The sequence below is a fragment of the Tistrella bauzanensis genome, from assembly GCF_014636235.1.
GTDB classification, from domain to species: Bacteria; Pseudomonadota; Alphaproteobacteria; order Tistrellales; family Tistrellaceae; genus Tistrella; species Tistrella bauzanensis.
On the sequence record NZ_BMDZ01000026.1, the window covers coordinates 1 to 57,671 of the forward strand.

The 57,671-nt window shown below is 66.4% G+C and carries 49 protein-coding genes and 1 pseudogene (1 of these 50 running past the window's edge); 30 read left to right on the forward strand and 20 right to left on the reverse strand.

All coding sequences use genetic code 11. From position 1 onward, the window contains the following. Window positions 1-280: 280 nt before the first annotated feature. The 3 genes from dapA to IEW15_RS11975 all read left to right on the forward strand — a co-directional run bounded on the left by dapA (window position 281) and on the right by IEW15_RS11975 (window position 2,419). Complete coding sequence (dapA, locus tag IEW15_RS11965) at window positions 281-1,180, forward strand: 4-hydroxy-tetrahydrodipicolinate synthase (RefSeq protein WP_188578138.1); 900 nt, start codon at window positions 281-283, stop codon at window positions 1,178-1,180. A gap of 68 nt (window positions 1,181-1,248) precedes the next feature. After that, window positions 1,249-1,725, forward strand: a complete 477-nt coding sequence (gene smpB / locus IEW15_RS11970; protein WP_188578140.1) for an SsrA-binding protein SmpB — start codon at window positions 1,249-1,251, stop codon at window positions 1,723-1,725. 4 nt (window positions 1,726-1,729) lie between these two features. Beyond that, window positions 1,730-2,419 (forward strand): sulfite oxidase-like oxidoreductase, encoded by a 690-nt coding sequence (locus tag IEW15_RS11975; protein ID WP_188578142.1) that lies wholly within the window; start codon window positions 1,730-1,732, stop codon window positions 2,417-2,419. A 32-nt stretch (window positions 2,420-2,451) separates the two neighbouring features. Here IEW15_RS11975 and IEW15_RS11980 read toward each other — a convergent pair whose 3' ends face one another. Together IEW15_RS11980 and IEW15_RS25915 are read right to left on the reverse strand one after the other, a co-directional pair. Beyond that, entirely contained in the window at window positions 2,452-3,204 is a 753-nt protein-coding gene (locus IEW15_RS11980) for a uracil-DNA glycosylase (protein WP_188578234.1), read from the reverse strand. A 413-nt stretch (window positions 3,205-3,617) separates the two neighbouring features. Then, window positions 3,618-4,283 (reverse strand): annotated as a pseudogene (locus tag IEW15_RS25915) (LabA-like NYN domain-containing protein); the annotation flags it as partial. A 140-nt stretch (window positions 4,284-4,423) separates the two neighbouring features. Between IEW15_RS25915 and folK the strand changes: the two are divergent. From folK to IEW15_RS12045, 12 genes are all read left to right on the forward strand, one after another. Continuing rightward, window positions 4,424-5,053, forward strand: a complete 630-nt coding sequence (gene folK, locus IEW15_RS11990) for a 2-amino-4-hydroxy-6-hydroxymethyldihydropteridine diphosphokinase (RefSeq protein ID WP_188578236.1) — start codon at window positions 4,424-4,426, stop codon at window positions 5,051-5,053. Window positions 5,054-5,251: 198 nt separating this feature from the next. Continuing rightward, window positions 5,252-5,656, forward strand: coding sequence for a DNA-directed RNA polymerase subunit omega (gene rpoZ / locus IEW15_RS11995; protein WP_188578146.1), 405 nt, complete (start codon window positions 5,252-5,254; stop codon window positions 5,654-5,656). Between the two features lie 169 nt (window positions 5,657-5,825). Next, complete coding sequence (locus tag IEW15_RS12000) at window positions 5,826-7,985, forward strand: RelA/SpoT family protein (protein ID WP_188578148.1); 2,160 nt, start codon at window positions 5,826-5,828, stop codon at window positions 7,983-7,985. Window positions 7,986-8,069: 84 nt separating this feature from the next. After that, on the forward strand, window positions 8,070-8,672 hold the full coding sequence (gene pyrE / locus IEW15_RS12005; protein WP_188578150.1) for an orotate phosphoribosyltransferase: 603 nt from the start codon (window positions 8,070-8,072) through the stop codon (window positions 8,670-8,672). A 94-nt stretch (window positions 8,673-8,766) separates the two neighbouring features. Beyond that, the gene (locus IEW15_RS12010; RefSeq protein ID WP_188578151.1) at window positions 8,767-9,576 is read left to right on the forward strand and encodes a pyridoxine 5'-phosphate synthase; all 810 of its coding nucleotides are present in this window, start codon (window positions 8,767-8,769) and stop codon (window positions 9,574-9,576) included. Window positions 9,577-9,586: 10 nt separating this feature from the next. After that, window positions 9,587-10,012 (forward strand): holo-ACP synthase, encoded by a 426-nt coding sequence (acpS, locus tag IEW15_RS12015; RefSeq protein WP_188578238.1) that lies wholly within the window; start codon window positions 9,587-9,589, stop codon window positions 10,010-10,012. Then, entirely contained in the window at window positions 10,009-10,791 is a 783-nt protein-coding gene (gene lepB, locus IEW15_RS12020; protein WP_188578153.1) for a signal peptidase I, read from the forward strand. The genes acpS and lepB overlap by 4 nt, the downstream gene beginning before the upstream one ends. 27 nt (window positions 10,792-10,818) lie before the next feature. Beyond that, window positions 10,819-11,556, forward strand: a complete 738-nt coding sequence (rnc, locus tag IEW15_RS12025; RefSeq protein WP_372045118.1) for a ribonuclease III — start codon at window positions 10,819-10,821, stop codon at window positions 11,554-11,556. Continuing rightward, window positions 11,553-12,668, forward strand: coding sequence for a GTPase Era (gene era, locus IEW15_RS12030; protein WP_372402789.1), 1,116 nt, complete (start codon window positions 11,553-11,555; stop codon window positions 12,666-12,668). Before rnc ends, era begins: the two co-directional genes overlap by 4 nt. Before the next feature lie 321 nt (window positions 12,669-12,989). Then, window positions 12,990-13,613 (forward strand): MotA/TolQ/ExbB proton channel family protein, encoded by a 624-nt coding sequence (locus tag IEW15_RS12035; protein ID WP_229708037.1) that lies wholly within the window; start codon window positions 12,990-12,992, stop codon window positions 13,611-13,613. Continuing rightward, the gene (locus IEW15_RS12040) at window positions 13,603-14,217 is read left to right on the forward strand and encodes a hypothetical protein (protein ID WP_188578155.1); all 615 of its coding nucleotides are present in this window, start codon (window positions 13,603-13,605) and stop codon (window positions 14,215-14,217) included. The genes IEW15_RS12035 and IEW15_RS12040 overlap by 11 nt, the downstream gene beginning before the upstream one ends. Window positions 14,218-14,226: 9 nt before the next feature. Beyond that, window positions 14,227-14,754 carry a hypothetical protein gene (locus tag IEW15_RS12045; protein ID WP_188578157.1) on the forward strand — a complete coding sequence of 176 codons (528 nt, stop codon included), beginning with the start codon at window positions 14,227-14,229 and terminating at the stop codon, window positions 14,752-14,754. On the opposite strand, the gene IEW15_RS12050 is transcribed toward IEW15_RS12045, so the two are convergent. Beyond that, window positions 14,733-15,800, reverse strand: coding sequence for an NAD-dependent epimerase/dehydratase family protein (locus tag IEW15_RS12050; protein ID WP_188578159.1), 1,068 nt, complete (start codon window positions 15,798-15,800; stop codon window positions 14,733-14,735). The genes IEW15_RS12045 and IEW15_RS12050 overlap by 22 nt on opposite strands. 130 nt (window positions 15,801-15,930) lie before the next feature. Here IEW15_RS12050 and IEW15_RS12055 point away from each other — a divergent pair, with 130 nt between their 5' ends. Genes IEW15_RS12055 through parC form a run of 3 tightly spaced genes read left to right on the forward strand, consistent with a single transcriptional unit; the run spans window position 15,931 to window position 20,058 of the window. Beyond that, complete coding sequence (locus IEW15_RS12055) at window positions 15,931-16,875, forward strand: LysR family transcriptional regulator (protein ID WP_188578161.1); 945 nt, start codon at window positions 15,931-15,933, stop codon at window positions 16,873-16,875. Continuing rightward, window positions 16,872-17,711, forward strand: a complete 840-nt coding sequence (gene recO, locus IEW15_RS12060) for a DNA repair protein RecO (protein WP_229708038.1) — start codon at window positions 16,872-16,874, stop codon at window positions 17,709-17,711. The genes IEW15_RS12055 and recO overlap by 4 nt, the downstream gene beginning before the upstream one ends. A gap of 28 nt (window positions 17,712-17,739) precedes the next feature. Then, a complete protein-coding gene (gene parC, locus IEW15_RS12065; RefSeq protein WP_188578163.1) occupies window positions 17,740-20,058 on the forward strand; it encodes a DNA topoisomerase IV subunit A in 2,319 nt (772 codons plus the stop codon). Between the two features lie 153 nt (window positions 20,059-20,211). Here the strand turns inward: parC and IEW15_RS12070 are convergent, their stop codons facing one another. The 7 genes from IEW15_RS12070 to IEW15_RS12100 form a co-directional block, all read right to left on the reverse strand. Then, a complete protein-coding gene (locus tag IEW15_RS12070) occupies window positions 20,212-21,789 on the reverse strand; it encodes a TRAP transporter large permease (RefSeq protein WP_188578165.1) in 1,578 nt (525 codons plus the stop codon). Between the two features lie 4 nt (window positions 21,790-21,793). Then, entirely contained in the window at window positions 21,794-22,336 is a 543-nt protein-coding gene (locus IEW15_RS12075) for a TRAP transporter small permease subunit (RefSeq protein WP_188578167.1), read from the reverse strand. A 416-nt stretch (window positions 22,337-22,752) separates the two neighbouring features. Next, window positions 22,753-23,862, reverse strand: coding sequence for a TRAP transporter substrate-binding protein (locus IEW15_RS12080; protein ID WP_188578169.1), 1,110 nt, complete (start codon window positions 23,860-23,862; stop codon window positions 22,753-22,755). A 642-nt stretch (window positions 23,863-24,504) separates the two neighbouring features. After that, window positions 24,505-25,617, reverse strand: coding sequence for a TRAP transporter substrate-binding protein (locus IEW15_RS12085; RefSeq protein WP_188578172.1), 1,113 nt, complete (start codon window positions 25,615-25,617; stop codon window positions 24,505-24,507). Window positions 25,618-25,924: 307 nt separating this feature from the next. Beyond that, complete coding sequence (locus IEW15_RS12090) at window positions 25,925-26,671, reverse strand: arginyltransferase (protein ID WP_188578174.1); 747 nt, start codon at window positions 26,669-26,671, stop codon at window positions 25,925-25,927. A 187-nt stretch (window positions 26,672-26,858) separates the two neighbouring features. After that, complete coding sequence (locus IEW15_RS12095) at window positions 26,859-28,115, reverse strand: threonine ammonia-lyase (protein ID WP_229708039.1); 1,257 nt, start codon at window positions 28,113-28,115, stop codon at window positions 26,859-26,861. A gap of 60 nt (window positions 28,116-28,175) precedes the next feature. Then, entirely contained in the window at window positions 28,176-30,602 is a 2,427-nt protein-coding gene (locus IEW15_RS12100) for a penicillin acylase family protein (protein ID WP_188578176.1), read from the reverse strand. Window positions 30,603-30,895: 293 nt separating this feature from the next. On the opposite strand from IEW15_RS12100, the gene IEW15_RS12105 reads away from it, so the two are divergent. Then, the gene (locus tag IEW15_RS12105; protein WP_229708040.1) at window positions 30,896-32,125 is read left to right on the forward strand and encodes a type III PLP-dependent enzyme; all 1,230 of its coding nucleotides are present in this window, start codon (window positions 30,896-30,898) and stop codon (window positions 32,123-32,125) included. Window positions 32,126-32,320: 195 nt separating this feature from the next. Here IEW15_RS12105 and IEW15_RS12110 read toward each other — a convergent pair whose 3' ends face one another. Beyond that, window positions 32,321-33,364, reverse strand: a complete 1,044-nt coding sequence (locus IEW15_RS12110; RefSeq protein WP_188578178.1) for a 2-keto-4-pentenoate hydratase — start codon at window positions 33,362-33,364, stop codon at window positions 32,321-32,323. Window positions 33,365-33,397: 33 nt separating this feature from the next. Further along, window positions 33,398-34,408 (reverse strand): porphobilinogen synthase, encoded by a 1,011-nt coding sequence (gene hemB, locus IEW15_RS12115; protein WP_268237159.1) that lies wholly within the window; start codon window positions 34,406-34,408, stop codon window positions 33,398-33,400. A gap of 243 nt (window positions 34,409-34,651) precedes the next feature. Here hemB and IEW15_RS12120 point away from each other — a divergent pair, with 243 nt between their 5' ends. Then, a complete protein-coding gene (locus IEW15_RS12120) occupies window positions 34,652-35,731 on the forward strand; it encodes an enoyl-CoA hydratase/isomerase family protein (protein WP_188578181.1) in 1,080 nt (359 codons plus the stop codon). A 210-nt stretch (window positions 35,732-35,941) separates the two neighbouring features. Next, a complete protein-coding gene (locus IEW15_RS12125) occupies window positions 35,942-36,397 on the forward strand; it encodes a MarR family winged helix-turn-helix transcriptional regulator (RefSeq protein ID WP_188578183.1) in 456 nt (151 codons plus the stop codon). Between the two features lie 194 nt (window positions 36,398-36,591). On the opposite strand, the gene speE is transcribed toward IEW15_RS12125, so the two are convergent. After that, entirely contained in the window at window positions 36,592-37,470 is an 879-nt protein-coding gene (gene speE / locus IEW15_RS12130) for a polyamine aminopropyltransferase (protein WP_188578185.1), read from the reverse strand. Window positions 37,471-37,553: 83 nt separating this feature from the next. Continuing rightward, entirely contained in the window at window positions 37,554-37,958 is a 405-nt protein-coding gene (gene speD / locus IEW15_RS12135) for an adenosylmethionine decarboxylase (RefSeq protein ID WP_188578188.1), read from the reverse strand. A gap of 355 nt (window positions 37,959-38,313) precedes the next feature. Here speD and IEW15_RS12140 point away from each other — a divergent pair, with 355 nt between their 5' ends. From IEW15_RS12140 to rnk, 4 genes are all read left to right on the forward strand, one after another. Continuing rightward, window positions 38,314-39,207, forward strand: a complete 894-nt coding sequence (locus IEW15_RS12140) for an alpha/beta fold hydrolase (RefSeq protein WP_188578190.1) — start codon at window positions 38,314-38,316, stop codon at window positions 39,205-39,207. Between the two features lie 147 nt (window positions 39,208-39,354). After that, window positions 39,355-40,365, forward strand: coding sequence for an alpha/beta hydrolase family protein (locus IEW15_RS12145; RefSeq protein WP_188578192.1), 1,011 nt, complete (start codon window positions 39,355-39,357; stop codon window positions 40,363-40,365). Window positions 40,366-40,480: 115 nt separating this feature from the next. Then, entirely contained in the window at window positions 40,481-41,308 is an 828-nt protein-coding gene (locus IEW15_RS12150; RefSeq protein ID WP_229708041.1) for a DUF502 domain-containing protein, read from the forward strand. A gap of 468 nt (window positions 41,309-41,776) precedes the next feature. Further along, complete coding sequence (gene rnk, locus IEW15_RS12155; RefSeq protein ID WP_188578194.1) at window positions 41,777-42,196, forward strand: nucleoside diphosphate kinase regulator; 420 nt, start codon at window positions 41,777-41,779, stop codon at window positions 42,194-42,196. A gap of 37 nt (window positions 42,197-42,233) precedes the next feature. On the opposite strand, the gene recG is transcribed toward rnk, so the two are convergent. Beyond that, window positions 42,234-44,333 (reverse strand): ATP-dependent DNA helicase RecG, encoded by a 2,100-nt coding sequence (gene recG / locus IEW15_RS12160; RefSeq protein WP_188578196.1) that lies wholly within the window; start codon window positions 44,331-44,333, stop codon window positions 42,234-42,236. Between the two features lie 221 nt (window positions 44,334-44,554). On the opposite strand from recG, the gene IEW15_RS12165 reads away from it, so the two are divergent. The 4 genes from IEW15_RS12165 to IEW15_RS12180 all read left to right on the forward strand — a co-directional run bounded on the left by IEW15_RS12165 (window position 44,555) and on the right by IEW15_RS12180 (window position 49,715). Then, window positions 44,555-44,869, forward strand: coding sequence for a succinate dehydrogenase assembly factor 2 (locus tag IEW15_RS12165; RefSeq protein ID WP_188578197.1), 315 nt, complete (start codon window positions 44,555-44,557; stop codon window positions 44,867-44,869). Window positions 44,870-44,920: 51 nt separating this feature from the next. After that, a complete protein-coding gene (gene mfd, locus IEW15_RS12170) occupies window positions 44,921-48,460 on the forward strand; it encodes a transcription-repair coupling factor (RefSeq protein ID WP_229708042.1) in 3,540 nt (1,179 codons plus the stop codon). A gap of 276 nt (window positions 48,461-48,736) precedes the next feature. Continuing rightward, entirely contained in the window at window positions 48,737-49,060 is a 324-nt protein-coding gene (locus IEW15_RS12175; RefSeq protein WP_188578199.1) for a DUF883 family protein, read from the forward strand. A 154-nt stretch (window positions 49,061-49,214) separates the two neighbouring features. Next, on the forward strand, window positions 49,215-49,715 hold the full coding sequence (locus IEW15_RS12180) for a hypothetical protein (protein WP_188578201.1): 501 nt from the start codon (window positions 49,215-49,217) through the stop codon (window positions 49,713-49,715). Window positions 49,716-49,719: 4 nt separating this feature from the next. Here IEW15_RS12180 and IEW15_RS12185 read toward each other — a convergent pair whose 3' ends face one another. From IEW15_RS12185 to IEW15_RS12195, 3 genes are all read right to left on the reverse strand, one after another. After that, window positions 49,720-51,051 (reverse strand): response regulator, encoded by a 1,332-nt coding sequence (locus tag IEW15_RS12185; protein ID WP_188578203.1) that lies wholly within the window; start codon window positions 51,049-51,051, stop codon window positions 49,720-49,722. Between the two features lie 49 nt (window positions 51,052-51,100). Further along, window positions 51,101-52,678, reverse strand: a complete 1,578-nt coding sequence (locus tag IEW15_RS12190) for an acyl-CoA synthetase (protein ID WP_188578204.1) — start codon at window positions 52,676-52,678, stop codon at window positions 51,101-51,103. A 282-nt stretch (window positions 52,679-52,960) separates the two neighbouring features. Further along, the gene (locus IEW15_RS12195) at window positions 52,961-55,072 is read right to left on the reverse strand and encodes a methyl-accepting chemotaxis protein (protein WP_188578206.1); all 2,112 of its coding nucleotides are present in this window, start codon (window positions 55,070-55,072) and stop codon (window positions 52,961-52,963) included. A 330-nt stretch (window positions 55,073-55,402) separates the two neighbouring features. On the opposite strand from IEW15_RS12195, the gene IEW15_RS12200 reads away from it, so the two are divergent. After that, the gene (locus IEW15_RS12200; protein WP_188578208.1) at window positions 55,403-55,999 is read left to right on the forward strand and encodes a TrmH family RNA methyltransferase; all 597 of its coding nucleotides are present in this window, start codon (window positions 55,403-55,405) and stop codon (window positions 55,997-55,999) included. Here the strand turns inward: IEW15_RS12200 and IEW15_RS12205 are convergent. Then, on the reverse strand, window positions 55,908-56,840 hold the full coding sequence (locus IEW15_RS12205; RefSeq protein ID WP_188578209.1) for a sterol desaturase family protein: 933 nt from the start codon (window positions 56,838-56,840) through the stop codon (window positions 55,908-55,910). The two genes, IEW15_RS12200 and IEW15_RS12205, sit on opposite strands and share 92 nt — an antisense overlap. 86 nt (window positions 56,841-56,926) lie before the next feature. Then, window positions 56,927-57,671 carry the 3' portion of a glycosyltransferase family 4 protein gene (locus IEW15_RS12210; protein WP_188578211.1) on the reverse strand. The gene runs 428 nt beyond the window's last position, so only the last 745 of its 1,173 coding nucleotides appear in the window; its start codon lies off the right edge, out of view; it ends in the stop codon at window positions 56,927-56,929.

Below are 57,671 nucleotides of genomic sequence, written 5' to 3' on the forward strand. Positions count from 1 at the left end.
CATGTCCCCCTCTCAGGAACACTCATACAGACTCCACTTCGCCACCGGTCGCCAGGGCTATTCTTCAAATGCGATTCCCCTGGATCGGCGCCGCACTCGACTTGTCGAGGGCTGCGGGTGCGGCTATGGTGCGCGGACCTGTCCGCTGATCCACCGGCAGGCTTCAGAATTGCCGGGCCGGCGGTGGTGCGGTGCGCAGGCACCGATATGCGCCGTGCTGCCAGCCGGCGCTATGGCCCATCCCGGCTTCAGGCCGCCGACTTTTCGAGGACCGACCTCCATGACCGCCGAACGCTTCCACGGTTCGATCGTCGCCACGCTGACCCCGTTCAAGGACGGCAAGGTCGACGAGAAAGCCTATGCGGCGTTCGTCGACTGGCTGATCCGCGAAGGCAGCGACGGGCTGGTTCCCTGCGGCACCACGGGCGAGTCGCCGACACTGACCCATGACGAGCACATGCGGGTGACCGAGATCTGCATCGAGGCGAATGCCGGCCGGGTGCCGGTGATCGCGGGTGCCGGGTCGAATTCGACCCATGAGGCGGTGCGTCTGGCCCGACATGCCGAAGCCGCCGGCGCCGATGCCGTGCTGGTGGTGACGCCCTATTACAACAAGCCGACCCAGGCTGGTCTCTATGCCCATTTCAAGGCGGTGGCCGAGGCTGTCGGCCTGCCGGTGTTCATCTACAACATCCCCGGCCGGTCGGTGATCGACATGACCGTGGATACCATGGCGCGGCTGGCGGAACTGCCCAATATCGCCGGGGTCAAGGATGCGACCGCCGATCTGGTGCGGCCGCTGGCGGTGCGCCAGACCATTGGCACCGAATTCATTCAGCTTTCGGGCGAGGATGCCACCGCCGTCGCCTTCCTGGCCAATGGCGGCCATGGCTGCATTTCGGTGACCGCCAACATCGCGCCGCGGCTGTGCGCCGAGATGCAGGCGGCCTGGCGGGCCGGTGATGCCGCGGGCGCATTGGCGATCCATGAACGGCTGATGCCGCTGCATCGGGCGCTGTTCGTGGAAACCAGCCCGTCGCCGGTGAAGTACGTGGCCGAAAAGCTGGGGCTGTGCGGTGCCGAACTGCGTCTGCCGCTGGTGCCCGTGACGCCCGGCACCGAACTGGTGCTGGATGCGGCCATTGCCCTCGTCGGGCTGGAACCGGCTCTGATCGGCTGAAGCATATATATATATCCTGAGCGGCGCCGGGCATCTTCCCCGACACCGCACGCGAACCGAGGAATGGAATGGCCCGCAAGAGCGGCTTGATCAGTCATGGCGACGTTGCCGTCAATCGCAAGGCACGCTTCGATTACTTCATCGAGGATACGGTGGAGGCCGGCCTGGTTCTGCACGGAACCGAGGTCAAAAGTCTGCGCGAAGGCCACTGCAACATCGCCGAGAGCTACGCCTCGGTCGAAAAGGACGAGGCCTGGCTGATCAACGCCAACATCAAGGAATATGGCGGTGGTAACCGCTTCAACCATGAGCCGCGCCGCAAGCGCAAGCTTCTGCTTCATCGCAAGGAAATCAACCGGCTGTTCGGCCTGATCAAGCGCGAGGGGGTTACGATCATCCCTCTGGTGCTCTATTTCAACGACAAGGGCATGGCCAAGCTGAAGCTGGGTCTGGCCAAGGGCAAGAAGCTGCACGACAAGCGCGCGACCGAGCGCGACCGCGACTGGGAACGCCAGAAGGGTCGCCTGATGCGCGACAAGGGGTGATCGGATGTCGGACAAGGATGATGGCGCCACCACGCGGCCCGACGGGATCGTGGGCGAGGTCAAGCGCAAGCTGATCGACACCAAGCGCAAATGGGCGGAGCAGGGGCGCGGGCTGACCGGACAGACCGCACGCGCCGAGGCCGAGCGCCTGCCCCCCGGTCAGCGGCTGGTGACCAACTTCCCGGTGCTCGACCTTGGCATTCAGCCGGCGGTTGCCACCAGTGACTGGGAGCTGACGATTGCCGGCGCGGTCGAGAACCCGCTGACCCTGCGCTGGGCTGATTTCCAGGCCTTGCCGCAGGTGCGGTTGACGTCGGACATCCACTGCGTCACGACCTGGTCGCGTTACGACAATGCCTGGGACGGTGTTTCAGCCTTCGCCCTGCTCGATCTGGTGCGGCCGAAGCCCGAGGTGCTGCACGTGTTGCTGCATTCCTATGACGGTTATACCACCAATATCGATCTGGCGGGCTTCGCCGACGATGATGTTCTGCTGGCGCATTCCTGGCAGGGCGAGCCGCTGACCCGCGAGCATGGCGGTCCGGTGCGGCTGGTCATCCCCAAGCGCTATTTCTGGAAAAGCGCCAAGTGGATCCGCCGCATCGAATTCTCGGCCGCGGATGCGCCCGGCTTCTGGGAGATGCGCGGCTATCACAACGAGGCCGATCCGTTTACGGAAGAACGCTATTCCTGACCATTCAGCCAGGCGTGGTCAGGCGGGCGCGGTCAGGCGGGCGCGGCCAGGCGGGCGCGGATCGTGCCGACCACCTGATCGAACATCCGCGCGGTCAGCCGGCCGGTGTTCACGTTATAGCGCGAGCAGTGAAAGCTGTCCGCCACCAGCAGGGGCCGCGCCGGCGACGGAGCGGCCCTTTCGCTGTGCGGCACCACCCGGTCACGGGATGATGCCGGCATCGTCGCGGGCATCACGCTATGCATGGCGCCGTGGGCGAAGGGATGGGCCGCCAGCCGCAGACCAAGGGTGCGGAGGACGGCGTCATGCGCGATGCGGCCCAGCGCCAGGATCACCTGCAATCGCGGCATCGCCGCCATTTCATCGACCAGGAACGGACGGCAGTTGTTGGCCTCGGCGGGTGTCGGTTTGTTTTCGGGCGGCACGCAGCGCACGGCATTGGTGATCCGGCAATCCAGCGCCACCAGCCCGTCATCGGCCCGGCGGTCGAACCGGCCGTCGATGAAGCCGTGGTCGATCAGCGTGGGATAGAGCAGATCGCCGGCATAGTCGCCGGTGAAGGGCCGTCCGGTGCGGTTGGCACCCCGCAGACCTGGTGCCAGCCCCACCACCAGCAGACGCGCCGACAGCGACCCGAAGGCCGGAACCGGGCCGTTGTGCCAGTCGGGCTCGGTGATCCGGCGCTCGGCCCGCCAGGCCGCGAGGCGCGGGCAGCGCGGACAATCGGGGTCGGGCTGGGTCGGCTGAACACCGGATGGCTGAAGGGCGGGGGGCTGTGCGGGCATCGGCGGATGAACCATCGGCTTGGCAGCCATGGACCTGACATACCGTGAGCTCGGCGTTCTGGCCGCGGCTCGGCATCCTGGCCATGGGCTCGGCATTTCAGGCGGCTGAACGGAAAACGCCATCCGTTGCGGGCCGCAAGGGCCGCGCGACGGATGGCGTGATCTGGCGGCACGGCCGGACCATAGCGGATCCCGGAGATATGCCCCGGGGCCTGCCACATCCGGCCGCCCGATCAGCTACGGCGACGGGGTGTGCGCGGCTTCACGGGTGCCGGCACTGGCGCAGGGGCCGGAGCCGGCGCAGGCACCGGTGCGGGCTTGACTGGTGCGGCGGCCGGCTCGTCCTCGTCCTCGTAATCCTCGTCGTCGTCGTCGTAATCGTCGTCGTCCTCGTAGTCGTCGTCGTCCTCGAACTCGTCATCATCCTCAATGATGTCGTCGTCCTCGGGTTCGGCGTCGGTGGTCGGCGCGGGCACGTCCTCCATCAGCTTGCGGCGACGCTCGCCACGCTGGCGGCCGGCCTCGGCCTCGGCGCGCGAACGCGCGATCACCGGTTCCAGATCCTTCAGATCCAGGAACACATCGGCCTGGCGACGCAGCTCATCGGCCACCATCGGCGGCTGGGTACGGATGGTGCCGATCACCGTCACGCGCACGCCGCGGCGCTGCACCGCTTCCACGAGCCGGCGGAAATCGCCGTCGCCCGAGAAGATCACCAGATGATCGACATGATCGGCCATTTCCATGGCATCGACCGTCAGCTCGACATCCATGTCACCGCGCACCCGGCGGCGACCGGTGGCGTCGGTAAATTCCTTCGCCGGCTTGGTCACCATCGTGTAGCCGTTATAGTCAAGCCAATCGACCAATGGCCGGATCGGCGAATAATCCTGCTCGTCGAGCAGGGCGGTGTAATAAAACGCGCGCACGACATAGGCGCGCGTCCTGAAGTAGTCCAGCAACCGCCGGTAATCTATATCGAAGCTCAAACTGCGGGCGGCACCGTAAAGGTTGGCCCCGTCAATGAACAGCGCAACGCGCTCGCCTTCGTGGAAAATGCTGTCGATAGATCGTGCCATGAGTATATCTTTCGGTGGAATTCGCATGAGGGTCGGTCGTGACGCGACACATGACCGCCGGATCAATCACCACGTCTCGCGGCGGCTGCGCGTACTTAATCCGGCATCGGGGTAGATTACAAGACGGAACGCATCAAATCATGGCCCAAATCGGTAGACGTCAGACATTTATCGCCGTGGGGGCAAATCTCGCGGATGCGTATGGTAGAACACCCGCCGATGCCTGCAAAGCAGCGGTGGCGCGGATGGCTGCGCTGGGCTTCGAGATTGTTGGCGTGTCGCGGTGGTATGAGACGGCACCCGTGCCGGATCTGGGCGGTCCGTGGTATGTGAACGGGGTGGTGCATGTAACGACGGCGCTGGATCCGGTTCAAGTGCTGGAACTGCTGCATCGCATCGAAGCCGAATTCGGCCGGGTGCGCCGCCGGCGGTGGGAGGCGAGGCCACTGGATCTTGATCTGTTGGACCAGGACGGTGTCGTGCGCGCCCCGGCGGTGGCACCCACGCCGATCGTGGTCGGTGCTGCGGTCGTCGATGACGGGCGGGTGCCGGATCCGGAATTGCCGCATCCACGGCTGGCCGCACGCGGTTTCGTGCTGTTGCCGCTGGCGGATGTGGCGCCGGACTGGCGCCATCCGGTCACCGGAGAGAGCGTGGCGTCGCTGATCGCGGCCCTGCCGCCCGGACAGATGATCAGGCCGATGGGCGAGGTGGGTATGGCGGATGCGGGTGCAACGGCTGCATCCGCATCGCACCGGGCGCAGGGCTGACCCCCGTCTGCGACATGGCCGACGGTGGATGAGGACCGGACGACCTGTCTTTCGGCTGAAAATGCCCGACAGCGCTTTGACTTCGCGAGAGCGTTGTCATAGTGTTCCGCGCCCGACGCGGGAGTACGGCCTTGCAGCCGCGCCGTCGTCGTCCTACCTTTTTTTGAGCGACTCTAAAAGTCATCGGAGCAAGCGACCATGGCCCGCGTCACCGTTGAAGACTGCGTCCGTCTCGTCCCCAACCGGTTCGATCTGGTGCTGATGGCCGCCCAGCGCGCCCGCGAGATCTCGTCCGGGGCGGCACTGACCATCGACCGCGACAACGACAAGAATCCCGTCGTCGCCCTGCGCGAAATCGCCGACGAGACCCTCGACCTCGATACCATCTCGCGTCAGCTGGTCCAGACCCATCAGCGGGTTCCGGAAGTGGACGAGCCCGACGAGGACATGCTGGACGCCATCGGCGAGGTTGCCTCGATCGCGAGCCGCCAATTGGCCGAAAGCGAACTGGCGGCCGGCAATTCCCTGTCTCTGGCCGATGACGACGACGACGCGGCCTTCGCCGGCCCGCGCTTTGAAGACGCCGATCCCGACGACGTCTGATCGCCGCCGGCATCCAGGCCCATGCGCGGCCGGGCCGGCCGGCCGGTGCTTGCGGGTGATAATCATGGCCGGCCATGGCGGGTCCGCATGTGACATCGCCGGGCCGGTCCTGGATGGCCGGTTCCGGCGGCGCAGCGGAACCGACGCTTGTTGTGGGTGATGCTGTTCGGTGATCCGTCAATACGAGCTTGTGGAGCGGGTCAAGGCCTATGACCCGGATCTGGACGAGGCGGCGTTGAACCGCGCCTACGTCTATGCGATGAAGATGCACGGCTCGCAGAAGCGCGCGTCCGGCGACCCCTATTTCCTGCATCCGCTGGAAGTCGCCGGTATTCTGACCGAATTGCGGCTCGACAGCCGCTCGATCGTCACCGCCCTGTTGCACGACACCATCGAGGACACCCCGGCCACGCTGGAGGAGATCGACCAGATCTTCGGCAGCGAGGTGGCGCGGCTTGTGGATGGCGTCACCAAGCTGTCGAAGATCGAACTCCAGTCGGAGCAGGCCAAGCAGGCTGAGAACTTCCGCAAACTGCTGCTGGCGATGTCGGACGACATCCGGGTGCTGCTGGTCAAGCTGGCCGACCGGCTGCACAACATGCGCACCCTGCATTACATCGCCAAGCCCGAGAAGCGGCGGCGGATCGCCCTTGAGACGCTGGAGATCTATGCGCCGCTGGCCGAGCGCATCGGTATGCAGTCGATCAAGGACGAACTGGACGATCTGGCGTTCAAGGAGCTGTATCCCGACGCCCGCGACTCGATCCTGAAGCGGCTCGCCTATCTGCGCGAGAACGGCTCGGATCTGGTGGCGCGGATCGTGGACGAGTTGAAGCGGGTGGTGACGGCGACCGGAACCACCGCCGAAATCTATGGCCGCGAGAAGCGGCCGTATTCGATCTGGCGCAAGATGCAGCGCAAGAATGTCAGCTTCGAGCAGTTGTCGGACATCATGGCCTTCCGGGTTGCGGTCGACAGCATCCGCGACTGTTATGCGGTGCTGGGATCGGTGCACGGCTCGTACCGGATGGTGCCGGGGCGGTTCAAGGATTTCATCAGCAATCCCAAACCAAATGGCTACCGGTCGCTGCACACCACGGTGATCGGCCCGGAACGACAGCGGATCGAGGTGCAGATCCGCACCCGTGAAATGCATGAGGTGGCGGAATACGGCGTTGCCGCGCACTGGCTGTACAAGCAGGAAAGTGGCGGTCATGAGGGCCGGCAGTATCGCTGGATCCGCGGTCTGCTGGAAATTCTCGATCAGGCATCGAACCCTGAGGAATTTCTTGAGCACACCAAGCTTGAGATGTTCCAGGATCAGGTATTCTGCTTCTCGCCCAAGGGCGATCTGATCGCCCTGCCGCGCGGGGCCACGCCGATCGACTTCGCCTATGCCGTCCATTCCGAGATCGGCGATACCTGCGTGGGCGCCAAGATCAACGGCCGGATGATGCCGCTGCGCACCCAGTTGCAGAATGGCGACCAGATCGAGATCATCACCTCGAAGGCGCAGACGCCGTCGCCGGCCTGGGAGCGCTTCGTCGTCACCGGCAAGGCGCGGTCGCGCATCCGGCGCTTCATCCGTCTGCGTGAGCGTGAACAATATGTCAGCCTGGGCCGGGCGATCCTGCAGAAGAGCTTCCGGCAGGAACAGCGCCCCCTGACCGAAAAGGGCCTGGACCGGGCGCTGCGTGTGTTCACCCACCGCACGCTCGATGATCTGTATGCCGCGGTCGGCAAGGGCGACATCACCGCGCGCCAGGTGATCGACACCGTGTTCCCCGAGGCGCGGCCCCAGAAGGAAGACAGCATCGACGGTGCCAAGGTGGTGCCGCTGAAGCGGATGCGCAGCGCCAAATCGGGTGCCAATGGCTATGCGATCCCGATCCGGGGCCTGATCCCCGGCATGGCGGTGCATTATGCCGGCTGCTGCCATCCGATTCCGGGCGACCGGATCGTCGGCATCGTCGCCACCGGCAAGGGCGTGACCATCCACACCATCGACTGCGAGACGCTGGAACAATTCGTCGACGAGCCGGAACGCTGGCTGGATCTGGCCTGGGACACCGGGTCCGACAAGGGCCAGGGCCATACCGCGCGGTTGAATGTGATGGTCTCGAACGAGCCCGGCGGACTTGCGGCCTTGACGACCATGATCGCCAAGCATTATGGCAACATCATCAATCTGAAGATCACCAACCGCACCTCGGAATTTTTCGAGATGATCGTCGATGTCGAGGTGCATGACGTGAAACATCTGACGCATATCATTGCCGCGCTGCGCGCCGACCCCGTGATCAACTCGGTCGACCGGGCACGGGGCTGACACCGCCCTGCCAATGATCCCGTGTGCCGGCCCGACCGGCTCGCCCGCCTTGCGGACCTTGTATTTATGGAGACCCCGTCACCGATGGACACCGATGACGTCCTGGACGTGTTCCGCGCCTGCGGTGCCCTGCTGGATGGGCATTTCATCCTGTCATCCGGCCTGCGCAGCCCGCGTTATCTTCAGTGCGCGCGGGTGATGATGCATCCGGTCCAGGGCGAACGGCTGTGCCGGGCGCTGGCGGCGCGGATCAATGCGAGGCTCGCCGATGGCGGTATCGCAGGCGGCGGCATCGATTGCGTGGTCTCGCCTGCCATGGGCGGCGTGGTGGTGGGCTATGAAGTGGCGCGCCAGCTTGGCGTGCCGGCGATGTTCACCGAACGGGTCGACGGGGCCTTCACCTTGCGACGTGGTTTCGCGATCGAGCCGGGCTGGCGGGTGCTGATGGCCGAGGATGTGGTGACCACCGGCAAGTCCAGCCGGGAATGCATCCAGGCGATCGAGGCCGCCGGCGGCACGGTGGTGGCGGCATCGGCGCTGGTCGACCGCTCGAACGGTACGGTCGATCTGGGGGTGCCGCTGGTGGCACTGACCGGGCTCGACGTGCCAAGTTATGATCCGGCGGAGCTTCCGCCCGAGCTGGCGGCACTGCCCGCTGTGAAGCCCGGCAGCCGCGGCCTTGCCTGATCCCGGCCGCGGCGCCGCGATGCATCCGCAGGCATCGCCGCACGCAGCCGGCCGCGAGAACAAGAGACGGCCCGATGACTGAAAGGCCCGGTATTTGACTGAGAACCGACCGCTTGCGAGCCGCCCCGCCGCCGCGCCACTGCAGAGCCATGGCGGGCGATGGGGCGATGCCCCGATCCGTCTGGGGCTGCGCCTCAACCATGCGGCTGTGCTCAGGCAGGCGGGCGATGGCCTGCGTCCCGACATGGCCCGGCTGGCCGAGGCCACCATGCGGGCCGGGGCCGACAGCGTGGTGCTGAGGGTCGATGATCAGGGCGGGCTGATCAGCGCCGACGATCTGCGCCGTATCCGCGATCGGGTCCGTGCGCCGCTGACCCTGGAATTGCGTCCCGATCCGGCCCGGCTGGACTGGTTGCTGGCGCTGGAACCGGCAGCGGTGACCCTGCTGCCGCCGGCTGACGGCGATGTCGCGGCCGGCCATGACGGGCTGGCGCGGATGGTGGACGGCCTTGGTGCCGCCGGCATCGCCGTCGTCATGTTGGTCGCTCCGGAGTCGGACCAGATCGAGGCGGTCCGTGCCGCGGGTGTGCGGTCGGTGGAAATCGACACCACCCGCTATGGTGAGGCGGACCCGCAGCATCGCGGGCCCCTGTTCCAGCAGTTGCGCCAGGCGGCCATCCAGGCGCGCGGCCTGGGGCTGGGCATCCAGGCCGGGCATGGCCTGGATTTTGCGACCCTGGCGCCAGTGGCCGCCCTGCCGCATCTGCAGGGCATCACCTGCGGCCGGTTCCTGATCGCCGAGGCGTTGTTCATCGGCATCGAGGATGCCGTGCGCCACACCCGGCGGCTGATCGACGCCGCGCGCCGGCAGGCGCGGCGCCATGCCGCCCAGACCGGCGGGTGAGGCCATGGCGCTGATCATCGGGACAGGCATGGACGTGGTCGATATCCGCCGGATCGAGAAGACTCTGGCGCGATTCGGCGACCGTTTCGTGCGCCGCTGCTTTACCGAGATCGAGCGGGAACGGTCGGACCGGCGGATGCGGCGTGCCGAAAGCTATGCCAAGCGTTATGCTGCCAAGGAAGCCGGCGCCAAGGCGCTGGGCACCGGGCTGGCCCGTGGGGTCGCCTGGCGCGAACTGGGCGTGGTGAACGTGCCGGGTGGCCGTCCGACCCTGGTGCTGACCGGTGGTGCCGTGCGGCGCCTTGCCGAACTGGTCCCCCGGGGCCATCTGCCGAAGATCGATTTGACGCTGACCGATGAATATCCATATGCTCAGGCGCTCGTGATCATCAGCGCCGTGCCGGATATCTCGGCGCAAGACGGGAGTGGACTGTGACCCGCGACACGAGCCGGACAGATGGCGATCATCCGCCAAAGACCGCGGAGCGCTCCGGCGGCTTCGGCGAAATGGTGAAGACGGTCGTCATCGCCGTTTTCTTCGCCCTGGTGATCCGGTCCTTCGCCTTTGAGCCGTTCAATATCCCGTCAGGGTCGATGAAGCCGACCCTGCTGGTGGGTGATTATCTGTTCGTGTCGAAATACAGCTATGGCTATAGCCGCTATTCCTTCCCGGGCAGCCTGCCATTGTTCGAGGGACGGATTCTGGCGAGCCCGGTCGAGCGCGGCGATGTTGCCGTGTTCCGCCTGCCGACCGATCCGTCGATCGATTACATCAAGCGCATCGTCGGCCTGCCCGGCGACCGGTTGCAGGTGATCGATGGCGTGCTTCAGCTGAACGGCACGCCGGTCGAGCGCAAGCGGATCGAGGATTTCGTCGAGCGCGGCCCTGGCGGCGCCGAGATCCGGATTCCGCGTTATCGGGAAACGCTGCCCGGCGGCCCGACCTATGACACGCTGGATCAGACGCCCTATGGTGCGCTGGACAATACCCCGGTCTATACGGTTCCGGCCGGCCATTACTTCGCGATGGGCGACAATCGCGACAATTCGCAGGACAGCCGCGTGCTGTCAGCGGTGGGTTTCGTGCCCGAGCAGAACCTGATCGGGCGTGCCGAAGTGCTGTTCTTCTCGATCGACGACAGCGCATCCTGGTGGCAGATCTGGAAATGGCCGGCGTCGATCCGCTGGTCGCGCCTGCTGGACGGAGTGTCGTAGGATGGCTGCACAGCATCCTGCGCGCGTATGATCATGATGGATGACCGGAAGCTTGCCGCCACGCTCGCGGATTGTGCGCACGTGATCGGCCATGATTTCAAGGATCCGATGCTGCTGGAAGCGGCGTTGACCCATCCGAGCGTCGACGGCGGTGGCCGCGATCGCGGCGGCCGGCTGCGGCTGAATTATGAGCGGTTGGAATTCCTGGGCGATCGGGTGCTGGGGCTGGCGGTCGCCGACCAGTTGTATCAGCGCTTCCCGGGTGAGAGCGAAGGCGCGCTGGCCCGCCGGTTCGCAGCGCTTGTGCGGCGGGAATCGCTGGCGCGCATTGCCGAGATGCTGGGCCTGGGCCAGTTTCTGCGCCTGTCGCGCGGCGAGGATGACAGCGGCGGCCGGCGCAACCCGGCCAATCTGGCCGACGCCTGTGAAGCGGTGATCGCCGCCCTGTACCTGGATGGCGGCTTCGAGACCGCCCGCGCTTTCGTGGAGCGGTACTGGGCGCCGTTGATGGAAGAGGATCTGCGGCCGCCCAAGGATCCGAAGACGGCGCTTCAGGAGTGGGCCCAGGCCCGTGGCCTTGAAGCACCGAGCTATACTGTGATCGGGCGCGAAGGCCCCGATCACGCCCCGAGTTTCCGGGTGCGCGCCGAGGTGGCGCGCCTCGGCGCGGAAGAGGCGACAGGCGCGTCCAAACGGATCGCCGAGCAGGCCGCCGCCCTCAGCCTATTGACGCGCGCCGAGGCGCGCGGCGGAGACGACCAATGACCACCCGTAAGCCCGACCCCGCCAATCCGGACGACGAGATCCGCGACGAGACCCTGGCCGATGACGCCGATCTGCCGGAAGGCGACAGCCTGCCGGATGACGACGGCGGGCCGGATCGCGATGCCGATCTGGAAGATGCCGATCTGGAAGATGATGGGCCGGACGATGACGGCCTGTCGATGATGCCCGATGCCGAGGCGGCGCCAAGCGTGCCGCTGGATCGGCAGACCACCGGTTTCTTCGCGGTGATCGGAGCGCCCAATGCCGGCAAGTCGACCCTGGTGAACCGGCTGGTCGGATCGAAGGTATCGATCGTCAGCCCGAAGGTGCAGACCACGCGCAGCCGGATCATCGGCATCGCCATGCACGGAAACGCACAGCTGGTGTTCATCGACACCCCCGGCATCTTCAAGCCCAAGCGGCGGCTGGACAAGGCGATGGTCCAGGCGGCGTGGAGCGGCGCTGGCGACGCCGATGGCGTGGTGATGATGATCGACGCCAAGCGCGGCATCAACGACGAGGTGCGGCTGATCGTCGACGGGTTGAAGGCCGAGGGCCGGCGCGCCTGGGCGGTGCTGAACAAGGTCGATCTGGTTGCGCGCAGCGCGTTGCTGCCGATGGCGGCCGAAGTCGATGCCCTGGGCGTCTTCGACCGGATCTTCATGATTTCGGCCGAGAACGGGTCGGGCGTCACGGATCTGGCGAATGCGCTGGCCGCCATCGCCCGCCCTGGCCGCTGGATGTATCCGGAAGACCAGACCAGCGATGTGCAGGTCCGGTTCCTGGCGTCGGAAATCGTTCGCGAGAAGCTGTTCCTCAGCCTGCACGAGGAACTGCCCTATGCGTTGACGGTGGAGACCGAGGCCTGGACCGAGAAGCCGGATGGCAGCGCCCGGATCGATCAGGTGGTCTATGTACAGCGCGAAAGCCATCGCAAGATCGTACTGGGCGCCGGCGGCCGCACCATCAAGCATGTGGGCAGTTCCGCCCGCGCCGAGCTTGAACAGGTGCTGGAGCGCCGCATTCACCTGTTCCTGTTCGTGAAGGTGCGCGAGGCCTGGGCCGACGATCCGGAACGGTATCGCGAGATGAACCTCGACTTCCCACGCTGAGCGACAGCCATCCTGTAACCGGGCTCGATGCTGCAGCATTCAATAACGCCTTGATGAACCCCGGTGCCTCGACCACCTCCTGAAAGAGAGGTGGTTGTCGCTCAAGGGGTTGCGCGCGGCCGGGACGTTCGTTCCGGCCGCGCGGGGTCCGCCCGTCATCCGGGCCGACCATGTGACCGCCGCTCTCCACGTCGCCGCCGGATCGTGCCTCTTTGCGGGCCACCACCGGGCGGGTGTGCGTCAGCCAAGGTGCCGTGTCACCTGACGGGCCCGCTCCAGTGAGCGACCGCCGGCAGGCCGGGCACATGGGGGGTGGTTTGCATGCATCATCGTTACCTTCTGATTTATCGCTTCCTGCTGGTCAACCTGATGGCCGCAGCCTGCATGGTTCTGGCCTGGGTTCATGGCTGGATCGACCGGGTGATCGCCTCCGACAGCAGCCGGATCACGGTGCTGATCTTTGCGGTGTTTCTGGTCGGTCTGTCGCTCTGCGCCTGGCGCATCGTGCAGATCAGCGCCGGCCTCAACGACCTGAAACGCCCGCGACCGCCGGCCGACGGCCGGGTCGGGCAGTATCTCGCGACCTTGAACGGTGTGCCCGAAAGCCGGCGCCCGGTGGTCGCCGAGGGCCTGAAGGCCAAGCTCTACGCCCGCACATCCAATGTCCGCTACATCGCCGACAGCCTGGTGCTTCTGGGCCTGATCGGCACGGTGGTCGGGTTCATCATCGCCCTGTCGGGGGTCGATCAGGACCGGGTCGCGGATGTCACCGCGATCGCGCCCATGGTCGCTCAGCTTTTGGACGGCATGGCCGTGGCCTTGTGGACCACGCTGGTCGGCAGCGTTCTGCACATCTGGCTTCGGCTGAACTATCAGATCCTTGCGGGCGGCACCGTCACCCTGGTCGCGGATCTTGTCGCGCGGGGTGAGGGTCATGCTGTTTGACGATCCGCTGAAACCCGATAGCGACGACGGCGCCGGCACGGTGTTCCGCGATGTGATCACCCTGGCGCTGCTGGGGTTCATCGCCGTCGTCATTCTGATGCTGCCGCATCTGAACCCGCCCCGGAAGCTGGACGCGGCCGAAATCAATGCGCCGGGCAATGTTATCGTCGAGGCGTTGTGGGCCGCCGATCTGGATACCGATGTCGATCTGTGGGTGAAGGCGCCCGGCGATGTTCCGGTCGGCTACTCCAACAAGGGCGGGGTGATCTTCAACCTGTTGCGCGATGATCTGGGCCGGTATGGCGATGCCACCGACAGCAATCACGAGGTGTCGTACAGCCGGGGGATTCCACCTGGCGAATATATCGTCAACGTCCACCTGTTCCGCAATCAGGCGCGGCAGTTGCCAGTGATGGTGAAGGTGGTTGCCAGCGTGAAGAGCGACCAGTCGGCCTCGGCCCGGCAGATCCTGGCGACCGAGGTGGCGCTGACCCGCGAGGGCGAGGAATTGACCGCGCTGCGCTTCCGCCTGGACGACAAGGCGCGGCTGGTGCCCGACAGCGTCCACAGTCTGTACCAGCGCCTGCGCAGCAGTCGCGGTTGAGGAGGTCGGATGAACGATCTGGTCTATGTCTTTGCGGCCGTTGCCGGTCTTGCAGCCCTGCTTGCCACGCTGGCGATCTGGGCGCCGCGCCGCACGGCGGTGCGGATGACGGCCGTGGTCCTGACGGCGCTGCTGTTGCCGGCAAGCTATCTGGGCTTCACCATCCTGTTGTCGCAACCCAAGCCGATCACCATGGAATGGCTGGAAAGCGGTGCCGGTGAGGCGACAGTGCTGGGTGCGGTGATCCGCGAGGATGAGGGCATCTATGTCTGGATTCAACCCGAGGGCGGATCGACCCCGCGCTATTACGTGTTGCCCTGGGATCTGAAACAGGCCCAGCAATTGCAGAGCGCCATGCGCGATGCCGACAAGAACCAGAACGGCCTGAAGATGCGCAGCCCCTATGAGCCGACCTGGGACCGGCGCGAGCCACGCTTCTATGCTGCCCCGCAACCGGCGCCACCGCCCAAGGACGGGCCGGGGACGGGCGATGATGACGGCCCGACGATCTATCGTCATCCCGGCTGGGATGTCTGATCCTGCGCTGCCGGCAGACAGCCCAGACCGCGCAATGTGGCGGTGACCGCGATGTCGAGCGGGGTGTGAGGCTCCGGCCCGATCAGGTTGATCAGCCGGCTGTTGTCCATCCGGACGGGCTGTTGCCACAGATACCGCATCTCGCGCAATTCGCGGATCAGCGGCACAAACGGGGCCGCGACCGCCAGCAGCCGCCAGGGGAGGCGATAGATCGGCAGGCGATGGGCCGGCAGGCGCCGGGTGCTGCCTGTGGCGGCGGCGTCGCCGGATTGTGCGACGGCACGCCGGATCGCCCCGATCATGGCGGTGCCGTCGGCGTCCCAATGGCCGGCGGTATGCACGGTGGTGAAGGGGGCGAGGCGGTCATCCAGAGCCACGAGCCGCACCATGGCATCAGCGACATCGGGCAGATAGGCCCATTGATGACCGATGCCCCGGCGGCCCGGATAGATGATCCGGCGCACCGGGCGGCCGGGCGAGACCATGCCCTGCGAGAACCAGTTGTTGCCGGGCGCGGGCCCGAAGAAGTCTCCGGCCCGCACGATCAGGCTGCGGACACCGGCATCGGCGGCACGTTCGAGACGGCGTTCCAGGGCGACGCGGATCGCGCCTTTGGCCGTCTGTGGCTGCTGTGGCGAGTTCTCGGTCAGAGCCGGACGCATATCGGGACCGTGATCATAGGCATCGGGACCGTAATTATAGACCGTGCCGGGCAACAGGATGCGGGCACCGCTGTCATGGGCGGCTGCGATCGTGTTGTCGATCATCGGCAGCACCAGCCGCCCCCAGTCGCGATATCCCGGCGGGTTGACCGCATGGACGATGAGGTCGACGCCCTTGGCCGCCGCTTGCACATCTCCGCTTGCCATGGCATCGCCCTTGATCCATGTGATGGCGCCAGCCCCGTCGCCATCGGCCGCAGCCCGGCCGGTGGTACGGCGATGCAGTGCGCGTATCCGCCATCCAGCTCCGACCAGTTTGCGGGTCACCTCGCCGCCGATGCCGCCGGTGGCGCCCAGCACCAGGGCGGTTTGCTGTCGTACCATCTGTCATCTCCTCTCGTGGCCGGGTCGGGCCGCGGCGCGGTCGCCGTGGCCTGGCCTGAGGGCGATAGCATCGACCATGCGCGCCTCTCCCGAAATTGCCGAAAGATGGCGGTCTGCTATACTGAAATGTATGAATGGATCCGACCCCAGCTGGGATCTCTACCGGACCTTTCTCGCCGTGCTGCGGGAAGGGTCGCTGTCGGCTGCCGCGCGTGCACTGGGGCTGACCCAGCCGACCATCGGCCGTCATGTCGACGCGCTGGAACAGGCGGTCGGGGTGCAGTTGTTCACCCGGTCGCTGCATGGGCTGCAACCGACGGAAGCGGCGCTGGATCTGAAACCTTATGCCGAGACCTTGGCTGCGACCACGGCGGCGCTGCTGCGGGCGGCATCGGGGCCCGGTGACCGAGTGGCGGGCGTCGTGCGGGTGACGGCAAGCGAGGTGGTGGGTGTGGAGGTATTGCCACCAGTGGTGGCGGCACTTCAGGCACGCCATCCCGATCTGGTGATCGAGCTTGAACTGTCGAACGCGCTGGAAGATCTGCTGCGCCGCGATGCCGATATCGCGGTCAGGATGGTGGTGCCAACTCAGGACGCGCTGGTGGTGCGGCGACTGGGGGTGATTGCCCTGGGCCTGCATGCGCATCGGCATTATCTGGACCGACACGGCACCCCTATGCGGATCGAGGATCTGGCCAGGCATCGGGTGATCGGCTTCGACCGCGAGACCCATGCCATCAGGCGCATGCGGAGGGGTGCGGGCTCTGCCGCCGGGGCACTCGACCGGTCGCGCTTCGCGGTGCGCAGCGACAGCGATCTGGCACAACTGGCCGCGATCCGGGCCGGCTGTGGTATCGGCATCTGTCAGGTGCCGCTGGCGGCGCGGGATCCGCGGCTGGTGCGGGTGCTGGGCGATGCGGTCGATCTGCCGCTTGAGACCTTTCTCGCCATGCACGAGACCCTGCGCGATAACCGGCGTTGCCGTGTGATGTTCGACGCCCTGGCCCAGGGGCTGATGCGCCATATCGCCGGCCGGGCGCCGGTCGCGGCAGTCGAAGAAGGGCCGGCGACATGATCGACTGGACCGAGGAGGGCGTCGTGCTGGCGGCACGGCGGCATGGTGAGGCGGATGTTCTGCTCTCGGCCCTGACCGCCGGGCATGGCCGGCATATGGGGCTGGTGCGGGGCGGCGCGGGGCGACGGCTGCGGGGCGCGCTGGAACCGGGCAACCGGCTGCGCATGACCTGGAAGAGCCGTCTCGATGCCCAGCTTGGCGCCTTCACCATTGAACCGGTCGATGAAGTCGTGGGCCGTCTGATAGACGATGCCGACCGTCTGACCGCACTTGGCGCCATGGCAGCCGTGCTCGACCGGGTGCTGCCCGACCGCCAGACGGTGCCCGGGCTGTTCGAACGCACGCAGGCGCTGATCCTGGCGCTTGAGCATGCGCCGCTCGCTGTCTGGGGCGCCTTGTTCGTGATGCATGAACGTGATCTTCTGGCCGAGATGGGCTTCGGGCTGGACCTCGCGCGCTGTGCGGTGACAGGGGGCACGGATGATCTGGCCCATGTGTCGCCGCGGACCGGCCGTGCGGTGTCGCGGGGGGCCGGTCGACCCTATGCCGACCGGCTGTTGCCGCTGCCATCCTTCCTGAACGACATGACCTTTCTGCATGATGTCGATCCCGCCATCGACCGGCGATCGATGGTGGGCAGCCCTGCGGGGCCACCGCTCGCCGAGATCGTTGACGGCATGCGCCTGACGCTTTACTTCCTCGATCGACATGGATTTGCCGGCGCCGGCCGACCACCGCCGCCGTTGCGGGTCACCCTGGCCGAGCGCCTGGCGCGACGTGTGGCCGGCGCCCGTCCATCTCCGGCAGACGCCGGCGACACACCCACCACCCGATGAAGGCCCGCACCGTGACCAGGGAGATCCGATGAGCGACCAGACGGAAGGCCCGCTGAATGGCGGGCTGATCGAAAGCGTACCCCTGGCCGACGCGCTGGGTGAGCGTTATCTGGCATATGCCCTGTCGACGATCACCTCCCGCTCGCTGCCCGATGTCCGTGACGGATTGAAACCGGTGCAGCGGCGCCTGCTCTATGCCATGCGGCAGCTGAAGCTGGACCCGGCGCAGGGGTTCAAGAAATGCGCCCGCGTCGTGGGTGACGTGATCGGCAAATACCACCCGCATGGCGACAGCTCGGTCTATGACACCATGGTCCGGCTGGCCCAGGATTTCGCCTTGCGGTATCCGCTGGTCGATGGCCAGGGCAATTTCGGCAACATCGACGGCGATAACGCGGCGGCGATGCGCTATACCGAGGCCCGGCTGACCGAGGTGGCAATGCTGCTGCTTCAGGATCTGGACCGCGACACCGTCGGTTTCCGGCCCAATTACGACGGCACCGACGAGGAACCGGTGGTGCTGCCGGCGGGCTTCCCCAACCTGCTGGCCAATGGTGCCACCGGCATCGCGGTGGGTATGGCGACCAGCATTCCGCCGCATAATGCGGCCGAACTGGGAGAGGCGGCACGGCTGCTGCTGCGCCACCGCAAGACCGATGCCGCGTTTCCCGAGGGCACCATCGTTCGGCCCGAGGACCGGTATCGTGACTGCAGCCATGAGAGCCTGCTGCAATACGTCCAGGGGCCGGATTTCCCGACCGGCGGCGAGTTGATCGAGCCGAAGGCGGCGATCGCCGAGGCCTATGCGACCGGCAGGGGCGGGTTCAGGGTGCGGGCGCGCTGGAACCGCGAAGACCTGCCCCATGGCCGCTATCAGATCGTGATCACCGAAATCCCGTTCCAGGTGCAGAAGGGGCGGCTGATCGAGCGGGTGGCGGAGCTGCTGGCGGCCAAGAAGCTGGCCCTGCTGGCCGATGTCCGCGACGAGAGCGCCGAGGATCTGCGGATCGTTCTGGAGCCGCGCTCTCGCGAGGTCGACCCCAGGATGCTGATGGAAAGCCTGTTCCGGCAGAGCGATTTCGAAACCCGCTTCAGCCTGAACATGAACGTGCTGGATGGCGAGGGCGTCCCGCAGGTGATGAGCCTGCGCGGCGTGCTTGCGGCCTATATCGAGCATCGGGTCGAGGTATTGCGCCGCCGCACCCGCCACCGGCTGGGCGAGATCAGCCGCCGGCTGGAAGTGCTGCAGGGCCAGTTGATCGCCTATCTGAACCTGGACGAGGTGATCCACATCATCCGCACCGCCGACGATCCGAAGGTGGGGCTGATACGGCGTTTCGAGCTGACCGAGGTTCAGGCCGACGCCATCCTGAACATGCGGCTGCGGGCCCTGCACAAGCTTCAGCAGATCGAGATCGAGCGCGAGAGCAAACAGCTCGCGGCCGAGCAGAAGAAGCTGAAGACGCTGCTGGCCGATGAAGGCCGTCAGCGCGATGTTCTGGACGTGGAATTCGCCGACCTGATCAAGCGCTTCGGCCCCGATACAACGCTGGGCCGCCGCCGCACCACACCGGGCGAGGCACCGGCGACCGACGTCGTGGCGATCGAGGCTCTGGTCGAGCGCGAGCCGATCACGATCGTGCTGTCGACCATGGGCTGGATCAGGGCGATGAAGGGTCATATCGGCCCCGAGCAGGAGCTGCGCTTCAAGGAAGGCGATGCCGAGGCGCTGCGCATCGAGGGCCATACCACCGACAAGATTCTGGTCTTCGCCGATGACGGCCGGGTGTTCACGCTGCTGGGCGACAAACTTCCGCCGGGCCGTGGCTTCGGTGAGCCACTGCGGCTGATGGTGGAACTGGCGGCCGATGCCCACATCGTCACCCTGGCGATGGCCTCGGCGCAGAGCGACCTGTTGCTGGTGGCCTCGGACGGACGCGGCTTCCGGGTGAAGCCCGATGATGTGGTGGCCCAGACCCGGACCGGGCGCCAGGTGCTGGTGCCGGGTGAGGGCCACAAGCTGAAGCTGGTGAAACCGATCGACCCAGCCTCGACCCATCTGGCGATCGTCGGTGAGAACCGCAAGCTCGCGATCTATCCGCTCGATCAGGTGCCGCAGATGACGCGCGGCAAGGGCGTCCGTCTGCAAAGCTATCGCCAGGGCGGCCCCAGTGATGCCAGAGGGCTGAAACTCGATACCCCGCAGGATGGCTTGAGCTGGCAGCGCGGCAGCCAGACCCGCAAGGTGCTGCTGCCCGAACTGGAGCGCTGGATCACCAAGGCCCGTGGCGGCCCTGGTGCCCTGGCGCCGACCGGTTTCCCACGCGACAACCGCTTCACCGACTGACCGGCCCAAAGCATGGACACCTGAAGCATGGACGGCAAAGGCCCGGCGGATATGGATCCGCCGGGCCTTTGCTTGTGTCGATCATGCTTGTGTCGATCACCGGCCACCCGCGCCGGACCGCCCCCCGCCGGACGGCACGGATGGTCCGGTGGCTCAGCGATAGATCAGGTTGGGCAGGAAGGTGGTGATGCCCGGGAAGATCCACAGGATCGACAGCGCGATGATCTGGATCAGCACGAACGGGATCACGCCCTTGTAGATGTCCCAGGTCTTCACCGACGGCGGTGCCACGCCGCGCAGATAGAACAGCGCGAAGCCGAAGGGCGGGGTCAGGAACGATGTCTGCAGGTTCATCGCCATCATCACCCCCAGCCAGATCGGGTTGACGTCCAGCTGCAACAGCACCGGCGCCACCAGCGGCACCACCACGAAGGTGATCTCGATGAAGTCCAGGAAGAAGCCCATCATGAACATGACGAGCATCACCATCAGCAGGGCGCCGAAGGTCCCACCCGGCATGCCGGTCAGGATCTCGTGGACCAGGTCGTCACCACCCAGGCCGCGGAACACCAGCGAGAACAGGGCCGCGCCGATCAGGATGACAAACACCATCGACGTCACCCGGGTGGTGCCGCGCATCACCTCGTTCAGCACGCCGGTGCGCCTGGCGCGGATGATCGAGATGGCGGCCCCCCACGCGATCAGCACCAGCAGCACGGTGGCCAGGATGACGCCGGCCCATTCGACGCCGGTGATCACGCTGCGCTGGATGCGCAAGTCGACAAAGCCGGTCAGCACCAGGATGCCGATCAGCGCCGCGCCGGAAATGTAGATCGGTATCGGGCTGCGTTCCGGGTCGCGCGCGGCACCCAGCATCATCGAGCCGATGGCGCCGACGGCGGCCGCCTCGGTCGGGGTGGCGAGGCCACCCAGGATGGAGCCCAGAACCGCGATGATCAGCACCAGCGGCGGCACAAGGGCGCTGAAGATCCGCTTGCCGAATCCGGCGCCGCGGGCCGCCATGACCTCTTCCTCCGGCAGTGCCGGAGAGCCGGCCGGATTGATGAACGAGGCCAGCACCTGATAGAGAATATACATGCCGACAAGCATCAGGCCCGGGATCAGCGCGCCGGCGAACAGATCGCCGACCGACACCGTATCGGGTGAAAAGATACCCATCTTCAACTGGGCCTGCTGATAGGCCGAGCCCATCACATCGCCCAGCAGAACCAGCACGATCGATGGCGGGATGATCTGGCCGAGTGTGCCTGCCGTCGCGATGGCACCGGTTGCCAGGCGTGGATCATAGCCGCGCTTGAGCATGGTCGGCAGCGCGATCAGGCCCATGGTGACGACAGTGGCGCCGACGATGCCGGTCGAGGCGGCAAGAAGCGCGCCCACAACCGATACCGAGATGCCGAGACCGCCGCGCATGCGCCCGAACAGCAGGCCCATGGTCTCAAGCAGTTCCTCGGCGACCTTGGACCGTTCGAGCATCACGCCCATGAACACGAACAACGGCACCGCGACCAGGGTTTCATTGGTCATGGTGCCGAAGATGCGCTGGGGCAGGAAACTGAGATAGGAGAGGTCGAACACGCCGAGGGCATTGCCCACGACGGCAAAGATGATCGATACGCCGCCAAGGGTGAAGGCGACCGGGAAGCCCATGAGCAGCGCCCCGATCAGGACGGCGAACATGGCGATGTCGAGATAGTCCTTGATCAGCATGTCGTTACACAGCCCCGCCGGTACGAGACTTGTTCGTGTCGTCAATGCCGGCGATCACCAGGATCGAGCGCAGAGCCAGCGCCACACCCTGTATGCCGACCAGGAACGTGAAGACAAGGATCGTGGTCTTGAACAGATAAATGCCGGGCAAGCCGCTGGTTTCGTTTGATGACTCCATCACCGCCCAGGATGATGCGACATACGGATAAGCGACGGTCCAGATGACATAGATGAACGGGGCCAGAAAGACGATGCAGCCGATGAGATCGATGATCGCCTTCTTGCGTGCCTTGGCTTCGCCGTAGAACACGTCCACCCGGACATGCGCGTCATAAAGCAGCGCATAACCCGAGGCGACGAGGAACAGCACGCCGTGCATGATCAGGATCGATTCCTGAACCGCGATCGCACCGACGCCATAGACATAGCGCATCAGCACGATTGCGAACTGCACGATCACCAAAATGAGAGCAAGCCAGGAGATGACTCGTCCGATTCCTTCGTTCACCGCGTCCACGGCGCTTGCAAGCGCTCTGAGGGCATTCACGGTGTTCCCTCCTAGATGGGTTCTTGTGCCTTCGGTGAAGGCGGCGGGCGGGGGAGCGATCGGCCTTGTGTCAGGGCCGAAACGTTGCCCCTTGTATAGAAGAAGTGCCCGGAAAATGCAGTCTTTTTGTCATTTTTTGACTGTTCCATCACCGGTTCCAGTGCGGCGAACGATTCATCTTAAACGAGCCCAAGTAATCGTCGCAAGATGTCGCCTTGACGGCCAAAAATGAAACGTTGTTTCGAACTGCATCCACGGTCACACGTGAAAGTTGTTTTGTTCACGCGTAACTCCACCGATCCGGAGGTTGGGGTTCCGCCATACGAAAATCCGTGCCGCCGCGGTGGAAGTCGCGTCGGCACGGGTTCGGGGCGGTGGCGGAGGCGGGCGCAAGGCCTGCAACCGCCACCGGGGTGTCAGACGGAGAACTTCGGGCCGGCGGCCCGGACGTTCAGATATGGCTGCTCCGCATGCTGGCCCCAGGCCATTGCGTTGTTGCGGAAGCCGTAATAGCTGGCCCAGATCCGCTTCAGCAGATCGTCGCCATTGTTGCGCAGGTCGTTCATCGACGATTCTGCCGCCTGGCCCAGCGCGCTGTAGACACTGTCGGGGAACGGCGCGACCTTCACGCCATGCTCATTGATCAGCGTGTTCAGCGCGGCGCTGTTGCGCGTGATGAACTCGGCGACACCATCCTGATAGCAGGCGGCGGAGGCCTGACGCACGATCGCCTTCAGATCGTCGGGCAAGGCGTCCCAATGCTTGCGGCCGATGCCCATCTCGATGGTCGCCGACGGCTCGCCGATGCCAGGGGTGTAGTAATTCTTGGCAACGCGGTGCAGACCGAAGGCCAGATCGTTCCACGGCCCGACCCAGTCGGCGGCATCAACCGTGCCCGACTGCAAGGCCTGGAAGATATCGCCACCCGGCAGCTGCACCACATTGCAGCCCAACTGGCGGAAGATCTCGGCGTTGAGGCCGGCGGTGCGGAACTTCAGGCCCTTCAGGTCGTCGGGACTGTTGATTTCCTTGGCGAACCAGCCGCAGGCCTGGGCGCAGGTGTTGACGGCCGGGAAGGCCTTCACCCCAAAGCCCGCATACAGCTCGTCCTGAAGCTTTTCACCCTCGCCAAAGGTCCACCAGGCGTACTGCTCGGCGGCATACAGGCCATAGGGCGCGGTGGTGAAGAAGTGGAAGCCGGGATGCTTGCCGCCATAGTAATAGGCGGCTGAATGAAAGGCCTCGGCGGCACCCTGCTGCACAGCGTCGAACGCACCGAAAGCCGGTACAAGTTCACCCGCCGCATAGACCTTCACGGTCAGGCGGCCGCCACTGGCGGTGGTGATGTACTCGGCGATACGCTCAGCGGCAGTGCCGAGACCCGGGAAGTTTTTCGGCCACGAGGTGACCATGCGCCACTCGATCTTGCCTTGCGCAATGGCCGGTGCCGGAAAATTCGAAGCAGCAACGGCGGCGGCGGCAGCGCCAGCGGCGGCCGATCCCTTGAGGAACGAACGACGATCCATCGATCGGTCTCTCCCTGATGATTTTTTGGCGGTTTGTTTTGATGAACCGGTTGCCCGTCACCTCTGGTCCGAACGGCTCGGGCCGTGATGATGGAACGCGGCATCCCCGATAGCATCACCTGATCCAGCCCCTCCCCACCCATGTGTCTCTGCCATGTGTGGACCCCGGTCAGGCGACCTGAGAGTAGTATAAGGGGTCATTGAGTGAACGCAAGCCGACATGGTCCAATTGGTCAGCAATGTTCACCCTTTGCGGGAGCGGTTTTCATTTCACGTGCACCGCACAATTCAATTGTGCGGTGCAATATTCATCCTGAATGGCCGATGGGAACAGGGCGGCGTCCTCTAAATGCCACCGGTGGTTTTCCACCATGTTTCGGCCATCGTCTTAAGCGGGTATCGATCAGGTGCCGGAGGCTTCGCGACGGGCCCCGTCGACAAAGCGCGGATCCTGGGTACGGATGTTGAAACAGGGCTGCCGGGCATGGCGGTTCCATGCCATGCGCTGCTCGCAAAAGACGTGATAGCTGGATGCGGGGGCATGAGTGCTGGTGGCAGGATGCCTTGTTGTCTCCAGAACGTACCGCGCTGCATCATGAACCATGATGCAGCGCGGTATCGTGGTGTCATGCGGAGCAGGCGTCAGCCGACGGGAATGCCGTCGAACTTGGCCCGCAGGGCCAGATAGCCGCCCTCGGCATTGCTGCCATAGGCGCGCGCCTGCTGAAGATAGGTGAAATATGACTGCCAGGCGCGTTTGGTGACGTCGTCGCCGCGATCCCGCAATTCCAGCGCCACGGCACGGGCACCGTCGGCCATGGCCTGCTGCACCTCATCGGGGAAGGCCCGCACCTGCACGCCATGCTCGGATTTCAGCACCTCCATGGCTTCGGTGTTGCGGGTGAAGTATTCGGTGAAGGCCGCTTCATATTCGGCGCCGCAGGCCGAGCGCACGATCGCCTTCAGGTCGTCGGGCAGCTCGTTCCAGCGCGCCTGGCTCATGCCAAGTTCGGCGACCGCGCAGGGCTCGTTCACGCCGGCGACGTAATAGTTCTTGGTCAGACGATGCAGGCCGAAGGCCAGGTCGTTCCAGGGACCGATCCACTCGGCCGCGTCGACCGTGCCCGACTGCATGGCCTGGAAGATCTCTCCCGGCGGCAGGGTGATGACGTTCACGCCGATCCGGCGCAGGATCTCGGCGTTCAGGCCGGCGGTGCGCATCTTCAGGCCCTTCAGATCCTCGACCGACTTGATCTCCTTCGAGAACCAGCCGGCAGCCTGAACGCCGGTGTTGGTGCACGGAATGGCCTTGATGCCGAAGGGCTTGGTCATCTCGTCCTGGAAGGCCTCGCCGCCGGCATGCAGCCACCAGCCGTGCGCTTCCCACGCGGTCATGCCGAGCGGGATCGAGGTGAACAGCGTCAGCCCGGGATTCTTGCCGGCGAAGTAATAGCTGGGGCTGTGATAGCACTCCGCGGCGCCCTGCTGGACGGCGTCGAAGGTGCCGAAAGCCGGCACCAGTTCACCGGCGCCGAAGACCTTGATCACCAGACGACCGGCGCTCATCGCCTCGATACGCTCCGCCAGGCGGGCGGCCGAGGTGCCGACACCGGGGGAGTTCTTGGGCCACGAGGTGACCATGCGCCATTCGATGCGCGACTGCGCGATGGCCGGTGCCGAGATGCCGCCAGCGGCTGCAGCGGTGGTTGCCGCGGCGGCGGCAACGCCTCCGCGGAGGAATGAACGGCGATTCATTTTTGGACGGGCCTCCCACGTGGATCATGTCGACCCGCAGCACCTCCGGTCCGGTGCGCTGTCTCCCGAAGCGGACCGGATGGATCAGGGGCGGCGTGCCGATGACCGGGCGTTTCCGTCTGCGGGACGGGCGGACCGCGCGGTCATTCTTGGTCGCCGATTATAGGAGGCGTGCGCAGAAAGTGAATAGGTCAACCACGCGCTCGCGCGAAACTCAATGCAGGCGCATCAATCGCACAACCGGAACGAGAAATCTCCACAACGTCCGGCGACATATCCCGGCGGTGGTCAGCGGTTTGCCCGGTGATCAGCGGGGCCCGGTGGTGGCGTCACGGCGCGGGAGGGACTGCCAGGCGCCGTCGATCAATGCCTCCATCGGCGTGAACCGTGCCTTGTAGGCCATCTTGCGGCTTTCGGCGATCCAGTAGCCCAGATACACGTATGGCAGGCCGAGTTCGCGGGCGCGGTCGATGTGCCAGAGCACGACCCGGGTGCCCAGGCTGCGGCGGGATTCGTCGGGATCGTAGAATTTGTAGACGGCCGACAAGCCGTCGCGGACCCGATCGGTCAGGCAGACGGCGATCAGTCGGCTGTCGCCCGCGCGGAATTCGACCATATGGGTATCGATCGGGCTTTCCTCGACCATCATCCGATAGTCGTGGAAGGTCATGGTCGCCATCTCGCCATCGGCGTGTCGGCTGCGCTGATAGCGCAGGAACAGGGCGTATTGCTCTTCGGTCGCAACCAGTGGTGCCACGGCGTGGCTGAGGTCGGCATTGCGGCGCATCACGGTGCGCTGGCTGCGGCTGGGCTCCATCCCTGACACCCGGATGCGCACCGGCACACAGGCCGAGCAGCCGGGACAGGCGGGGCGATAGGCCATGTGCTGTACGCGACGAAAGCCGGAGCGCAGCAGCCAGTCATAGAAGGATTGGGCATTGGGCACGTTCAGGTCCGCCACGACGTCCCGCTCCAGCCGCCCATCGATATAGGGGCAGGGATGGGCCACCGTCATGGTGAACAGGTGCTGCGCCCGATGCGGCCACTCCCTCATGGCAATCTCCGTGGTCGCAATCTGCGGGGCCGGATCGCTGCGCGGCGGCCGGCACGCATCCCTGTCTGAAATATAGCAGGGGCGCGCCGCCGCGACAAACCATGGCAGCGGTCGTGCGGGCCTGCGTGATAGTCCCGTGCCGTCCCGTTGGCCACAGGCGCCCCTCCGGTCTCCGCGGCTGGCCACCTCACATCTGAAGCGAGCCACTTTGGCTGATGTCGTGATCCAGGCGCTGAACTTCCAGCCCTTCTTTCTCCAGCGCCACAATCAGTTCGGCCGCGTGTTCCGGCCCACGGGTTTCCACCACCAGATCGATCTCCACGGCCTTGATCGGCACATGTGAAAACGCCCGCTGGTGATAGACCTCGAGAATATTGGCGCCGGCATCCCCGACCAGCCGCGCCACCAGGGCAAGTTCACCCGGGCGGTCATAGGAAATCACCCGCAGTCGCATGACCTTGCCATCGCGGACCAGACCACGCAGCAGGATCGACGACAGAATGCGGGTGTCGATATTGCCGCCGCTGACCACGATGCCGACGGTCCGGTCCTTGAAGCGGGCCCGATGGGCGGGATCGAGTAAGGCCGCAAGCCCAACCGCGCCTGCCCCCTCGACCACCGTCTTCTCGATTTCGACGAACAGCTGCACGGCGTGCTCGATCGCCTCCTCGCTGACCAGGATCATGTCGTCGACCATCTCGGCGATCACCGCGCGGGTGAACTGGCCCGGGCTCTTGACGGCGATGCCCTCGGCGATCGTCATGCCCTGGGCCGCATGCACCTCGCGGCCAAGGGCCTGGGCCATGAATGGATAGCGATCGGCCTGGATCCCGATCACCTCGATGCCGGGCTTCAGCGCCTTGGCCGCGGCAGCACAGCCGGCGATCAGGCCGCCGCCACCCACAGGTACCAGAAGAACCCCGATCTCGGGCGCCTGTTCCAGCATTTCCAGCGCCACGGTGCCCTGGCCGGCGGCGATCAGCGGATCGTCATAGGGATGGATAAAGGTATAGCCGGCCTCGGCCGCCAGCGTATCCGCCCGTGCCCGTGCTTCTTCCAGGGTGTCGCCTTCCAGCACCACCCGGGCGCCCAGCGCGCGGGTATGGGCGACCTTGGTGAAGGGCGTGAAGCGGGGCATCACAATGGTGGCGGGGATGCCCAGCTTGCGCGCCTGAAGCGCCACGCCCTGTGCGTGATTGCCGGCCGACATGGCGATGACCCCGCGGGCGCGGACAGCATCATCCAGCGCCAGCATGCGGTTCAGCGCCCCGCGTTCCTTGAACGAGGCGGTAAACTGCAGGTTCTCGTATTTGCAGATCACTTTGGCGCCGGTCAGCAGGCTGAGGGTGCGTGACGGCTTGCAGGGCGTGCGCTCGACCGACCCGTCGAGGCGGCGCGCCGCTTCACGGATATCGTCGAGGGGCAGCAATGTTGAGGCGGGCACGGGTGGGGCTCCGGGGGCTGATGGATGCGGTGATGCGAGGCTTGTCGAGAAGGCGCCGGATCAGCCGCCCGGCGTCAGGGTCAGGCGCTGGCCGCCATCCGCGGCCTCGATCACCGACCAGTCGGTGATCATGGGCACGAAAGCCGTGGCGGCCCAACGGTCGGCGAAGCCGTCATAAGAACCGGCCAGCGGGTTGCCGCTCTGACCGGTGCTCTGAATGAACACAGACCGGTTCAGATCCGCCAGATCATAGATCGCGCGATAGCCGGGGCCGTGGGTGGAGTTGAACATGGCCGGCCCCTCGGGGTCGCTGGCCGACCAGCGCTGGGCATTGACCGTAAAGGTGTCCCCGCCGATCGGCTCGGAAATCGCGAACACGTCCTTCAACACCGGCGCCGCCGCCAGCACCCGGTTTTCAGACACGGCCGGATGCGCCTGACCCCAGCGCCATGTCGCCATGTCGTCACCATAGACCCGCACCAGTGCGGCCAGGCCGTCATCCAGCGCCCGGGCGATCTGGACCGCACAGGTCTCGGTCTCGGGGGTCTTGGTGTCGTCGCACCAGACCGGCCGATCGGTCAGCGCCCGCATCAGGAATTCGGCGCGATGACCGCTATAGTCGCCATACAGATCCCCCAGCTCGTCGGCGGCGACGCGCGGCAGCAGGGCACGATACCAGGCTGAGAACACCAGCGGGGCCGTGGCGTCGGCCGCCATGTCGCCATCCCAGCGTTTCAGCATCTGGGCGGTATCGCCCGCAAGGGCGTGGTCGCTGCGGGCATCGCGAAGGCCGGCCAGCATCAGCGGCATGAAGTCGCGCGCCATCAGCGAGGTGGTATCGCCCATCATCGCCTGGAAACTGGCGATGTCATGGGCGGGCGTGGCATCCAGCATCTCGTCGATCCGGTCGGCGCGGTAAGGCGGCGTCCATTCGCGGCTGATGAAATAGGGATAGCCATCGGGCGTGATCCGCTGATTGGCGGTGACGATGCGCCCGTCCTCGGGGTCGGTAAGCTGCGGCAGGTCGTCATAGGGAATCCAGCCGGTCCAGGCGCCTTCATCGGTCCAGCCGCGGGTGGGCAGGAAGCCGTCGCCATTTGCCCGGATCGGCACCCGTGCCGGCGCCAGATAGGCGATCCGGCCGCTGGTATCGGCGAAGACGATGTTCTGCTGCGGCCAGTAGAAATTGCGCAGGCCTTCGCGGAAGCTGGCGAAATCGGTGGCCGTGTTGGCGGCGAAAGCGGCCTGAAGCGTGGGGTCGTCGTCGGTCAGCGCCACCCAGCGGAAGGCGAGAACATGGCGGCGGTCGGTGAGGTCGCTGCCGCCCCTGGCCACGTCGGTCATGATCGGGCCGTTGCGGCTTTCGCGGATGGTGAGTTGCACCGGATCGCCGCCTTTGACCGTGATGGTCTCGGTCCGGGTGGTGAATTCCATCGGCCCCGACGGCGTCTCATAGGTATCGGCGCCCGGTGCCGTCAACCGTTCGATGACGAAGTCCTGGGTATCGGGGCCGGTATTGGTGAAGCCCCAGGCGAAACTGTTGGTGCGGCCCAGCATGATCGTGGGCAGGCCCGGCAGGCTGGCGCCGATCACCTCAAGCCCTGGCGCCGACAGATGTGCCAGATACCATAGCGACGGCGCCGCCAGCCCCAGATGCGGATCATTGGCCAGCAGCGGCTTGCCGCTGCGGGTGTGGGCGCCGGATATGACCCAGTTGTTCGAGCCGATACCGTCGATCGGCGGTGCCGCACCATCGTCGAGCAGATTTGCGAAGCTGGTGTTGCGATAGACGTCCGCCAGAGCGTCCAGCCCACCGATGTCGGCGATCTCGGGCAAGGCGACATTGCCGCCTTCCACATAATCGGGCCACAGGTCGGCGATCTGCTCAACCGTGATGCCGGCGGCGATCATCCGCGCCCGCAGCAACTCGTCGCGCCAGTTCTTGGCCAGATCCCAGGCCATCATCTTCAGCCAGACCAGGCTGTCGGCTGGCGTCCAGGGTGACGGCGTGATGCCCGTCAGCACGAATTCCAGCGGCCAGGCGCCATCATGGCCGGCGATCTGGGCATTGATGCCGGCGACATAGGCATCGAGGCGACCGCGGGTTTCGGCGTCCAGGCGGTCATAGGTGCGGGCGGCGTGCTGATAGACGCCGGTGGTGCGGATGAACCGGTCGATGCCGATGGTCGATGCCCCGGCGATCTCGGACAGCCGTCCCGAGCCGGCCCGGCGCTGGAACTCCATCTGCCACAGCCGGTCCTGGGCATGCAGATAACCCAGCGCGAACAGGGCGTCCTCGATGCTGCCGGCCTTGATATGAGGGATGTGCTCGGCATCGCGGATGACGGTGACCTCGCCCTTCAGGCCGTTGAGCGTGATCCGCCCCTCGGTTTCGGGCAGGCTGGTCCGCAGCCACAGGCCGCCGATCACCACGGCAGCCACGATCAGAAATATCAGGCCGCCAAGAATTCGACCGATCCAGCGCATGCAGCTTCGTTCCTTGGTCAACGGACAACGCCGGCCGCGTATCCTGCGGCCGATGGTCGCCAGTCTGCGCGAGCGCCGCATTCCGATCAACCTTGGCGTCACCCGGGATGACAGCCATCGACATCGCGGCGCCACCGCACGGAGCGGGCGTTGTCACGCAATTGGTCGCGGTATCGCAATCGAGATGCCATATGGTGTCCGGAAGGGTGTGGTGCCCGGGCGCGTGTGCTGTCAGCGCGCCTGTGCCCGGCCGCCCCTGATCGACCCCTGCCATTCACAGGAGCCGCCTGCCGATGTCCGACATCTTCTCGACCCGCCGTCGTTCCGCACCCGGCCGCTTTGCGGATGTCGACAGCATGGTCGCCCGGCTCAAACCCAGCTATCCGGTCTATTGCCTGAAGCCTGCCAAGCTGACATCCGCCGCCCGCCGCTTCGTCGAGGGCTTTCCGGGCGAGGTGCTGTATGCGGTGAAGTGCAATCCGGAGCGGACTGTCATCCGCACGCTGTATGAAGCCGGGATCAGTGGCTTCGACGTGGCATCCCTGGTGGAAGTGGCCCTGGTCGCCGATCTTTATGAAGATGCGGAGCTGCATTTCCATCATCCGATCAAGAGCCGGGCGGCCATCGCCAATGCCTTTCGGGTCTATGGCGTGGACCGCTTCGCCGTCGACCATGCCGACGAGGTTCTGAAGATCCATGCCGAAACCCGGGGCAAGCCCGCCACCATGATGGTGCGGCTGACCACCGACAGCAGCCGCAGCACCTATGATCTGTCGGCCAAATTCGGCGCCACCCTGGCTGACGCCACGGCGATGATGCGCCAGGCTCATGATCTGGGCCATGGCGTGGGCTTATATTTTCATGTCGGCTCGCAATGCCCCGATCCGGTCGCCTATGACGAGGCACTGGAGACGGTGCGGCAGGCGATGGCGGCGGTGCCCGATATTCCGGTGACGGCGATCGATGTCGGTGGCGGATTTCCCGGGCAATACGACATGGGCGAGATGCCGCCGCTCCGGGATTATTTCGCCGCCGTCCGCCGCGGCCTCGCGACGCTGCCACTGCAGCCGGGCCGGCGCATCCTGTGCGAGCCGGGCAGGGCGCTGGTCGCTGACGGCCTGTCGCTGGTGGTCCAGGTGCATCTGCGCAAGGGCGACCGGCTGTACATCAATGACGGTATCTATGGCAGCTTGTCCGAGACGGTGACCGGGCATCTGCGCTTCCCCGCCCGCGCGATCCGCCCCGTCGGGCAGCCGCTTGCCGGCGAGCGCCTGCCGTTCACGATTTTCGGCCCGACCTGCGATTCAACCGACGTCCTGCCCGAGCCGCTGGTGCTGCCGGCCGACATCCGTGAAGGCGACTGGATCGAGATCGACACCATCGGCGCCTATTCGAACGCGCTGGCGACCCGCTTCAACGGCTTTCTGCCCGAAGCGGTGGTCGAGATCGGCGACGTGCCGGTCCGTGTCACGGGGCAGGCCGCGATCGATACGGCCGGGCTTGCTGCCGGCGGGCGCCGATAGGCCGGGGGCGGTAAGCCGGTACCGGTGAGGGCCCCATTCTTCCTTCACCGCGCCGGCCTTCACCGCACCGGCCTTCACCGCGCCGGCCTTCACCGCGCCGGCCTTCACCGCGCCGGCCTTCACCGCGCCGGCCTTCACCGCGCCGGCCTTCACCGCGCCGGCTNTCACCGCGCCGGCCTTCACCGCGCCGGCTCGTCAGCGGACGCTGAGCTGAACGTCGAAGCTGCCATTGCCCGGCAGGCCGGTATAGGCCGCGCGCACGGTCTGGCCTTCCTTCAGCGGCAGCGGACGGCTGAGCGAGCCGAGGGCGATGACGTCACCCGGCTTCAGGCTTTCCCCGCGCGCCTTCAGATGCCCGACCAGCCAGACCACCGCGTTCAGCGGGTGGCCCAGGATGGCTGAGGTCCGGCTTTCGACGATGGCGCCGTTATGGCCGTCGGTGGTGCGCACCGTCAGGTTCGACAGCGCGGCCACGAAGTCGGGCGAGGTCTGCATGGCCACCGGCTTGCCGATCACGCCCGCGCGCACGCCGGCATTGATCATGGCGAGCGTGCCGGCGGTCAGCGGCTCCCCCGCCGCCAGCAGCAGGTCGGGCACGTCCAGATAGCCCGCGATGCTGGCGATATGGGCCGCGGCTTCGATCGGATTGGTGGCCTGCATGATGCCGGCATCCTTCACCGTCACCGCCAGATCCACCTCGATCGAGGCGCGGGCGCCGATGTCGCGCGCGATGTCGGCCCCGGTCTCGCTGATCTGGCCGGCGAAGATCCGGCCGGCGATCGGCTCGCGGGTGCCGAACATCTCCTGCGAGGTGCGGGCGGTCAGCATCACTTTCCAGCCGATCTGCGCGGGCCGCGACGGCATGGCCGTGGCCAGAAAGCGTTCACGCGCGGCATAGCCTTCGGCCAGCGTCAGGTCGACCGACGGCGCCTTGGGCTGCACGCGCGCCAGATAGCCGCGGCCGAGGCGGTCGGCTTCTTCCGCCACCTTGGGCGGCAGGCTGGGCAGCACTCTGATGCTGCCGGCCGGCTGGCCCGCGGCGGCTTGCTCCGTGCCGGCCGCCCCCGGAACCACCGGGGCCTGCGGCATCTGCGGCGCCGTTGCCGGCGGCACCACCGGCAGACGCACGGCCGGTGGTGCCGCCGGGTTCTGCACCTGCTGCTGGGCCAGGGCCGTGAACGGGGCAAGCGCCACCAGCGCCACGGTCAGAGAGGCGGAAAGGCGGGACGGGATCGTCATCACCGGGCAAGGACTCCAGGGCGTCAGAGGGTGTCAGCGGTTGATCTTGGCGGCGACGTCGCGGGCGAAATAGGTCAGCACGCCGGCGGCGCCCGCGCGCTTGAAGCCAAGCAGGCTTTCGACCACCACCTTTTCGCCGTCGAGCCAGCCATTGGCAATGGCGGCACGCAGCATGGCGTATTCGCCGCTGACCTGATAGGCGAAGGTGGGGACGCCGAATTCCGCCGACACCCGCTGAAGCACGTCCAGATAGGGCATGCCCGGCTTCACCATCACCATATCCGCGCCTTCGGCCAAATCCAGCGCCACCTCGCGCAGGGCCTCGTCGGTGTTGGCGGGGTTCATCTGATAGGTGCGCTTGTCGGCGGCGCCCAGATTGCCCGACGACCCGACCGCATCACGGAACGGACCATAGAAGGCCGAGGCGAATTTGGCGGCATAGGCCATGATCCCGCAGCCGTCGAAGCCATCGGCGTCCAGCGCGTCGCGGATCGCGCCGATCCGGCCATCCATCATATCCGAGGGGGCGATGACGTCGGCCCCGGCGCCGGCCTGCACCAGCGACTGCCGGCACAGCATGTCGACGGTGGGGTCGTTCAGGATGCGGCCATCCTCGACGATGCCGTCCTGGCCGTGGCTGGTATAGGGGTCGAGGGCGGCGTCGACGATGATCCCGATATCGGGCACGGCGTCCTTGATCGCGCGGATGGCGCGGCAGGTGAGATTGTCGGGGTTCGCGGCCTCACGCCCGTCGGGGGTCTTCAGCGCCTGCTGGATGGATGGAAACAGCGCCACCGCCGGGATGCCCAGCGCGTGGGCCTCGCGCACCGCCTTGACCGCACGGTCGATCGACAACCGCTCCACACCCGGCATCGATGTCACCGGTTCGGCCACGTCGCTGCCGTCGACCACGAAGAACGGCCAGATCAGATCGTCGGGCGACAGCCGGTTCTCGGCCACCAGCCGACGCCACCAGTCGGTCCGGCGGTTGCGGCGCATGCGGGTGCGGGGAAAACGCCCGAGGGCGGCGCTGGTCGATGGCACGGCACGATCACTCCTGGCAACGCGGTCTTTTTTCCGGGGGCGGTCATTGGGGCGGCCGCCTTGGGCCTGAGAATGCACCGCGAGGCCTGCTTCGTAAACGGCGGGCTGCACGGCGCGGCATCGAATCCCGCCGTCTGTGGCCGAAATTGACAGGCAAAGGATGGCCACTATGATGCCCCGCATATCATGTGCCGCAACCGGATGGCCGCCAGAGCCATCGTGATCCAGCATCGAGGAAACCAGATGAGCGACGCGCAGATCCTGTTCGACCGGTCCGGGGCGGCCGGAATCGTAACCCTGAACCGGCCCAAGGCTCTGAACGCGCTGACCCTGCCGATGATCCGCCTGATGGCACCGCAGATGCAGGCCTGGGCCGGCGATGACAATGTGGGCGTGGTCGTCGTCCGCGGTGCACCGCGCCCCGATGGCCGGCCGGCCTTCTGCGCCGGGGGCGATGTGCGGGCGCTTTGGGACGAGCGCGAGGATCCGACAAGCACCCTCGCCGCCGAATTCTTCGGCGAGGAATACACCCTGAACCGCGAGATCTTCCGGTTTCCGAAGCCCTATGTGTCGCTGATCGACGGCGTGGTGATGGGCGGCGGTGTCGGGCTGTCGGTGCATGGCCGCTGGCGCGTGGCGACCGAGAACACCCTGTTCGCCATGCCGGAAACCGCGATCGGCATGCTGCCGGATGTGGGCGGCACCTATATCCTGCCACGGCTCCCGGGCTTGTCCGGCACCTATCTGGCGCTGAGCGGCGCGCGATTGAAGGCGGCCGATTGTCTGGCACTGGGTATCGCCACCCATTTCGTGCCGGCGGCACAGCTGGATGCGCTGACCGCCGCCCTGACGGCGATTGCCCCCGGTGCCGGCGCCGATGCCGCGGTCGAAGCGGTGCTGGGACAGTTTTCCGATGCGGGTGCGGCGGGCACGCCCGGTATCACTCAGCATCTGCCGGTGATCAATGCCTGCTTCGCCGGTGACGATATGGCCGGCATCCTGAACAGGCTTCAGACCGAGGGCGGCGAATGGGGCCAGGCGGTCGCCAGGGAGCTGGCGCACAAATCACCGACCAGCATGGTCGTGGCCCTGCGTCAGATGCGCGTCGGTGGCAACCTGTCCTTCGAGGATTGCATGACCACCGAGTTCCGCGTGGCCACCCGCATCGTGCGCAGCCACGACTTTGCCGAGGGCATCCGCTCGGTGCTGGTCGACAAGGACCACAGCCCCAAATGGTCGCCGGAGCGGGTTCAGGACGTCGATCCCGCGACGATCGACGCGCTTTTTGCGCCGCTGGGCAAGCGCGATCTCACTTTTGCCTAAAATTCTACCGGCCGCGCGCTTTCAGGCGCGCGGCCGTCTTGACTTCGGCGCGCGGGTCGAGATGATCGCCTATTGGCCGCAGCACCGTCGACGGATCGCCGGGACGCGGTCTGTTCGCCACGCGGCCCGCTTGGCGTGCGTCAGCCTGGACGGGATGGCCCGTCCGGCCCGTTCGCCGTTCAGCACCCGCCGGGCAATGCCGAGGACACTGTGCGACAGTCGTATTTGGAGACCATTCGTCTGATCGAGCGGCTGCATCGCCGCTTTCTGGACGTGATCAAGGCCGAGCTGGACCGCCTTGGTATCAACGATATCAATAACGTCCAGGCCTTGATCCTGTCGAATATCGGCGAGGAACAGCTCACCATCGGCGAGCTGACTGTGCGCGGCTATTATCTGGGCTCGAACGTTTCCTATAACGTGAAGAAGCTGGTCGAGAACGACTATCTCGAACAGGAACGGTCTCCGCATGACAAGCGCGCCATGCGCATCCGCCTGACCCGTAAGGGCCGTGAGCTGTGCGACCGGGTGAGCGAGCTGTATGAGCGCAACTGCGCCGCGCTGGAAAAGGGCGTGATGGAGGAGGTCGCCCTGGCCGAGGTGAACGAGAGCCTGCGGACCCTGGAGCGGGTCTGGTCGGATTACATCAATTACGGCCGGTTCTGAGAGATGATCGAAGGTCGCATCCGCTCCGGGTGGGCCTGATCCGGGGGGCCTGACCGGGGTGGGCTTGGCCGGGGTGGGCTTGGCCGGCGACGACGATATCACCGTACCGACATGACAACGGGGCGCCCGGCTTGACCGGAGCGCCCCGTTGTCGTTTCAGGACCGGGTCGTCGTGTATCAGGCCAGATGGGGGATCAGAGGCCGGACAGCACCGGAGCCAGATAGCCGGGCAGGGACATGAGCCCGGTATGGATGCCCCGGTCATAATAGCGCGTGGTGAAGGGGCGATTGTCGATATCGTCCCACCGCACGCCATCGCCCAGCCGCCGGCCCTTGCGGGCGATGGAGCTGGACCAGGTGCCGCCACCATAGATGACGGTCGGATAGGTCATGGGATGGCTGTCGGCGAAGCCGGCCCCGCGCAGACAGCGGTGGATCTCAGCCAGCCGGCCCTGATGGAACAGGGGCGATTCGCTCTGCACGACCACCAGGCCGCCATCGGTCAGGATGCGGTGGCAATCGGCATAGAAGGTGGCGCCGAACAGGCCTTCGGCCGGCCCGACCGGATCGGTGCTGTCGACGATGATCACGTCATAGCTGGCATCAGCCGCATCGCGCACCCAGGCGACCCCGTCCTCGAAGCGGATCGCGGCGCGTGGGTCGCCGTTCGAGGCTGTGAGCGCCGGAAAGAAGCGCTCGGCCACCCGGACCACCCGTTCATCGATCTCGACCATGTCGACATGGTCGATGTCGCCATGCCGCAGCACCTCGCGCAGCACACCGCAATCGCCGCCGCCGATGATCAGCACCCGCCGGGGGCGGGCATGGATGAACAGGGCCGGGTGCGCCATGACCTCGTGATAGAAGAACTCGTCCTTGTCCGACACGTTCACGAAGCCGTCCAGCACCATCGCGGTGCCGAAACCGGTGGTGCGGAACACTTCCAGGCGCTGGAAGGGGGTCACCTCGGCATGCAGAACCTCTGCCACCTGAAGGCTGTACTGAAAGCCGGTACCGGCCATGCGCTCAGTGAACCAGAGTTCACTTTCCGCGGCCGCCGTGATGCGTTCCATGGGATCTGTCTGCCTTCCTGCCAACGGGTCGGTCCGGGCCCCGTGGTGTCGCGATACGGCACGGGGCTTCGTGAGGCTGTGTGTCAGCCGTTCACGACCTTCCGGTCGAGGGGCGTTTGCGTGCGGCGGCCAGCCAGCATCGCCTGATGTCCGCGCTCCAGCGACATGCTGGAGAAGGTGCCGGACTTCAGGGCCACGCGCAGATAGTCGAATGCGTGTTCCGTATGCAGGCTGTCGCCGCATGTGAACAGGTCGACCGCCGCATAGCCATATTCGGGCCAGGTATGGATGGCCAGATGGCTTTCGGCGATGATGATCGCGCCGCTGACACCCAGCGGCGAGAAGTGATGGAAGGTATGGGTGACGATGGTTGCCTTGGCGCGCTTGGCCGCCTCCAGCATCACATCCGTCACATAGTCGACATCTGCCAGAAGATCGCCGTCACAATCGTAGAATTCAGCGATGATCTGATGTCCGAGAGCCTTCACGGCACACCCCCCTTTTCAGAGAAGGTAGCGATCCACCCCAGGTCTCACGCCACAGTTCGTTACACACCCAAGAGGACGAAAGCCGGGCCGTCCGACATCTGTTCGTCGGGATACGGTCCGGCCGCTTGAACGGGGCGCCGGCATTGCCTGGGCGCCCGGATAAAGTGGCTGGAAACTATGGACGGGGGGCGGGGGTGTCAACCGAATTTCTTGTGACGTCGGTATGGCGACTGTCGCGAGGACGACGGACGCGGGGGGTTATGCGCTTGTATGCTGACAACATCCGGCGGCAGGCGCCATCATGCCAGGGCGCCCATAACGACCAGTTCATAAGCCGGGAGGAGACAAAGAATCAATGACGACAGAGTTTTATGATCAGAGCTTTACCCGCCGCCGCATCACGGTCGATGACGGTACGACGATCAATCTCGTGTCCGGCGGCAAGGGGCCTCCCCTGCTGCTGCTGCATGGCTATCCGGAAAGCCATGTGATGTGGCACCGGGTGGCGCCGCTGCTGGCGCCGCATTTCGAGTTGGTGATCCCGGACCTGCGCGGCTATGGCGACAGCGACAAACCGGCGGGTGACGAGGCCCATGCCCGCTATTCCAAGCGCCGCATGGCCCTGGACATGGCCCAGGTGATGACGGCGCTCGGCCATGAGCGGTTCAGCGTCGCCGGGCATGATCGCGGCGCGCGCGTCACCCATCGCCTGTTGCGGGATCATGAAGCGCGGGTGGTGCGGGCCTCGGTGATGGATATCGTACCCACACTGGACATCTATGAGGCGACCGACCGCACCATCGCCACCAGTTATTTCCACTGGTTCTTTCTGATCCAGGATGACGGGCTGCCCGAGCGGCTGATCGCCGGCGACCCAGGCTATCTGCTGGACTGGGCATTGAACCGGCTGTGTGTGGATCCTGCGGCGATCGGCGCCGATGAGCGGGAAGAGTACAAGCGCTGGTTCGTGTTGCCCGAAACAATTCACGCCACCTGTGAAGACTATCGTGCCGGCGCCACCATCGACCTGGACCATGACCGCGCCGATCGCGACCATCGCCTTTCGGTGCCGTTGCTGGTGCTGTGGGGCGCGCACCGGCTGGTGGGCAAACGGTTCGACCCGCTGGCGATCTGGCGGCAATATGCCACCGCGGTCGAGGGTGAGGCGATCGATTGCGGCCATTTCCTGCCCGAAGAGGCGCCGGAGGCCGTGGCGGCGCGGATGATCACCTTCTTCGGGGCTGCCTGACAGCGGGCTTCGGGGCTGCCTGACAGCGGGCGGCTGCCTGGTCGCCCATTGCGTGAATGATCAGGGTCATCTGCGCCGGATCTTTACGTGGCGCCGCGCAGCCGCCATTCTCACGCCATCCTGACCGAGGCATGAGAGGACCGGCCGATGAGATTGCGCGTGCGGCGGCGGCCGGCACTGGCCGGAATGCTGATGGCGGCGGCCGGCCTTCTGGCCATGATATCGGGGGCCGCGGCCGATGTCGGCTATGCCGAGGCGCTGGTGACCGATCCGGTGACTGACGCCCCGGCACCGGTCATGATCTGGTATCCGACCGATGCGCCGGCAGCCCCGGTCCGGCGTGGTCCGTTCGAGATGACGGTGGCGGTCGACGCGGAACCCGCGGCCGGCCGACATGGTCTGGTGGTGTTCTCGCACGGATCGGGCGGCGCACCTCTGGCGCATCATGGCACCGCCGAGGCACTGGCTGCGGCCGGTTGGATCGTGGCGGCGCCGATGCATCCGGGTGATGACGTGCGCAATGCCTCCGGCGCCGGCAGCGCGGCAGTATTTGTCGGCCGCGTCCGCACGTTGCAGGCGGTGATCGACCGGATGCTCGGCGATCCGCGCTTTGCTGGCCATGTCGATGCCGGTCGTATCGCTGCCGTGGGTTATTCGGCGGGTGGTGCGGCCGTGCTCGCTCTGGCTGGTGCCCCGGCCGATGCGGCCAATGCCGTCGCCTTCTGTGCCGCCCATGGCGACGAGGACACGTTGTGTGGCCGCTATGGCGTGCGGCCCGATCTGGTCGCCGAGGCCAGCCGCATCGGCCCGGTGCCGGCCGATGACCGGCTTGATCTGGTGATCGCGCTGATGCCGGCGACCAGTTGGTTCGCCGACGATGCGCTGGCGCATCTGCAGATCCCGGTGCGGATCATGACCAGCCAGCATGACGAGATGCTGCCGCCGCCGCTTCATGGCGAGCGACTGGCGGCGGGGTCGGATGGCGCCGTGCCGATCGAGGTGATGGTCGGCGCCGGACATTTCTTTCCGCTGGGCGTGCTGCCGGATGAACTGGCGGGATCGGATGTGGCCCGCGACCCGGCGGGGTTGGATCGCGCCGCCGCGATTGCCCGGTTGAATAGCTGGCTGATCCGGACGCTTGACGACGCCATACGCTGAGGGCGCGCCTCGTCCCGGGCGTGGCTCCACGCTTGCCTCTTGAGGCGCCGGGCCGCACGCCCACATGATGGCATCGATATCCCGTTGCCCCCGTCGTTTGAGGGACCACGCCCATATGACAGCCCGCGACCCCGGACGGCATCGCCGCAACGATCCTGCAGCGCCGGACGATCACCGTCCTGCAGGCGGCGGCCGCCTGCGCCGCTATTTCCTGGCCGGTATCGTGGTGACGGCCCCGATCGCGATCACGCTGTATGTGGCGTGGTGGTTCATCGCCTTTGTCGACGATCTGGTGCTGCGCGTCGTGCCGCCGGCCTATCACCCCGACCAGTATCTGCCGTTCAGCATTCCCGGCGCCGGACTGGTGGTGGTTCTGGTGGCGATCACGCTGATCGGCGCGTTTGCAGCCGGCCTGGTCGGGCGCGAGTTCGTCAAGCTGGGCGAGGGCATCGTTGCCCGGATGCCGGTGCTGCGCAGCATATATGCCGCGCTGAAGCAGATCTTCGAGACCATTCTGACCCAGGGGTCGCAGTCGTTCCGCGAAGTGGTGCTGATCGAATATCCACGACGCGGCCTGTGGTCGCTGGCCTTCATCACAGGTAACACCGGCGGCGAGGTCCAGCGGTTGACCAAGGCGCGGATGGTCAACGTCTTCGTCCCGACCACGCCCAACCCCACCTCGGGCTTTCTGCTGTTCGTGCCCGATACTGAACTGGTGCGGTTGTCGATGACGGTGGAAGAGGGGGTGAAGCTGGTGATCTCAGGCGGGTTGATCACGCCGCCGGATGTGGCCGACCCTGAGAGCGGGCAGGCCGACACGGCATCGAGGCGGCCGGCCGCCTTGACGGCGCCCCCCATGCCGGCAGCCGGCGAGCCCGGCGATGCCCGCGACGACGACGCCACGGACACGGATGCCGAGGCGACCGCTCGAAACAAGGCTTGATAAACCCGCGCGCAACGCTCATATTCGATGGATCATGCAAAACCTGATTCAAATAACGACGGCACTGCCGTCGCTCGATGCCGGGACCAACCGCCAGATGCGCGGCGGTAATCTCGTTCAGGGCTGATCGCCCGGGCCGTATCTGTCCCCGACCTTAGATGTCCGCGGGCACCCGGTCCGGGACATGGTGCTTTTTTCGATATCGTCCTCACCTCTGAAAGCGATATCCGCCCTGTCGGCATCCAGGCCGACGCGGGCGTTGTCTTCTGATCAAGCGTCGGACCCGCGCCCATCGGGCCATATCCGGACCAGCATCTCCGGCAGGGCCGTTGCACCCCATGCCTGATGTGGGATCGCCGGGCCCGCGCGACATCCACCTATCCCCCAACATCCCATGCGGAATGCTCCGGCAACCTGCCGGCGCCATGGCGCGTGGTTCCACACACCTCATCCAAGGATACCAACATCATGACCGAGACCGCCTTTGCCGTCGTCGATCTTCCCGAAATCGCCACGCCGCCGCCGGTGTTCGTGGGCGAGACCGATTTCGACCGCCTGAGCGCGCTGGCCGACATGGCCGCCGTGGAGCCGGGTACCGCCGCCGCTTTCCTCGCCGCCGAGCTCGACCGCGCAACCGTGGTCGCCGACGACGAACTACCCGCCGATGTGGTGGCCATGCACCGCCAGCTTCGCTATCGTGCCGAAGATGGTGCCGATCAGCAGGCCATTCTCGTCTTCCCGCGTCAGGCCGATATCGCCAGCAACCGGGTGTCGGTTCTGACCCCGGTGGGGGCGGCTTTGCTCGGCCTGCGGGCCGGCGCCTCAATCGCCTGGCGTGACCGCACCGGCCGTGTGCGGCATCTGACCGTGACCGGCGTCGGCAACTGATCTGCCAGTCTGCGGGTGATCGGCCGCCGGCCGACGATCAGCCCGACCGCAGATAGCGAACCGCCTGATCGCGTTCGAACAGATACAGCAGCACCCGCAAGGCCTGCCCCCGCGGCCCATCGAGTTCGGGGGTGCGTTCGATTTCCAGGCGGGCCTGCGCCTGGGCGATCTCGATCAGATCGCTGTGGATATCAAGATCGGCGAGCCGCATTTCCGGCTCGCCACTCTGCTTCGTGCCCAGCGCGTCGCCGCCGCCGCGCAGGCGCAGATCCTCTTCGGCGATCACGAAACCATCCTCGGTCGCCCGCATCACCTCCAGCCGTTTACGCGCGATCTCGCCCAGCGGGCTTGCATAGAGCAGCAGGCAGCTTGCCTGATCGTCGCCACGTCCCACCCGGCCGCGCAGCTGGTGCAACTGCGCCAGACCGAACCGCTCGGCATGTTCGATGATGATGACGGTGGCGTCCGGCACGTCGACGCCGACCTCGATCACGGTGGTGGCGACCAGCACATCGGTCCGGTCGTCGGCGGTTGTGGACCGGAAGCGGGCGATGGCCGCGTCCTTGTCGGGCCCCTTCATCTGACCGTGGATCAGCCCGACCCGCGGCCCCAGCCGCTCGGTCAGTTCCTCGGCCCGCGCGGTCGCCGCCGATAGATCGGCCTTTTCCGACTGGTCGACCAGCGGACACACCCAATAGACCTTGTGGCCGCCGGCAATGGTGCGGATCACGCCGTCGATGACGTCGTCCATGCGGTCGATCGGCAGCACCCGGGTCTTGATCGGCTTGCGTCCGGCGGGTTTCGACAGGATCCGCGAGACGTCCATATCGCCATAGGTGGTCAACGCCAGCGTGCGGGGAATGGGCGTCGCGGTCATGACCAGCGTGTCGACACCCCGGCCCTTCGACGACAATTGCAGCCGCTGATGCACGCCGAAGCGGTGCTGTTCGTCGATCACCGCCAATGCCAGGTCGCGGAATGCCACCTCATCCTGAAACAGGGCATGGGTGCCGACCAGAATGTCGATCTCGCCCGCCTCCAGCGCCGCCAGAACCTCGCGCCGTGCCTTGGCGCGCTCGCGCCCGGTCAGCAGGCCGAAGCGGAGCCCGGCCGGCGCCCCCAGCCGGGTCAATGTCTCCATATGCTGGCGGGCCAGAACATCGGTCGGCGCCATCAAGGCCGCCTGTCCGCCGGCCTCGACCGCGATCGCCATCGCCAGCAGGGCGACCACGGTCTTGCCGCTGCCGACATCGCCCTGCAGCAGCCGCAGCATCCGCAGCGGTCCGGCCATGTCGCCGGCAATTTCCGACAGCACCTGGCGCTGATCGGTGGTCAGCCTGAAGGGCAGGGCGGCTTCGACCGGCCCGGTCAGCCGGCCGGTGCCGGCCAGACTGCGCCCGGCGGACCGCCGCTGCCGGTTGCGCACCAGCGCGATCGCCAACTGGTTCGCGAACAGTTCGTCATAGGCCAGCCTGCGGCGTGCCGGTGTCAGCGGCGACAGGTCATCGGCATCGACCGGCGCATGAGCCTGGCGCAGCGCGGTCTGCCAGTCTGGCCAGCGCTCGCGCTTCAGCACGCCGCGGTCGATCCATTCGGGTAAGCTGGGCAGCCGGTCCAGCACCGCGCGTGCCGCCCGGCGCAGCAGCTTTGGCGACAGCCCGTCGGCACCTGGATAGACCGGCTCAACCGTCTCGATCTCGGCCCGGCGGGCCGGCGGGACGATGTGATCGGGATGCGGCATCTGCACCTCGCCGCCATAGCGTTCGACCTTGCCGCTGACGATCCGGCGTTCGCCTTCCGGCATCAGCCGGCGCCAGTCCTCGGCGCGGCCGTGAAAGAACACCAGGGTCACCGGGGTGCCGTCCGGATCGGCCGCGCGCACACGATGCGGCTGGCGCGGCCGTTCGGCCGGCTGGTGTTCAAGGATGGCCAGATCGAAGGTGGCGATGCGGCCGGCCGCGGCCTGGGCCGCCGGCGGCGCGTGGCGCCGGTCGACCAGCGCGATCGGCAGGGTCCACAACACGTCGATCACCCGGTCGCCGTGGGCGGCGCGCGCCACCAGCTTCAGCACGCGCGGACCGATGCCGGGCAGGGTGGTGGCTTCGGCGAACAGGGGAAACAGGGGTTCGGGGCGCATCTGGTCCGGATGGTGGTGGTGTCGTCAAGGGGCGTCATGGGGCGCTGTCGCCGTCCGGTCATCGGACGCGCCCACGATAGGGGCGGGTGGCTGGCGAGACAAGCGACGCGGCACCCGATGGACGGGGACGCGCGCCCGGCGCGTCCATGGGGGTGACAGCCAGCCGGTCGCGGGCTATATCACGGGGCGCAGTCTTGTCCGCATGAGAGGGTCCAGCCGCCATGGCCGAAGACACCGACGCCCGCCGCCGCCGGCTGCGCTATCAGAGCTGGTATCGCGGTTGCAAGGAAACCGACATCCTGTTCGGCAAGTTTGCCGATGTCTGGCTCGACCGTTTCGACGCGGCCAGTCTGGATGCCTTCGAAGCGCTGCTGAACGAGAACGACATCGACCTGTACAACTGGCTGAGCGGCCGTGAGCCGGTGCCTGCGGATCTGGCTGAAAATCCGGTCATGGTGCTGATGATGGCCTTCGACTTCGCGGCGGCGCCTGATCGTGGGATGGGCCAGACCCGGGCTGCCGCGGACCTAGCCTGAGACGCGACACCGACCGAGGCCGCGTTCCGACCATAGAAAGACGCCACGCCCGTGCTGATCGATCCTGTGCTTTTCGACCGCCCCGGCCGCATCCTGCTGACCGAGGCGCCCGACGGGCTGGTCTGGCAACTGGTGGCCGACCTGGCCACCGCGCGGCCGGCCCGCGATCTGGTGCTGGTGATGCGCGATGACACGCGCATGGTGGCGGCTGCCGAGGCGCTGAAGGTGCATCTGCCCGGCACCGAGATCCTGCGTCTGCCGGCCTGGGACTGCCTGCCTTACGACCGGGTCTCGCCCAACGGCATGATCGCGGCCGAGCGCATGGATACCCTGACCCGGCTGGCCGGCGGCCCCGGCGCCGACGATCCGGTGACCGGCGGGCGGGCGCGGGCGATCGTGGTGACCACGGTCAATGCGCTGTCGCAACGCGTGCCGCCGCGCGACAGCCTGACGCTGGCCCGGCTGCGGCTGGAGCCCGGCCACCGGCTGAACACAGAACGGCTGGTCGACTATCTGACGCACAACGGTTATGTCCGCGCCGGCACGGTGATGGAGCCGGGCGAGTTCGCCGTGCGTGGCGGCATCGTCGATCTGTACCCGGCCGGCGAGCCCGATCCGGTGCGGCTCGATTTCTTCGGCGACGAGGTCGAGGCGATCCGCAATTTCGACCCCGTCACCCAGCGTTCCAATGCCCGCATCCGCCGGCTGGATCTGAAGCCGGTGAGCGAGATCCTGCTGACCGACACGGTCATCCAGCGTTTCCGCCAGGCCTATCGGCAGGCCTTCGGCACGGTGGGTACCGGCGACCCGCTGTATGAGGCGATCAGCGCCGGCCGGCGCCATTCCGGCATGGAGCACTGGCTGCCGCTGTTCCACCCCTATCTCGAACCGGTGACCGCCTATTTCAACGCGCCGGCACTGATCTTCGACCATCTGACCGACGAGGCGTTCGTCGAGCGCCGGGCGCTGATCGAGGACTACTTCGAGGCCCGCAAGACCGGCCCGGTGTCGATCATCGGCGGCGAGCGCGAGGCGCCCTATCGCGCACTGCCACCCGATCAGCTGTATCTGACGCCTGAGGAATGGTCGGACATGGCGAAGGCGGGGCCGCGCGCAAGCGTGCAGCCGGGGCCGGCCGACCGGCCCCTGCCCACGGGCTGGCGCGCGGCGCGGCTGGGCGGCAGTCCGGCGCGGGATTTCGCGCCCGAGCGCAAGGACGAGAGCGTCAACCTGTTCGATGCCCTGGCCGGCCATATTGCCGCCGAGCGCGGCGCCGGACGCCGGGTGGTGGTGTGCTGCTACAGCGCCGGTGCACTCGACCGCATCCGCACGGTGTTCGAGGATCACGGCATCGGGCCGGTGGAGGCGGTGGAGACCTGGGACAGGATCGATACCGCCCGGCCCGGCGCGCTGGTTCTGATCGTGCTGCCGCTGGATCATGGCTATGTCGCGGGCAGCCTGTCGGTGCTGACCGAGCAGGACATTCTGGGCGACCGGCTGAACCGCAAAACCCGCCGCAAGCGCCGCGCCGAGAACTTCCTGCGCGATGCCGACACGCTGAGCGTCGGCGATCTGGTGGTGCATGTCGACCATGGCATCGGCCGCTATGAGGGGCTGGAGACCATCACCGCCGCCGGCGCGCCGCATGATTGCGTGCTGGTGGTCTATGAGGGCGGCGACCGGCTGTTCGTGCCGGTCGAGCATATCGACATGCTGTCGCGCTATGGCACGTCAGACGGCCCGGCGCCGCTGGACCGTCTGGGCGGGCCGCAATGGCAGCAGCGCAAGGAGCGCACCAAGCACCGGCTGAAGGACATGGCCGACGCCCTGATCGCGGTCGCGGCCGAGCGCAAGCTGAAGGGGGCCGCCCGGATCGAGCGGCCGCAGGGGCTGTATGACGAGTTCTGCGCCCGCTTCCCCTATAACGAGACCGAAGATCAGCTTCACGCCATCGAGGATGTCATCGACGATCTGGCTTCGGGCCGGCCGATGGACCGACTGATCTGCGGCGATGTGGGGTTCGGCAAGACCGAGGTGGCGTTGAGAGCGGCGTTCATTGCCGCGATGAGCGGTGTTCAAGTGGCGGTCATCGCCCCGACCACGCTGCTGTGCCATCAGCATTTTCTGGGCTTTACCAAACGCTTCCAGGGATTTCCGATCAAGATCGTCGAACTGTCGCGACTGGTGACCGGCAAGCGCGTGGCAGAAGCCAAGAAGGCGATCACCGACGGCACCGCCGATATCGTGATCGGCACCCACGCCCTGTTGGCCAAGGGGGTTCAGTTCCGCGATCTGGGCCTGATGATCGTCGACGAGGAACAGCATTTCGGTGTGAAGCACAAGGAACGGCTGAAGGAGATGAAGGCCGACGTCCATGTGCTGACTCTGACCGCGACCCCGATCCCGCGGACCCTGCAACTGGCGCTTGCCGGCGTGAAGGAGCTGTCGATCATCGCGACGCCGCCGGTTGACCGTTTGGCCCTGCGCACCTTCACCATGCCCTATGACAGCGTGATCGTGCGCGAGGCGATCCTGCGTGAGCAGTATCGCGGCGGGCAGTGCTTCTTCGTCTGTCCGCGGATCGAGCAGGTGAAGGAGGTCGAGGAGCGGTTGCGGATGCTGGTGCCCGAGGTCAAGATCGCGGTCGCCCATGGCCGGCTTGGCGCGGGCGACCTGGAAGACGTGATGGGCGGCTTTTATGGTGGCGAATACGATGTGCTGCTATCGACCAGCATTGTCGAGAGCGGGCTGGATATCCCGCGCGCCAATACGATCATCATCTATCGCGCCGATCTGTTCGGTCTGGCGCAGTTGTATCAGCTCCGCGGCCGGGTGGGGCGCGGCAAGCTGCGCGGCTATGCCTATCTGATGCTGCCCGCCAACCATACCGTCACCCGCCCGGCGCAGAAGCGGCTGGAAGTGATGCAGACCCTCGACAGCCTGGGGGCGGGCTTCACCCTTGCCAGCCATGATCTGGACATCCGCGGCGCCGGCAATCTGCTGGGCGAGGAACAGTCGGGCCATATCCGCGAGGTCGGGCTGGAGCTGTTCCAGCAGATGCTGGACGACGCGATCGAGGCCGCCAAGGCCGGCGGTGGCGACGTCGAGGTGAAACCTGCCCGTCGCGACTGGTCGCCGCAGATCAATCTGGGCGCAGCGGTGCTGATCCCCGACACCTATGTCTCGGATCTGGATGTCCGGATGTCGCTGTACCGGCGGGTCGCGGATCTTGAGGAAGGTGATGAGATCGACGCCTTTGCGGCCGAACTGGTCGACCGCTTCGGGCCGCTGCCCGATGAGGTCCGCCAGCTTCTGCAGGTGGTGGCAATCAAGAAGTTGTGCATCGCGGCCGGCGTGTCCAAGGTCGAGGCCGGCCCCAAGGGGGCGACGGTGTCGTTCCATCTGGACCAGTTCGCCCGGCCCGACGGGCTGATCCCGTATATCGCCAAACAATCGGGCACGATCCGGCTGAGACCCGACCACAAGCTGGTGATGGTGCGGGCCTGGGCGACGGTGGAAGACCGGCTGAAAGGCGCCCGCGATCTGATCGGCACGCTGGCGCGGATTGCCCGCACCGGGCGTGCGGCCTGAACACCGGCCGGCACGGCAAGCTGTTACAGACGGCTCCCAAAACGGTCACACGGCACGGGTTACACTACGCGGTGCAGCTTCCTACATGTCATCTGTCATCGTGACCGGCCCTTGCGGGCAGGGAACAGGGCGGGCAGGGAACAGGTTCGGCTGCCGGCAGTTTACGGCATGCGGACGCCGCTGCCGGTCAGGCGCGGCGTCCCGGCGCGTCGAACCCCTGTATCTCGTGCCGGCCGGTTGCGTTCAGCATGTTTGATCAGAAAAGGATGAAGTCCAATGGCCACCGCAGAACAGACCGCCGTCGACAAGGAAATGGAGGTTCTGAAGGCCGATCTGGCCGCCCTGCGCGCTGATCTCGCCAAGGCGACCCGCCAGTCCGGCCGCGCCGCCGGCGTGGGTGCCGAGGCATTGAGCGAGAAGGCAAGCGAAGAGATGGAACGGTTGCGTGGCGAAGTCGACCGGCTGATGCATGTGGCAGGTGAGCGTGGTCGCGGGGCCGTGCGGGCGGCCGAGAGCACCATCGAGGAAAAGCCGCTGACCAGTGTGCTGGTGGCGTTCGGTGTGGGTCTGGTGATCGGCAAGCTGCTGGACCGGCGCTGACCGGCCCCGGCTTGTGGTCTCGGTCGATCGTGCCGGCAACCGTCGGTTGTGATGCCCGAACATCGGAAGGCGGCGGGGTGCAGTGCGCGCTGCCGCCGTTCTTCCGGGCGGGCGCCCCTGCCCATCATCCCTGTCAGCCCGAGGGCGCGCACTCATGCTGAACATGATGCACAAAGTTGAAGCGGCGGTGGCGCGCGCCGGTGCCGCTGCCATGTTGTATACGCTGGCGGGCATCATCCTGCTGGCATCGGCGGGCTTCGCCCTGACCGCATTCTATATCTGGGTCGATACCCTGACCTGGCATCCGGCATCACCGGGGCTGTGGACGGCGCTGTTGCTGCTGATCCTGGCCCTGATCGTGATGTTGGCGGGCAAGCTTGTTCTTCGCGGGCTGCAGCCTGGCGGCAGCGGCCATCGCCATCATTCTTCGTCAACCACCGGTTCCGCGGGCGCAGGGGCGCCACCCGGTGCGTCGGAGATTGCCGCCATGAGCGGCCTTGCATCGGAACTCGTCCGCCGCAATCCAGCTGGTGGGATTGCTGTGGCCGGCCTTGCCGGGATTGCCATCGGCGCATCGCCTGAAATCCGCCGCATCCTTGCCGATATGGCGCGCGCGGCACTCACCCCGAAGCCGCCGACGTCGCCGGAGTCGTGAACGTTCAAAGCAGAATCTGGCGTGCGCGCAGCAGCAGGCTGTCGGCGGTGTCGGACGGTTCAAGCGATGCATGGCCCATCTGCATCCAGATCGGTGCCGTCGGCAGGCCCGCCAGTCCGTAATCGGTGGTGGCGAGGCTGCCGGCAATGCGGTGCAATGCCTTCAGCGACCGGTCGCCAGGCGTGTCGGTCAGCACCGCGACCAGGGTGTTGTCGTCGGCACGCGCGATCAGGTCTTCCACGCGCACCAGCCGCTTCAATGTGTCGGCGGCGCGTGCCATAACGCTCTGGGCGGCGGCGGGGCCCCGGCGTTCGATCAGTAAAGACAGATTGCGGTACGATACGGTCGCGATGCTGAGCGGCTTGTCCCATTTCGACGCTTCGAACACCAGCCGGCTGAGATGGACGCGCAGGAACGCCTGCTGAAAGGCACCGGTCTCGGCATCGATGGTTGCCGGTGCCTCAAGCGATGCGAACATGGCGGTCAGGCTGCGACGCAGGCGCCGCCGGCGCAGGGCCGACAGCACCCGGCCATGCAGTTCATCGGGGCTGAATGGCCGGGAGATCAGATCGTCGATACCGGTCTGAATCAGGGTCTGCACATCCGGGGCAGAGGCGACTTGGCCGATGCCCAGCACCGGCACGTCATACAGGGCCGGTGTGTCGCGGACATGCAGTGCCAGGCCCAGCCAGTCCTCGCGGTCGCCGCCGTCGAATGACAGCACCAGCGTGTCGACCACCTGCTCGTGCAGCAATTGCGCCGCCTCGGCGGCACCGGCCGTGCGCAGCAGGCGATAGCGGGATTGCAGAATGTCGGCCACGTCGTCCAGGTCTTCGCCGAGCTGGGCTGCCAGCAGCAGCACCGGCGGGCCGTCCCGGCTTTCCTGGCCGCGGCGGCGGTCGATTTCGACCCGAAAACTGCGCGCGGTGGCGGCGCGGCGACGCAGTTCGGCCTGCATGATGCCAAGCCTGACCAGCTTCGACATCCGCGCCGCGATCAGCCCCTCGTCATAGGTGCCGATCAGCAGTTCGTCGACACCGACCGCCAGAGACCGTCGGCGCAGGGCCGACGAGGCCCGGCCGCCCAGCATCAGGACCGGAATATGCCCGGTATCGGGGTCGTTGTGCAGCATATCGACGAAATCGCAGCCATCGCCATCGGGCAGAAGGTCGTCGATGATCACCACATCCGTCAGCAATTGCCGGGCGAGGCGAAGCGCCTCGGCGCCGTTGCGGGCGCTGAACAGAAACAGCCCCCGGGCGCGCAGGCCATCCATGATCCGCTGGGCGACCCGCGGATCCTGCATGACCACGAGAACGCGCGCGAGATAGGGCATGGCGTCTGTCTACTTCCGCAAAGAGGGCTGGTTCCGCAAAGAGGGCTGGTCAGCGGCCCGGCGGCAGGGCGCGGCGGACGATCTTGCCGTTCACGCCTCGTGGCAGGCTGTCGACCAGAATCAGGTCGCGCGGCCATTTATAGCGGGCAAGATGCTTGCCGACCCAGGCATTGACGCCTTCAAGATCCAGCTCGCCCGAGCGGCCCGGCTTCGGCACCACATAGGCGGCGATGATGGTGAGCGCATCGTCGAGCCTGCGCGGTGCCACAGCCACCTCGGCGATGGCCGGATGCGCGCTGAGCGCCGCCTCCACCTCGATCGGTGAGACGCGATAACCGAGCACGGTCATCACCTCGTCCGATCGTCCATCATACCAGTAATAGCCGTCGCTGTCGACGCGCGCCAGATCTCCGGTGATGAACCAGTCACCACGCCAGGCAGCGGCCATGTCATCGGGCCGGTTCCAATAGCCCAGCATCAGCCCGGCCTCGTCGCGGTGCACGGCGATGACACCGATGTCGCCGGGGGCCAGCGGATCGGTGCCGCCATCCAGTGGCAGGACCGTGATCCGCCGGCCGGGCTGCGGACGGCCGGGACTGCCCAGGCGCAGGGGCGTGTCGGGGCCGCTGGAGATATAGGTCGATACCTCGCTCATCCCCAGCGCTTCGTAAAGCGGCAGGTCGGCGGCATCGAACCAACGGTGGGTCAGGGCGGGTGGCAGAGCTTCACCCGCCGTCAGGCCATGGCGCAGGCTGCGCAGCCGGTCGCGGGTCAGCGTGCCGTATTTCAGCATCTGGCGATAGACGGTGGGGACGGCGGCAAAGATCGTCGCCTCGGATCGTTCGATCAGCACCGGCCAGATCGAGGGATCACGTGGACCGGCATAAAGAACCGCGGTCGCGCCATGCGCCCAGGGGTCCATCAGCCCCACGCCCAGCGTATAGGTCCAGTTCAACTGACCGGCATGAAGCACGCGGTCGGCCGGTCCCATGCCGTGCCATCCCGGGCCCATCGGCCGACGACCCCAGACCGCGCGATGGGCATGCAGCACGCCCTTGGGCCTGCCGCTGGTGCCGGAGGTATAGATCATCAGCGCCGGATCATGGGCGGGGCCGAGCAACGGATCGGCGCCGTGACGGCCGCGAATGGCCGCGGCCAGCCAGTCCAGCCCCAGCAGCCGCATGCCGCCCGGATAGGGCTCGGCGATTTCCAGCCCGTCGGCAACGAAAGCCACGGCGGCGCCGCAATCGCGGGCGATGAACCCGGCTTCGGCGGGGGTGAGCTGGGCCGAGGTCGGCACCGCGATCAACCCGGCGGCCGCGGTTGCGAAATAGACCAGCGCGAATTCGATCCGGTTGCCCATCCGGATCATCACCCGGGCCCCCGGTGCCAGATCCAGCGCCACCAGCGCTGCGGTCACCCGGCGCACCTGATCGTACAGCCGGTCGAAACTGATGCTGTCGCGCACGCCATCCTGGTCCATCAGGATCAGGGCCGGCTTGTCGGGATGCCGCTCGGCATTCCAGGCCAGGCAATAGGCCGCAAGGTTGAAGCGGTCCGGATCGAACGCCGCCGCGGCCGCCGGCATGGCGGGCGGTGTGTCGATGGCCAGGCTTGGCGCGGGCATGAGTGGATCGCCGACGGCACCATCGGCAAGGCCGCTGGCATCGGGGCTGACAAGGGCTGGAGCGGGCGCCATGGCGCCCTGTGCGGGAGCATCGCTGATCATGGCGCTGAGGGTAAGCGCAGACGCGCCGTTTCGGAAGTGCCAAAAAACGGACATGAAACCGTCGCAGCAGCACCGTTCGGTCTGTCACGAACGACTGCGCCGCCCGATGCGGGCATCGGACGGCGCAGCTATGGAATGACAGGGGGTGCCGGACGGATGGGTATGAACGGATGGGTATGATCAGTGGCCCAGGCGTTCTCCGGTCTCGCGCGCCTCGCGGCGCAGCGAGTCGACCACATTTTCAACCGACCGCCGCAGGGTTGCCGAGCTGCTGACCAGCTGCCCTGTGGCGCCGGCGACCGATGTCGCTGCCTCGGCGGTCTGTCCGGCACCGCCGGCCACCTCGCCGATCGCCGAGGAAATGGTCTGGGTGCCGACAGCGGCCTGATTGACGTTGTGGGCAATCTCGCTGATCGCGGCGATCTGCTCTTCCACCGCACTCGCGATGGTGGTGGATGCCTCGCGAACCCGGCCGATGGTCTCGACGATCCTTGCGATTGCCCCCACGGCCTGCTCGGTGTCGCTCTGGGTGGCGGCGATGCGGTTGGCGATCTCGTCGGTGGCCTTGGCGGTCTGGGTCGCCAGCGTCTTGACCTCGGAGGCCACGACCGCGAAGCCCTTGCCGGCATCCCCGGCGCGTGCCGCCTCGATGGTGGCGTTCAGCGCCAGCAGATTGGTCTGGGCGGCGATGTCGTTGATCAGCTTCACCACGTCACCGATCTGACGGGCGGAGCCTGCAAGCCGGCGCACGATGCCATCGGTGTCGGCGGCACGCGACGAGGCCTCGGCGATGATGTCGGATGCCGTCGTCACCTGCCGGCCGATCTCGTGGGCGGATGCAGTCAGTTCTTCGGTCGCGGTCGCGACCGTCTGGACATTGACGTTGGTCTGCTCGCCGGCCGCGGCGACAGTGGCGGAATTGGCCGATGTGGTGTCGGCGATGCCGCGCATTTCCGATGCACGCCGCTCCAGCCCCTCGGCCAGCTCGGTCATCTCGTCGGCGATACCGCTCACCTCGCGCTCAAGCGTGTCGGCAAGGCCCAGCGTGCTTTCGCGCCGTGCCTCTTCGGACCGGCGTTCGGTCGCGGCCTGCGCCAGCCGCAGGTTTTCGGTCTCGGCCAGCGTGTCGCGGAAGGCGACCAGTGCGCGGTTCAATGCGCCGATCTCGTCGCGACGGTGGGTGTGGGGGATCTCGACAGTCGTGTCACCGCCGCTCAGCGTCGCGATGACGCCCATCGAGTGCTTCAGCGGCCGCTTGACCAGAAACAGCACGGTCACCGCCAGGGCGGCAACGATCAGCAGCACCAGGACCACGCCACCGATGATCATGCTGTTGAGCACTTCGTCGGCGGCGGCGCGCATCGAGGTCTCGGGGATGTTCACCAGAAGGCTCCATGGCTTGTCATAGCCCTGGATATGGACCGGAAGCACCATCCGATAAACCTGAGAGTTCAGGCTGGGAGACCACGACACGCTTTCCATGGTCAGGCCGTCGCGGACGACGCGCTCGATCTCGGTGGTGTCGTCGGAGGTCAGCTTCTGCATCGGCTGGCCACGCAGTTCGGCCTTCGGATGATTGATCACGCGGAGGTCATTGGTGAACAGCAGCACATTGCCGGTGCCAAACGGTTTGGTCTCATTCAGCCGCTTGTTCCAGGCATCCAGCTCGATATCGACACCGGCGACACCGACGACGGCGCCACCCGCCTTGATCGGAACCGACGCCGACAGCAACATCACGTCCCGTCCGGCCACATCATAGATCGTGGGCGGGGTCATGAAGGTCTTGCCGGTGGTCAGCGGTGTTTGATAGTAGGCGGAATTCGGGCCGGTATAATCGCCGATGGTCTCGACCAGCGTCTGGCCGCTCACCCGGTTTATATAGGTCAGGTATCGGCCGGTGTCGTCGGATGTCCTGGTGTTGCGGAAGGCGGCATCATTGCCGTCCAGGGCATTCGGCTCGAACCCCGCCCAGACGCCGAGAAGGTCTTTCGCGTGGACGAAATTGGCCTCGATGACGCGATCATAGACGGTCCGATCGATGACGCCACCGGCCTTCATCGCAGAAAAGCTGTTGGCGACGCCGTCGGCGACCGCCAGGTCTGTCGACATCTGGGTCGAAATTTCGGCCGCGAGCTGTCGGGACAGTGCGCGGCCGCTCTCCAGCGAGGTTGCAAGCACCCGGTCTTCAGCCATGCGGGCGACTGCCGTGATGCCAACCGCCAGCAGTACAGCCAGTGCACCACCGCCGACAAGAATGATCTTTGAAGAAAGGCCGAGCGCTACACGCATGTTCTTGCACCATTTCTCAGAGGGAACGCGATTGAATTGCCCAAACGCTTCAGATCAGCAGTGATGCATAGAAATCAGGCTGCCGGCCTGTCCGCGTGTTCCGACACATTAGCGCAAATGTGTTAACCAAGTGCTTAAGCAGAAAAAAGACATCATTTGATCAGTATTACCTGATGGTAAATTTATACATTTTCAGTTGATGGGACGATGGGTTGCATAAAGTATTCGATGTTCGCTCGGCTGGGTGTGAGGCCGGGATGATCTTGCGAAATTGCGCATCAGGCCGGTCTGCGGGTATGACTGTCGCCACAGCGAGCGAAGGACGCAGCAATGATGCAGATAGAGGATCCCGATGCCGGTGGCTGTTTCGCGGTGGGGCTGGACCGGTCGAGCAAGCCGTTCAATGCCGGCACCCTGAACCGGCTGGTCGCGGCCCATGGTGGCGCTTATACCTTCACCGCCGGCGCCGACTGGCAGACGAGCCAGCATTGGCGGCACTGGGACGATGCCGTGGCGGCAGAGGCCGCCGCGCCGCGCCCGACCGTGCCGCATCTGGCGTTCGACAGCCCGGCCGCGGCGCGGTTCCCTGAGGGCTTCACGCTGGTCGCCGTCGAGCTGACGGATGACGCGGTCGATCTGCCGGCCTTTCGTCATCCGCCGCGCGCGGTCTATGTTCTGGGGCCGGAGCGGGGCATGCTGGCGCCGGAATTCCTCGATCGGGCCACGCATGTGGTCAAGATCCCGATGCGGTTCTCGCTGAATGTCGCGATGGCGGCGAGCCTGGTGCTGTTCGACCGGCTGCGCTCGCGGGAGCGTGCCGGCGCGGTTCAGCGGCTCAACCGCCGCCGGGCCGAAGCGGCTGTGCGGGCGTTCCTGGATCAGAACCGGGCGCTGCTGGCAGCCCCGCCGCCGCCTTATGCGGATTGACCGTGGATGCACCGGCGGGGGGCGCCATGAACGGGCGCAGCAGCAGGGCGGCCGGCCCGGCCCGGCCGTCCCGTGCGGCTGCGGTGTCATCCAGCCCGATCACCATCGCATCATGGCCGGCGGCCGGCACGGGGCGGGCGGTGCCGAACAGACGGTCCCACAGTGTGAAGAAGAAGGCGTAATTGCTGTCGGTTTCGCGCCGCACGGCTGAATGATGCACCCGGTGCCAATCCGGCGTGGCGATCAGCCGTGCCAGGCGACGGTCGACGGTCGCGCCCAGGTTCAGATCGGCATGGTTGAACAGCGATGCCGCGTTCAACGCCACCTCGAATGCCAGAACCGCGATGGCCGGCACGCCCAGCAGCCAGATCACCGCGATCTTCCACGCCATCGACAGCAGAATCTCCACCGGGTGGAATCTGAGGCCGCTGGTGACGTCGAGCGCCATATCCAGATGATGGATGCGATGCAGTCGCCACAGAACCGGCACGCGGTGCATGACCAGATGCTGGGCCCAGACCGCCAGATCCAGCAGAACGAAGCCTGCGGGCACCGTCGCCCAGGCGGGCAGGCCGATCGCCGCGAACAATCCGGCGCCCGATGCCTCGGCCACCAGTGCCGCACCCACTGCCGCTGCCGGAAACACCAGCCGCAGCACCAGTGTGTCGGCCAGCGCCAGCCCCAGATTGGCGACCCAGCGGCGGCGGCGTTCCAGCTTGCGGGTGCGGCCCCGCCGCGGCCATCGGCGTTCCGCCAGCGCGAAGCCTGCGAGCAGCACGGCAAAAACGCTGCCGCGGATCAGGGCTTCGGCGGCAATGATGTCGAATGACGGCGGCATCATGAGGGGCGGGAACCAGCTTGGCAGGGACACGAGGTCGATGGCGGGCACATGTGTGGCCCCGACTATGGCCCGACCCTGCGGCTGCGTCACCTGACGATCGCGTGAACGGCGGTGGCGTCCGGCCGGCCGATCATCGGAAACGGCGCCAGAAGGTCGCGGAAGCGGGCGGCGCAGGCATCCCAGGTGAACCGCTCGGCATGGGCGCGCGCGGCCTGGCGGCCGGCGCCGCTGCCGGACAGGGCCAGCGCGCGGGCGATGGCCTGTCCCAGATCGTCGTCCAGCGCCCCGGTACCGGCTGCCACATCGACCACATCGACCGGGCCGGTGACGGGAAAGGCCGCGACCGGCACCCCGCTCGCCATCGCCTCCAGCATCACCAGACCGAAGGTGTCGGTGCGGCTGGGGAAGACGAAGACATCGGCCTGCGCATAGGCCCAGGCGAGGGCGGCGCCCCTGCGCAGCCCCGGGAACACCGCCGCCGGGTAGCGGCGCATCAGATCGGCCCGCGCCGGGCCGTCGCCGATCACGATCCGCGTGCCGGGCAGGCCGGGTGCCTGCAGGAATGCCTCAAGGTTCTTTTCGACCGCAACCCGTCCGACATACAGCAGCCAGGGGCGTGGCAACGTGCGCAGGGCTGCCAGCGCCTCATCCCCTGCCGGGCTCTGTGTGTCACGCAGGGCCGGTGAGAAGCCGTCGAGATCGACCCCGCGACACCACAGCGCCACCCGCGTAAAGCCCCGCGTCGCCAGCTCGTCGGCCAGAGAGGGGGTCGCGACCATGGTCCGGGCGCCGGCATTGTGGAAGCGTCGCATCATGGCATAGGACAGGCCG

Bases quoted from the DNA above. Each gene is read 5' to 3' on its own strand.
- dapA (WP_188578138.1), top strand. From the start codon at position 281: ATGACCGCCGAACGCTTCCACGGTTCGATCGTCGCCACGCTGACCCCG.
- smpB (WP_188578140.1), top strand. From the start codon at position 1,249: ATGGCCCGCAAGAGCGGCTTGATCAGTCATGGCGACGTTGCCGTCAAT.
- IEW15_RS11975 (WP_188578142.1), top strand. From the start codon at position 1,730: ATGTCGGACAAGGATGATGGCGCCACCACGCGGCCCGACGGGATCGTG.
- IEW15_RS11980 (WP_188578234.1), bottom strand. From the start codon at position 3,204: ATGCCCGCACAGCCCCCCGCCCTTCAGCCATCCGGTGTTCAGCCGACC.
- folK (WP_188578236.1), top strand. From the start codon at position 4,424: ATGGCCCAAATCGGTAGACGTCAGACATTTATCGCCGTGGGGGCAAAT.
- rpoZ (WP_188578146.1), top strand. From the start codon at position 5,252: ATGGCCCGCGTCACCGTTGAAGACTGCGTCCGTCTCGTCCCCAACCGG.
- pyrE (WP_188578150.1), top strand. From the start codon at position 8,070: ATGGACACCGATGACGTCCTGGACGTGTTCCGCGCCTGCGGTGCCCTG.
- rnc (WP_372045118.1), top strand. From the start codon at position 10,819: ATGATCATGATGGATGACCGGAAGCTTGCCGCCACGCTCGCGGATTGT.
- era (WP_372402789.1), top strand. From the start codon at position 11,553: ATGACCACCCGTAAGCCCGACCCCGCCAATCCGGACGACGAGATCCGC.
- IEW15_RS12035 (WP_229708037.1), top strand. From the start codon at position 12,990: ATGCATCATCGTTACCTTCTGATTTATCGCTTCCTGCTGGTCAACCTG.
- IEW15_RS12040 (WP_188578155.1), top strand. From the start codon at position 13,603: ATGCTGTTTGACGATCCGCTGAAACCCGATAGCGACGACGGCGCCGGC.
- IEW15_RS12045 (WP_188578157.1), top strand. From the start codon at position 14,227: ATGAACGATCTGGTCTATGTCTTTGCGGCCGTTGCCGGTCTTGCAGCC.
- IEW15_RS12050 (WP_188578159.1), bottom strand. From the start codon at position 15,800: ATGGTACGACAGCAAACCGCCCTGGTGCTGGGCGCCACCGGCGGCATC.
- IEW15_RS12055 (WP_188578161.1), top strand. From the start codon at position 15,931: ATGAATGGATCCGACCCCAGCTGGGATCTCTACCGGACCTTTCTCGCC.
- recO (WP_229708038.1), top strand. From the start codon at position 16,872: ATGATCGACTGGACCGAGGAGGGCGTCGTGCTGGCGGCACGGCGGCAT.
- parC (WP_188578163.1), top strand. From the start codon at position 17,740: ATGAGCGACCAGACGGAAGGCCCGCTGAATGGCGGGCTGATCGAAAGC.
- IEW15_RS12070 (WP_188578165.1), bottom strand. From the start codon at position 21,789: ATGCTGATCAAGGACTATCTCGACATCGCCATGTTCGCCGTCCTGATC.
- IEW15_RS12080 (WP_188578169.1), bottom strand. From the start codon at position 23,862: ATGGATCGTCGTTCGTTCCTCAAGGGATCGGCCGCCGCTGGCGCTGCC.
- IEW15_RS12085 (WP_188578172.1), bottom strand. From the start codon at position 25,617: ATGAATCGCCGTTCATTCCTCCGCGGAGGCGTTGCCGCCGCCGCGGCA.
- IEW15_RS12090 (WP_188578174.1), bottom strand. From the start codon at position 26,671: ATGAGGGAGTGGCCGCATCGGGCGCAGCACCTGTTCACCATGACGGTG.
- IEW15_RS12100 (WP_188578176.1), bottom strand. From the start codon at position 30,602: ATGCGCTGGATCGGTCGAATTCTTGGCGGCCTGATATTTCTGATCGTG.
- IEW15_RS12105 (WP_229708040.1), top strand. From the start codon at position 30,896: ATGTCCGACATCTTCTCGACCCGCCGTCGTTCCGCACCCGGCCGCTTT.
- IEW15_RS12110 (WP_188578178.1), bottom strand. From the start codon at position 33,364: ATGACGATCCCGTCCCGCCTTTCCGCCTCTCTGACCGTGGCGCTGGTG.
- IEW15_RS12120 (WP_188578181.1), top strand. From the start codon at position 34,652: ATGAGCGACGCGCAGATCCTGTTCGACCGGTCCGGGGCGGCCGGAATC.
- speE (WP_188578185.1), bottom strand. From the start codon at position 37,470: ATGGAACGCATCACGGCGGCCGCGGAAAGTGAACTCTGGTTCACTGAG.
- IEW15_RS12140 (WP_188578190.1), top strand. From the start codon at position 38,314: ATGACGACAGAGTTTTATGATCAGAGCTTTACCCGCCGCCGCATCACG.
- IEW15_RS12145 (WP_188578192.1), top strand. From the start codon at position 39,355: ATGAGATTGCGCGTGCGGCGGCGGCCGGCACTGGCCGGAATGCTGATG.
- IEW15_RS12150 (WP_229708041.1), top strand. From the start codon at position 40,481: ATGACAGCCCGCGACCCCGGACGGCATCGCCGCAACGATCCTGCAGCG.
- rnk (WP_188578194.1), top strand. From the start codon at position 41,777: ATGACCGAGACCGCCTTTGCCGTCGTCGATCTTCCCGAAATCGCCACG.
- recG (WP_188578196.1), bottom strand. From the start codon at position 44,333: ATGCGCCCCGAACCCCTGTTTCCCCTGTTCGCCGAAGCCACCACCCTG.
- IEW15_RS12165 (WP_188578197.1), top strand. From the start codon at position 44,555: ATGGCCGAAGACACCGACGCCCGCCGCCGCCGGCTGCGCTATCAGAGC.
- IEW15_RS12175 (WP_188578199.1), top strand. From the start codon at position 48,737: ATGGCCACCGCAGAACAGACCGCCGTCGACAAGGAAATGGAGGTTCTG.
- IEW15_RS12180 (WP_188578201.1), top strand. From the start codon at position 49,215: ATGCTGAACATGATGCACAAAGTTGAAGCGGCGGTGGCGCGCGCCGGT.
- IEW15_RS12185 (WP_188578203.1), bottom strand. From the start codon at position 51,051: ATGCCCTATCTCGCGCGCGTTCTCGTGGTCATGCAGGATCCGCGGGTC.
- IEW15_RS12190 (WP_188578204.1), bottom strand. From the start codon at position 52,678: ATGCCCGCGCCAAGCCTGGCCATCGACACACCGCCCGCCATGCCGGCG.
- IEW15_RS12195 (WP_188578206.1), bottom strand. From the start codon at position 55,072: ATGCGTGTAGCGCTCGGCCTTTCTTCAAAGATCATTCTTGTCGGCGGT.
- IEW15_RS12200 (WP_188578208.1), top strand. From the start codon at position 55,403: ATGATGCAGATAGAGGATCCCGATGCCGGTGGCTGTTTCGCGGTGGGG.
- IEW15_RS12205 (WP_188578209.1), bottom strand. From the start codon at position 56,840: ATGATGCCGCCGTCATTCGACATCATTGCCGCCGAAGCCCTGATCCGC.